This is a genomic window from Bradyrhizobium sp. 134, from assembly GCF_023074155.1.
Taxonomy (GTDB): domain Bacteria; phylum Pseudomonadota; class Alphaproteobacteria; order Rhizobiales; family Xanthobacteraceae; genus Bradyrhizobium.
In genome coordinates this window covers 1-57,671 of the sequence record NZ_JADPKX010000074.1, presented here as the reverse complement: position 1 = coordinate 57,671, position 57,671 = coordinate 1, and the positions used below count along the sequence as shown (strand labels likewise).

Sequence of the window (57,671 nt, the reverse complement as noted above, 5' to 3'; positions counted from 1 at the left end):
GTCAGCCAATGAGCTTGCTGACGCGGCAGGGTGCAGCAGACGCAATGTTCGAAAGGCTGTCCGAAAGCTCGTCGGTGCCGAATTGGTATCTTACCACGACAAGACAGGCTGAAGCAGCTGATAGATGAGAACGGGCTTGACGCCCCATCTTATACAGTGAGCACCATGAAGGCGACGGGCAGGCGCTGTTCGAGGCGGCCAGCAAGTTGAATTGCGAGGGCAACGTCTCCAAGCGGGTTGATGCGCCGTACCGGTCGGAGCGCGTCGAGGCGTGGCAGAAGATCAAGACGGTGCAGCGCGAAAAGTTCGCAGTGGTTGCGCTCGTCAAGGACCCCACCGGCGTCGCCGCGCTCTACCTTGGCAAGCAGGAAGGGAACGAGCTGCGCTACATGGGCAAGGTCTGGGCTGAAGCCGGACGAAATCGCCGGAGATCCGCAAGGCGCTTGATACGGTCGTGCCCCGAAGCAAAAAATCAAGAATCGCATAAAGAAGCCGAGGGCCACCTGGGTCGAGCCGAAGTTTTACCCCGACATTGCAGAACTGTATGAACGAGGAAACCATCGCACACGTTGCCGGGTGGGGCAAAACGCTCGGCTGCATCCCCAGCTGCATCACCGTCAATCTGCCTGCTCCAGGGCACATCCACCGCGGCACTGGCAAGCACGGCGCCAAGCACACGGTGTTCGCACCGGCGAGCTGCACGGCCGCATCACGCCACGTGCAAAGGAAGTATCCCGCCTGGTCGCCTATGCCGACAACGCCAAGGTGACCACATCTTTGGGGCGAGCGCTGGTCCAAGCTCGTGGCCAACGTCATGGGAAATGGACGCTCTACCTGCACTGGCCTGCCTGGGCGAGCCATGCTGCAGAGCGATTCGATCCGCCGCTTCTCGACCCGCCTCGGGAGCGAGGCAATTCGTGAGGGCCAGGCGCAGGGCTATCAGCTGGAGGAGGTCCTGCATTTGCCGGCCGAGACCATCGCGGGCCTGGCGAGGGCGACGCAACGTGATGCACGTCCGCGACCAGCAGCGCTTTTCGGATTCCAAATACACTTCCTCCGAGCGGCGCCCCTCGATGTCCCAAGACATGCAGAAAAGCCGTCGCACCGAAATCGAACCCCTCAATGGCTTCGTCGTGGATGACCGAAGCACATCACGGAGCTGCGATTGAATCGAGCGGCACCCTTACAGTCTCTCCCGCTACTTCCTGGAAGACGCCGCGTTTACTTGCGAGCGCAGGCCGGGTTGCCGCGCCAACAAGATGACGCATGTCTGCGGCCAAAGTCGCGGTCGCTGCAATTAGACATCGACCGGAAAATTGAATCTTGCGGCCGCTGCAATTCTTCTCCTGGTACGTCGAAACGGCAGGTCCGAGAAATGGAGTCCCCGCAAATCGACGTTGATTGCTTCTGGACCGGCTCGGTCTTTGAAGGTGTGCATTCCAGATTTGAAGGCGACCCCCAGCAGTGAGCTGCATTGAGCAGAGAAGGCGAGCTTGAGGGCACTGACCGGGACGGTTATATTAATCCCAATTCACTTTGACGCAGCGCACTTTCACCTTTACGGCGCTGACGGTATACCTAGCCTTATGTTTGTGGGGTGGGCGTAATGAGCGAGTGCGGCAATGTCCAATGAACCGGTTGAGCTAGACGCGCTGGTTGTTGGTGCGGGCTTTGCGGGCCTCTACCAGCTGTTTCGGCTTCGGGATAACCTTGGCTTGAAAGTCAAGGCCGTAGAAGCGGCTCAGGGTGTTGGGGGCACGTGGTTCTGGAATCGCTACCCTGGAGCTCGGTGCGACTCTGAAAGCCATGTCTATTGGTATACGTTTTCCCTGGATTTGATGCGACAATGGGAGTGGTCTGAACGCTATCCGGGCCAAGCAGAAATTCTGCGTTATCTGAATTTCGTTGCCGACAAGCTCGACCTGAAACGCGACATTCAATTTGGAACCCGGGTTGCGTCGGCGCATTACGACGAAGCGACCAATCGCTGGCACATCCGTGCAGAAACGGGCGAGACCTTAATCGCGAAGTTTCTCATTACCGCGGTCGGCTGCCTCTCCACTGCCAACGTGCCCGATATTCTGGGACTGAAAACCTTCAAGGGTGAGTGGTACCATACAGGGCAGTGGCCGCACGAAGGCGTCGAGTTTGCGGGCAAGCGAGTGGGGATGATCGGCACCGGATCGACCGCTATCCAGGCGGCGCCGGTGATCGCCGATCAAGCCAAGCATCTCACCGTATTTCAGCGTACCGCGAACTATTCAGTACCAGCACGCAACGTCCCATTGACGGCGGAATTCAAGCAATATGTCAAAAACAGCGCCAGCGAAATACGCGCGACTACGCATCAAACCTACAATGGCATGGGCTTCAAGGTTTCGGAACGCAAAGCGGTCGACACGCCGCCAGAGGAGCGCGAGAGGATTTATGACGAGGCCTGGGAGCGTGGCGGGCTGCAGTTCCGCGCATCCTTTGAGGACATGCTCGTTTCTAAGGAAGCAAACGACACCGCTGCCGACTTCATAAAAAGGAAGATCCGTTCGATTGTGAAGGATCCCAAGACCGCGGCGGTTCTCGCTGACATTGATCATCCGTATGCGGCCAAGCGCCCGCCGATCGATACCGACTATTTTGAGACCTACAATCGGCCGAATGTCACGCTCGTGGACGTCAAAGCTGCGCCAATCCGGCAGATCTCCGAGATTGGAATTCGTACGGATCAGGCCGAGTACCCCCTCGACATCATAGTTTTTGCGACAGGGTTCGATGCGTTGACGGGACCGCTGCTCAAGATGGATATCCGCGGGCGGGGCGGGATCGCACTCAAGGATGTCTGGGAGGCAGGACCACGCAATTATCTAGGTTTGCAGGTCGCTGGTTTTCCAAACCTCTTCACCATCACGGGGCCCGGCAGTCCATCGGTTCTGTGCAACATGCCCGTAGCCATAGAGCAACATGTCGACTGGATCACCGATTGCATCGCTCATATGCGGACTAACGGGCTGGAACGGATCGAGGCACGGGCCGACGCCGTCGAGAAATGGGTAAGCGAAGTCAACGAGGCTGCTGCCCGAACACTACTGCCGCAGGCAAAGCATTCCTGGTATCTCGGGGCGAATATTCCAGGCAAGCCGCAGGTGTTCATGCCATATGCGGGCGGCTTGGTCCGTTATCGCGAGATTTGTCAGAAGGTCGTCACCCGCGGCTACGAAGGTTTCGCTCTGTCATAGTCGTCTACAACGAGTTCGGCTCGTCTTCCTCGGCGATGGTCCGGTCGTTGACCTGAATCGTGCCCAGCGGAACTGGGAGCGCCTATCCTTCCGAGGCCACCGCCCCTCACGTCCGAAGCGCGCCCCAGACAGTCGCCAGTTGCAGGTGGAAAATCCTGGGAGATGCGGTGGACAAGGTTGACGCCCAAGCCGGTGTTCTCCTAAGTCGGGGATGTGCGGAGCACAAGCCTGCGCAGGTAGAGCTTCAGCATCTCTGCGAGGACCATTATCGGGCGTCGTGAATTTCGCTAACACGTCCGAGTCTGACCCGAAGGCCACATCGCAGTCCGACACCGTTCTCGTCAGAGACAAGGCGCAAAAAATGCCCCGTCAAGTCCGGGGCTAGAGTTTGCTTTGGAGGTCGTCTCTTTCGTCTGCGCTCGGAATTTAGAGATTCAAGCTCATCGCTTCCGGGTAATAGTGGAATCCCTCCGATGTCTTGGCGATATGGCCGTAACCTGGCCAAGCAAAATGATAGGACATCACAGGAATCTTATTTCCAGCAATCATATCCAGCAATTTGACCCGGCTCTCAGCTGCCTGCTGCGGATCGGTGTCGTACGAGAACTGCATCCGTGGTTTTTCAAGCAGCAGTATCGGATGGTGAGTAAGATCACCGAGGAAGGCGAACGATTTCCCTGCCGACGAAACCATGAGCCCAAAGGCTGGCAAGGGGCGTCCGCCTTGTGCGAGCGAGCCGTCCGTATATCTCGCTCGTCGGCTCGAAATGACCCGCGTACTGCCGTAGATCGCTCCTGGTGAGCGGAGCTGCGTCAGACATCATTTGCGTCTGAGTTCCTCCGGGTCGCCATCTGTCCGCAGTTAAGGTTGGACGGGAAGTGACCGGCGCTGGATGAGCTCGACGGAGGGACCGCGAGTAGACGTCCTTCCTTCGCGCTAAACACCTCGAGCGACAGGCGGCCGTGCGCTCATCTTGCGATCGCTACGTGCGTGTTCATTCGCGAAGCGGATCCGCTTCGCGCAAGTCCATGCGATGACCGGAATGGGCAGGGTGGATAGCGCGGCACCAGCGTATCGCGGTACGATCCCGTGACTATATTGAGCAGCAAGGCGGCGCCCAACTCTACCGGAAGGTACAATGCCCATTAGCGAGGCTCCGGCCTCGCTCCACCTTTATGTCTCTTGATCAGCATGGCCTCGCCGATCTACAATCGGGGCACAACACGACTGGTTGATTCAACAGCCGGATCACAGGGAGGTGCAGTCGATGAGCGGACCCGTCACGCGTCGCACGCTTTTGGCCGGTGGCACGGCTACTTTGCTGGCCGCCCCATGGGTAGCGAGGGCACAGGCAAATACTCTCCGCATAGGCATGCAAAGCATCCTATCGGGACCCATCGCGCTGCTCGGCACCTCTTCGCGCAACTCGCTCGTCATCGAGCAGGATCGCATCAATGCCGCTGGCGGCTTCCTGGGCCGGCAAATCGAGTTCGTATTCCGGGATTCCAAAGGCCAGCCGCAGGAAGCGGCGCGGGTCGCACGTGAACTGGTGAACACTGCAGGCTGCGAGCTGCTGGTCGATGCGGAAGCGTCGTCCGCCTCATTCGCGGTGCAGGAGGTTATGCGCGACCTCAATGTGGCCTGCATTCACACCAACAGCGAGACGTCATCGCTGACCGCAGATCCGAAGATCCGGGTGCCCACCGCATTTCGCGTAGCGCGTCAGGGCGTGCACGATGCTGTCGCCGGCAGCCTCTACCTCGCCGACTTCGCCAATGCCAAGAAAATCAACAAATGGGCGACTTGCTCACCGGACTACGCCTATGGGCGCGACACGACGGCGCAGTATCTGCAGTTCTTCAAAAAGTTCAAACCGGATGTCGAGGTCGTAACCGAGGCCTGGCCCAAGCTCGGCCAGCCGGACTTCACCGAAGTGATTACCAAACTGATCCAGGCCAAGCCGCAGGCGCTGTTCACGCTGCTGTATGCCGGCGATCTCTCGGCGTTCGTGAACCAGGGGAATGTCTATGCTCTGTTCGGGCAGATGACCGTCGCAACTCCGAACGTCGACTATCCAGTACTGGCCGCGATCAAGAATCTGCCCGCGGGCATCCAGTCGGCCACCCGCTATCTTGAGACATTCCCGGATACGCCGGCGAACAAGGAATGGGGTCAGGCGTACTTCAAAAGGTGGAACGAACGGCCGACTAATTGGTCCTGGCAGAATTCGGTCGCCATGCACTTCTATGAGGCAGCCATCAAGAAGGCCAATTCTCTGGACGGCAAGGCGATAGCGGCTGCCCTGACGGGACTGAAGATTAATTCGCCCTTTGGCGCCGACGGCACCATCACCATGCGGGACGATCACACGACAATCGGCTATGCGATCGGGTGGGGACAGACCATTCCGAAGGATCCTTTCATCAGCGACATCAAACCCGCCGATTGGGGCAAGATTATCGAACTTGAGACGGAGTGGAAGAAGCAGCAGAATTACAGCTGACGATCGATGGACTTCAACGCGCTGGGCGCATGTTTTACGACCCCCGCCTGTGTGGTGACGCAGGCCACCAGCGGCCTGATCGTGGGCATGCTGTTATTCCTGGTGGCTGCCGGCTTGACGCTGATCTTCGGCGTTCTCAAGATCGTCAACTTCGCCCACGGCACCTTCTACATGCTGGGCGGCTATGTAGCTTACAGCGCATATGCCGCGACGGATAGTTACGCGCTCGCCGTGTTGGCGGGTGCGGTGGCCATGGCCTTGTTCGGCGTGCTCTTCGAACGCGTGCTGATGAGCCGGGTCTACGGCAGCAACGTGCTTATGCAGCTTCTGGTGTGCTACGCCGTGGTGCTGATCTTCGACGACGTCGTCAAGATTGTCTGGGGTCCCGAGTTCCGCGCCATGGGAATGCCGGCTGCCTTTCAGGTCCCGCCGCTGTTCATTGCAGGCGGCGTCGTGCCCCCGTTTTACGCCGTGCTGATCGGAATAGCAGCGCTGATAGCCATGGTGCTCAGCCTCGGGCTGTCCAGAACGCGCCTCGGCAAGACAGTTCGGGCCGCGGCGGTCAATCCGCAGATGGTCTCGGCACTCGGGGTCAATACGACGGTGCTATTCGCGATCGTCTTTGCGATCGGCGGTGGGCTCGCTGGCCTCGCAGGCGCGCTCGCGGGTCCCGTTCGCTCGCTTTCGCCCGGCATGGGCTTCTCGATCCTGATCGAGGGATTCATCGTCACCGTGATCGGCGGTATGGGCTCGATCGCTGGTGCGATGGTTGCGGCGCTCGTCATCGGGCTCGTTCGAGGCTTCGGCACGATCGGCTTCCCCGGCTTCACAGATGGGCTTATCTACATCGTGATGATTGGTATATTGGTCCTGCGCCCGCAGGGACTGTTCGGCCGCCCTCTATGAATCGCAATCCTGCCTTGCGCGATGCCCTGTTCGCCGCGATCGTGCTGATCTTGGTGCTCGCGATTCCAATGTTGCATCGTAGCCCCGCCTTCGAGGATTTCATTATCCGTCTCAGCGCGATGGCGCTGTTCGCGACCTCGCTCAATCTGCTGGTCGGCAATACAGGAATGGTCTCATTCGGCCACGGAATGTTCTATGGCTTCGCCGCCTATGCATTTGGCCTCACGATGCAGTTGACGGAATTGCCTCTGCCGGTCGCGGCGCTATTCGCGGTGGCTCTGACGACCATCGCCGCTCTCCTGGTTGGCGCAATCTGCGTCCGACTAAGCACGGACTATTTCGCTTTCATCACCCTCGCGGTGCAGATGCTCTTCTTCAGCGTTATTGTTTCATGGCAGAGCCTGACGGGAGGTGATCAGGGGTTGCGCGGTGGTATTCCTCGCCGTCACATCTTTGGTTTCGACCTGGGCTCGCAGCTTCATCTATACCAGTTCTGCGCCATCGTAGCCGTGCTCGGATTGTTGGCGCTCCGCCATGTCTCGATGAGTCCGTTGGGGAATACGTTGCGCATGGTCCGCGACAATGCGGAACGCGCCAGCTTTGTCGGCATCGTCCTGTGGCGCGCCCGGCTGCTGGCATTCACGATCGCGGGCGGCTTCGCCGGGATTGGAGGCGTGCTGGCAGCCCTGTTCGTATCAGGCGCCTATCCCGAGCTGGCCGATTGGCCCAACTCGGGCCAAGCGATTTTTGCGGTCATGCTGGGAGGCATCAACAGCTTCCTCGGGCCCGTGCTGGGCGCGATGATCCTGCTCGCGCTGAACGACCTGGTACAGCGTTTTACGGAGTATCACGGACTTGTCCTGGGCGTCGTGATCCTCGCATTCGCGCTTGGCCTGCGCCGTGGCGTACTCGATTTCATCCACCTCGTCTGGAGCAAGCGCGCGCGATGAACGTTGAGATCAATCATCTCACGAAGTCATTCGGCGGCGTGCGCGCGATCGACGACGTGTCGCTTGCCTTTCCCTCCGGCAGCTTATCAGCAATTATCGGACCGAACGGGGCCGGCAAGACGACCTTCTTCAACCTGATCAGTGGCGCGTTCATCGCCGATTCTGGCGAGGTGCTGCTTGACGGTGAGGACATTCTCCAGCTCTCCAAAACGGAACGCATGCGGCGGGGCATTGGTCGTGCCTTCCAAGTCGCGAGTTGTTTTCCGACCATGACTGTGCGCGCGAACTTGATGGCTGCGGTCACGGCCCACGCCGGCCGCTGGGCCAGCCTGTCTCATCGCTTTCCGTCCCCTGGCATGCGCGAGCGTGCGGACGATGTGATGGAGTTCGTCGGGTTGACCGATGTTGCCAATGTCGAGGCGAACATCCTCTCGCATGGCGATCAGAAGCTGCTTGATATCGCTATTGCGCTCGCGTTGGAGCCCAAAGTGCTGTTGCTCGATGAACCTACGGCTGGCATGGGCCCGGACGAACGCTGGCGCATGATTGAGCGCGTTCGCGCTCTTTGGGAACGCCGAAAGCTAACCCTTATTTTCATCGAGCACGACATGGATATCGTCTTCAAGGTTGCCAGCAGCATTCGCGTGCTCTGCTACGGCAAGGTGCTGGCCGAGGGCACCCCAGACCAGATCCGCAACAACCAGGCTGTCATCGACGCCTATCTTGGGGCAGAGGAGAACGCGACTTGACCGAGCTCTTGCGTGCGGAGGGCGTAAGCGTGTTCTACGGCGCGAGCCAGATCCTATTCGGCGTCGATGCTGAGCTCCAGGAAAAGTGTACACTAGCGCTGCTCGGCCGAAATGGCGCGGGCAAGAGCACGACAATGAAGGCGCTCGCTGGCATTGTCCCGGTGCGCAGCGGCCACATCTTCTTCGCTGGCCGCGACATCACGCACGCACCACCTCACGCGCGCGCGCAACTGGGAATGGCTTATGTGCCGGAAGACCGGCAAGTATTCCCCGAGCACAGTGTGGAGGACAACCTCCTGATCGCGGCCAAGAGCGGCCCTGGCGGCCGGCGTGACTGGACGCTGCCGCGGATCTGGGAAACGTTCCCGCTTCTTACAAGGCTTCGATCCCGCCAGGCAGGCCGCCTTTCCGGCGGCGAGCAACAGCTGCTGGTGATCGCTCGTGCGCTGATGGGAAACCCGCTGGTCTTGCTGCTTGACGAGCCTAGCGAAGGGCTGGCGCCGATCATTGTCGCCGACATCAGCAGGGTCTTGCGAGAATTGGGTGCGGGTGGCGCCACGATTTTGCTGGCTGAACAGAACATGCATTTCTGCCTGCGGATTGCACAGGAGGCGCTCGTCATCGATAAGGGCAAAGTCGTACATCGTGAAAGCACGACAGGCCTTTCAGGAAATGATGATATTCGAAGGCGCTATCTGGCGATGTAGACCCTGCGGAGCAGACATCACGCCGCCGATAGTTGTTCCCGAAAACCGACCTCTGCCTCAGTCACGTGTCAGGCGGTTGTCGCGACCACCCGCTTCGCGGTCACCGATGCTGCTGCATAATCAGCGAGCTATGAAATGAACGCATGGGCCCCGCAGATCTCTGCGCTTAGGCCGGCCTTCGAGGGAAGCCTCTGACGCGAAGGAGATGAGAGAACGGTTGATCCGAACAACGCTGGCGGCGACAATAAGGCCGTGGCGGCTGTCATGGTTGTCTTTCAACTACCCGACACGCGCTATGCAGAGTGGAGTGTCAGTATCGCCTACCAGGCGATGGGCGCCCAGCCGATCGACATCATCGTTGTCCCCGATTCCGGTAGTTGTGCGGTGTTCATTTTCGGAACGGGGCGTGCCGCCAGCTCGAAGGAGAGAGCTAGCGAGACAGCAAGCCCGGCAAAGATGCATGGTTCCTTACCGGAGCGCCAGGAGATTCTAGCCGGGCGTTAGGAGCCGCGGATAGGTGCCGCTCTCATGCAGCCCTAGCCAGCCCTTCTCGACAGCACACCTGATGCCGGCACCGAACTCCGCGCCGCTTGCCTGGAGCGTGTAGAGGATGGGGTAGTTTGATCTTCTCGATGTGGATTCGACCGTCCTGGACCGGCTCTATGCTGGCGGCGAGCTCGAGCAGCTTGCGGGCTGCGGCTTGTGGATCGACAAAAGGGCGTTCGGTAACGTGCTTCATCGCTGGGTTCAAGACCTCAAGGGCATACGCTTGGCCTGACTTGCCCGCGGCTGTCATGCCAGTTCGGGCGATATGAACACATCGTGCGACGCCTCCTGAAGACGAGCGCAGTGGCGGAAAGTGGGGCCTAATCTGATGACAATTCAAAGGACAGCGCATCAGTCGGCTTGCTTGTAACGATCCGAAGTGGAGATACCGCTTCAGACCGATAAGGATTGGTCGCAAACCTTATCAGTTATCGTCTGACAAGGATTTCGTGTGCTCAATTGGGTCTGAGGGCAGGGTGGATCACGACTGTGAGCAACTGTCCAGGTGACTGCGCGAATCGTGACGATGATCACGGCCGGTTCCCGATCTGATGAGTGAAATCGCCGCGCGGCGATCGATTTCAACTGTGGTCACCAGGGACTGGCGGCGAAGGTGCGGAGAATGCTTCGTCTCGACCCGTTCAGTGGAGCAGCCTTCGTGTTTCGATCGAAACGAGCGGACTGGATCAAGATTTTGGTCTGGATCGAACGGACCTGGAGTTAGGTAGACTGGCCGTTGTAGGGGAAAAAATTACGGTGCAAAAATACCGCAGCTTCCCGTCGGCGACGACCCACTGCAGGATCCGGCGGCCCGCAGGTGGGCTGCGCCCGCCTGCGAAATAGGAGATTTCCCTGCGACCCGGCCTTCTGGTTATGATGCGTCGATTGCATCACAGCCGGGATCGGCTCCCATGCGAATATCGACAGCTGCTGTTTTCGCCACCTGCCTGTTCACCTCGCCGGCCTCCGCAGCGACGTGCTCAGAAGCCATCGCGCATTGCAAACAAGACGGATCCAGGCATCCAGACGCGGATTCGCAGTGTGCCGCTGCGGGGCAGGCCTGCATGAAGACCGGAATTTTCATTGGCCCCTACACGCGCAAGGCCTGGCGCGGCCTCGTCAGGCAATAGAACAGAAGCCGGACCGGCCGCGAAAAAGACAGGCGTTTTCGCTGTGTCGAGAAGCCGCTTCGTTAATCCCACGAAGTCATTTTGAAACAAACGACTGCTCTTGTGGTGGGCCTTGGGCTCTGCCGCCCTCAAGGGAGAGTGACATGAATGCTGCAATTGCATGGCTGCTGCCCCGCGCGTCCGCGGAATCAATCGAAGACATCGACACCGCCGTTTGGGTGGCGATGTTTAGTGGTTTGGGCCTGCTGCTGTCCCTCTCTGTTCTCATCATCGACAAATACACGCCGGGCGAATGGTTCTGAGCTGAGCGGCTCGGACTGCAGCGTCTGACCGCGTCTGTGCCTTGGCGCCCGACAAGGCGCTTGGCCTCCGGCAGTGCTGTTAGGCGTGCGGAATACCTCGCTTAGGGTTTTCGCAACCTCCTTGTGGAGCTGCTCTTTCGCAGGGTTCCTTTCGACGTTCCGTGTGATGATGGAGCCGTCCGATGACAGTGGTTTACCGGCCCGCTCGCGCGGAGGACCTGGAGCTTGCCGATGCGCTGGTCGTCGCCAGCATAAACGATCTCACGGTCCGTCATGGCTTTGGGCCCATGGCCGCAACGAGTCCTCCAAATTTTCAGTTGTTCTCTCTGACGGACGATCCCGACGGTCTCTGGATCGCGGAAGACGAGAGCCGGATCCTCGGCTTCGCTTGGAGCTGGGTCTGTGGCGACATCTGGTTTCTGGCGCAGCTCTTCGTATCGCCTGACCGGCAGGGTGGAAGCGTCGGCAACGAGCTGATCGAAAGGACGTTGGATCACGCCAGGAAGTCCGGCGCTTCCAACTGGGTTCTGATCACCTTCTCCTTCAACGCCGTCTCGCAGGGGCTCTACATCCGACGTGGACTGTTCCCACGGTTTCCAATCTACACCGTGAGCGTGCCCCGAGAGCGGTTGGTCGATCGGCTGCATTGGCCGCAATTCAAATGCGCTCCGCTCGACGAAGACGCTTCGACGCTGGCTCGCCTCATGCAGGCGGACGAGCGGGTGCTTGGGGTATCCCGCCAGAAGCACCATCGCTATCTCATCAAGGACGGCCGAACGCGGGGCTTTAGCCTGTACGATGGGGATGATTGGGCCGGCTACGTTTACATCGACACCGGCGGCCATATTGGACCCGTCGCGGTCCTGCAGCCCGGCGCCGCAGCCACCGCCTTCAGGACGGCGCTGCGCCTGGCGCTCGAGAGTGGTGCGCCGCAAGTATCGGCATTTCTACCGGGCGCGAGCGAAGCCGTCCTAATGACGGCGCTGGAGCACGGCATGCGGATCAAATTCCCGATGCTGCTGATGTCATCCCGCAACTTCGGCAGTTGGGCCCAGTATCTGCCTCGGAATCCAGGCTTTATGTGAAGCGATCAGATCTGGCCGTGTGTTGATTAGCTCTCATGCGTGATGGCACTGCCTACCTACCAGCAGCAGCATCGAGCGATCATGATGGCAATCCACTTCCTGTCGTCCATGGAGACATCAATTCCCGCTCCGACACCTCCTTCCGAGCATGGCCGCGCCCCGCGTTGCAAATGATCGCGATGATCTCAGTCCCTCGACCTCGATCTCCTTGGCCGCCTGTATGCGAGAGGACCTTTACCGGTGTGCGGCCATCATCGACCCCTCCGGAAGCAGCGGGGGAGCCTAGGCCTCAAGGCTTCGGCGAGTGCGAACCAGCTTTCATGTCCGCTGGATATCAACCGGGCCGGTAGCTTGCCGGCTGGAGCGCGTCCCGCTCCGGGCAGAGGTCGTCGACCTTGGCCCGCATCCTCGAGAGCAGCAGCTCGGCCGAGGCGGTCGCGACGCCGGCGCGCTGCAGCATGTGGATGTTCGCGCTCCTCTCGCGGATCTGCCCACGCATGCGGGCGATCTCGTTCCGGATCCAGTGGAGTTTCACAAGGTACTGAGGTCGTCCGGAACGTCGCCGAACTTCCGGATCAGCTTGGCGTCGTTGAAAGTCGCCGCTTGACGGGTCCGCGGTCGGGGGCAACGCGATGGCGCCGGCATGGCCAAGCTTGCGGGAGAGCGCCTCCGCCCGCATGAGCGCGGCATTGACGCTCAGGCATTCCGCCGCCTCGCCGGCGGCCACGCCGTCATCGGAGAAAAGGAACGGTAGAGCGACATAGCAGGTCACTTCAGACATCTGGCTCGTCCTTGGGTTTGCGCGCTCCTGTGAGCCGTCCCCGGGCGTAGCCGGTTGACCTGGAAATTTGAAGCGGAAGGTGCATGCGCCGTAGACCGCGACCCAGCAGGTGCGCAAGGTGGACGCGGACAGAAAGCAGCCACCGTCACGGCAAGTCAGCCTGACCTGCAACTACCCAACGACGGAGGCATTGATAGTGAGAACCACATTTGCGGCAGCGTTCCTGCTCTTCATCTCTCTGGGACTCGGCGCCCAAGAGAACCTATCGGCCGAGAGTGCGAGCGCCATTCTTCAGAAGAATTTTGCATCCGCGTACAATCGGCGCGACCTCGAGGCAATGGCGGCAGCATTCGACGAGAACGCAATCAGAGTTACTCCTGGCGGGATCTTCCAAGGCGCGATGCCATACGGCAAAGTTTTCAAGAAGCCCTAAAGATAGGACTGCACGACTACTCAGTCAGGCGTGTCATATCTCGCGGCGAAGGTTCGCTTATACTCAACGTCGGAGAGTGGCAGGCCAAAGTGGGCGATCAGCCCTTCCATGGCTACTACAGCGCAATACTGGCGGGCGAGGGCGACGAAACGAGGATCATTGAAGAGACGGTCAGCATCGCGGCTCCATAAGCCCGCGTTGCAGGGTAGCTCATTGTTTTCCTTTTGGCACCATTCGACCTTCATGCACCTCATGCGTTACGGCCCGGCTGTGCTCTGAAGCAAGCAAACGCTTCACCAGTCGCTCACTACACCAGAGTTCGACGGAATTACCGTGCAGCATCTGCCTCGCCCAGACGACGGCGTCTTCGTCGTTGGCGCAGACGAAGGTGCGGGAGTTCTCGTGACCATTCGCATCAACGATGCAGGCTCGATATTGCATACCAGTTCTCTCGATTCGGCGTTCAGTTCGACCGAACTGTAAGCACTGGCTCGCAAAAATCGAACTACTTTCGCTCGCGTAGACCTAGCCGCGTGCGGGAATGAGCACGATTGCTGAATTGGGATCGTCGCGTGGTCTTGCACACGTGATGCCGATGTGCAGGCAAGTCATCGCATCCCCCCTGCACACGCTGCGGTGGCACCCGAAGCACCTACTAATGGTGGATTGACTGTCGTCAGAAGATTCAGGATAGCGTCACCAGTATTTGTCGCTTGCGGTTCCGCGACCAGCAGCGCCCCATCTGGGCAAGTGAACGGTTTGCCTCTGGTTACGTTGTGGCTGGCAGCCCCAGCGTCGTGTCTGGGGTGCTCTGAAAATGAGAGATGCGCGAGGATGCACCTGAGCAACTCCCAAGACATCGGAGCGAGATCGATCATTCTCTTGGTCGAGGATGAAGATCTTCTTCGCGAAATGCTCGAGGAGACATTGCTGGAGGCCGGTTTCGGCGTCCTCAGCGCCGCATCCGGCGAGGAGGCTGCCGACCTGCTCAGCGGGAGTTCTCTGCCCCGAGCCCTAATCACCGATATCAATCTGGGCCGCGCCAGAATGGACGGGTGGGCGCTGGCCCGTCGCGTACGGGAGCACGATCCAAGCTGCGCAATCGTCTACGTCTCCGGCGATAGCGCCCATCGCTGGGTATCGAACGGTGTGCCGCGTAGCGTGATCCTGCCCAAGCCCTTCGCGCCGGCGCAGTTGGTCGAGGCTCTGTCCGAACTCCTCATCCGAACGTCATAGCTGCCCGGCGCGCGAAGGGGATGCGCAGCGATTCAGTTCACCCTAGGTTCGCCGAACCGCAAGAACTGTCTCACGCTCAAGGGGTACCAAGTGTCGGTCGAGTTCCGTAACAACGTGCAAGTCCGTGGCCGCGGCGAGCGTGCGATGATGTTCGCTCATGGGTTCGGGTGCGATCAGAACATGTGGCGGTTCGTGGCGCCGGCCTTCGAGGCCGATTTCAGCACGGTGCTGTTCGACCACGTCGGAGCGGGCCGCTCGGACCTCACCGCTTACGATCGCCAGAAGTATTCCAAATTGTCCGGCTATGCCGACGATGTCGTCGAGATTGGCCAAGCGCTTGGGCTGAAAGGCGCGGTCTTCGTAGGACACTCCGTCAGCGCGATGATCGGAGTCCTGGCCGCGATCAAGGACCCCACATTGTTCGAAAGCCTCATCCTTGTGGGCCCTTCGGCCCGCTACATTGACGATGGCGACTATGTCGGCGGCTTCAGCGCCGAGCAAATCGAACAGCTTCTTTCCTTCCTGGAAGAGAACCACATGGGCTGGTCGGCGCAAATGGCGCCCGCCATCATGGGCAACCCCAATCGTCCCGAACTCGGCGAGGAGCTCACGAATAGCTTCTGCCGTACGGATCCTGCGATCGCCAAGGAGTTCGCCCGGGTCACGTTCCTGTCCGACAATCGCGCGGACCTGGACAAGGTCAACGCTCGCACGCTGATCCTCCAGTGCAGCGAAGACATCATCGCCGGGCAGCAGGTGGGTGCGTACGTGCAGCGCAACATCCCGAACAGCGAAATGGTCGTGCTGAAGGCGACCGGCCATTGTCCCAACCTGAGCGCGCCTGACGAGGTCGTCGCCGCAATCCGAGAATTCATCTGAGTGAACAACAATTATCCCGCCGATAGCGATTTCGAAGACCTCTACGAAAACGCGCCGTGCGGGTACCTCTCCGTTCGTCCGGATGGCCGCATCGATCGTGCCAATCGAACGTTGGCGGGCTGGATGGGCTACCAGCCGGACGACCTTCCTGGGATGCGACTGAGCGACCTGCTCAACATGGCAGGACGCATATTCCTGGAGACCCATGTGGCGCCGCTGCTGCGTATGCAAGGTTTCTTCGACGAGTTCGCCCTCGATCTCCTGACCAAAACCGGAACGCGACTGCCGGCGATTGCCAACGCACGTGAGCGGCGGACCGATGCTGATGCGCTCCTGTTCACGCGCCTGACGATCATGCGAGCCACAGACCGGCGCCGCTATGAGCGGGAGCTGATCGACGCTCGCAAGGAAAGCGACCAGCTCAAGACGGCTCTAGAGGAGCGTCTGCAGCAGGAGCGCGCGAACGCGGAGTTGCGTGAGCAGTTCATCGCCGTGCTCGGCCACGACCTGCGCAACCCCCTCGCATCCATTGCGGCCGGTGCACGGCTGATGCTCAAGGCCAAGACGCCGGAAGACGCGCTACGGCTCGAGTCCATGATGCAGAGCAGCGTCGGGCGGATGGCCAAGATGATCGAGAGCGTCATGGATTTGGCACGAGGCCGCCTTGGCGGTGGCATCTCGCTGTCCAAGTCAATCACGGCGATTGAACCCGTGCTAGACCAGGTCGTCGCCGAATTGACGGCGGCTCATCCGGAGCGCCGCATCGAAGCCAGCTTCGAGGTCGAGACACCGGTCTTCTGCGATCCGGCCCGTATCGCCCAGTTGTTCTCGAACCTGCTCGGGAACGCAATCGGCCACGGCGCGCCGGATCTGCCCGTGCGGGTCGAAGCTACCGCCAAAGCAGAGATGTTCGAGCTCTCGGTGGCCAATGGAGGTGCGGCTATTCCGGAGGAGGCGCGGACGCGCCTGTTTCAGCCATTCTACCGAGGAAAGACGCACGGTCCTTCGCAAGGACTGGGACTTGGTTTGTACATCGCCGCGGAAATTGCCAAGGCGCATGGCGGCTCGATTGAGGTCGCGTCGTCCGAGACAGAGACCAGGTTCACGATGCAAATGCCCCTGGAAGGCGATGGGTCGCTCCGGCCGCATTCCGCTCCATAGTGCAAGCAGCGCGGAGCGGATATTGCCCATACATCAAGGCATGACGGCGAGTCCTCGGGCGACAATCCGCGTGCTCGAGCGCTAGGAACGTATGCTGGCTTCTCGGCATCCTACTCTGGAATTCGTATGCTGCCTTTCAAATGAACGAGTGATTGTCGTGGCTGGTTTTCATTACCTCAAGATCTTTCGGCGTCGGGCGTGCGGCGCTTTCTATCGAAGCTGCCAGGAGGAGAGACGGAAAAAAGGGGTGCGCCTGCTCCAGGGCTGGCTCACCCCACAGCAGCGATTGCAGTTTGATCGGAAAGGTTATTTCGAAGTGCTCGGGTCCGATACCGGAACGCGGTACCGCATCCGTCGGGGCACGTCGGCCAATGTCCGCGAGGTCGATGCATCCGGTCAACTAGGAATGGGATGGTGCTTTGTTCCGGCTGGTGAGCTGGTCGACGGGGATGTGATGCTGGTTCAAAAGATTGCTTTAGAGACGAGCGAACTTGAGACACTGGCCATCGCCAAGAACTTCTACGGATGGTGATGTCGGAAGTCTAAGGGCCTCCGTTCGCTCGCGTATCGCCAATTCGTGGAGCGACCAGGTTGCATTCCATCAGCGTTGTCGTGCTGGGGAGCGGATCATGCACGTCTACGCTGGAGGCCACGGGCGACGATCCGGAGTAAGCCGTCCGCAATCGGCGCTGCAGCAGCAAGGCCTCCTCACAGGTGCGGTCATCCAGGTAGATCTCTTCCGGCGTCGTCAGGATCACCGGCGTGGCTTTGGGGTGGATGGCGCCCCGAAGCCTGCGGCGTCAGCGCCTGGATTTCCACGAATGTCGAGGCGACGGCGCAACTTACCGAGGGGACAGGAACAAGGGAGAGTTGGCTCGGCTTTTAGGACGCCCAGCAAGAATCGTTTGGGAGATCCCTTAGCGCCGGTTACTCATGGAGCCCAAGCGGACTCGCGGAAATAATGGGATGGCGGTCAGGCGCGGTGGAGGCCGGTCACCCTTACGAATTGCCAGCTGCTATGTCGGAGCGATAGTGATCAACCATCGAACTGGGGTACAAGAGCTGTCTTCCTTGACCGATCTGACCATGCCTCTCACCGTCGCGCGGCCGAAGGTGAGGGTGGCAACTAGCCCTCGGTACTGGGCGTAGCGGCTACGTCGGGCCTCGATAGGGTCATTGGTTTCGATCTGCTGCACGTGTTCCGCCAATCCGTTCATGAACGACATGTCTTGACCATGTCTGCCGAACAATAAGAGCATACAGTTAACGAATGGCGGGGGCCTCAGCAGATTGGTTGATTTAGAGGTAGCCTATTCTCCTCCCCATTTGGAACTGACTGTCCAATGTGGGGCCTTCGGATCGCCGCCCGTTCCGTGGCTTTTATCGGCGACGGAGAGTCCTGCAAGCTCCCCGCCCCAATAACCGCGGTGAAGATGTCGGGCGCTGTTGGAGGGCAAAGCGGCGGTCCTGCGTTTGGCGCTTGCGAATTGATCTATTTGTCTGGAATTCCTGCGTCGCGCAATGCGCTAGCAAACAGTGAAAAGATCTCCGGCACAATCCCAACAGTCACGGACCAGTTCTGTATTGTAAAGTGGGATCGAGTTCCCTCGCGCGCTCTGCTTCTGCGATTGCTTCGGACCTACGATCGAGTCGCATCAACGCCGCGGTGTGCAGTACGCGGGGAATGCTGAAAGCCGAATTTGCTTCGACGGCCCGCTGTGCAGCTTCCTTCGATTTCTCATAATTTTCGATATGGAAGTATGCCACGGCCAATGCCAAATCGGAATTCGAGGTGTCGAACGGACTTAGCTTGATAGCGCGTTGCGCACGTTCTATCGCTAACTCGTAATTGCCCATCCAGGCAAGGACGAATGCGCTATTGCTGAGTGCTACGACATTCGAGTTGCTGGCTGCCAACGCGCGATCAAAGAGTTCAAAGGCCGTGGTGACATCGTGACCGTCGAACCAGATAACCATCGCGGCGATTGCGAGGGTTGTGGCGTCGTCCGAGCCAGCCGCCGTTGCGGCGCGCGCATGCTGAGTTGAAGTAAGGCGATCTGCTTCGCCCAGTCCGCCTCGGCTGAAGCGAAAGTGGAAGCATTGAGCGAGAAGAGCACGAGCCCAAGCATATTCTGGTTCGAGCTCCAACGCCCGTTTCAGCAGCGGGATAGCCGCGTTTGCGCCTTGTACCATTCCCGTACGTACAAAAGGTAGAGCGCGTAACACGAGATCATAAGCATCGAGATTATCAGGCCGTTTTCGCTTGACGCGCTCAATCTCGACTTTTCGGAGGTTCGGCTCGATGGCGCCGATGACCCTCATCGTAATCTCGTCTTGAACTGCAAAGATATCGTCCAACAAACGATCATAACGCTCGATCCAGAGATGGCCGCCCGTCTTCGCATCTATCAGTTGAACCGTAATCCGTACCCGATCCCCGGCCTTTCGCACGCTTCCTTCAACAAGGTAACGGACGCCCAGATCGTGCCCGATCTGCTTTAGGTCAACAGCTTTTCCCTTATGAACAAAACTTGAATTGCGGGCGATCACGAACAGCCACTTGATGCGTGACAGGCCCGTGATGATGTCTTCAACGATGCCATCCGCAAAATATTCTTGTTCGGGATCGCCACTCATGTTCTGAAACGGTAAGACCGCGATAGACGCGCCCGGTATGACGAGCCCTCCAGGGCCGCCCATTTCGGATTGGTCGGTTTCTGGTGGACGCTCTAGTCCGACGAGACGATAACCCCGGCCCGGCATAGTAATGATAAAACTCTCGCCATCGGTTCGCCTGTCCAGTTCTTTTCTCAATGCGGAGATGTGGACCTGGATATTGTTCTCCTCCACGGCCAGGCCAGGCCATACCGCGTCAAGGAGTCGATCCTTGGACACAACGTTGCCCTTCGCCAACGCGAGGACACGCAGAATATTCAACGCGCGGCTACTTAGGTCAATCGGCGCGCCCTGAAAGCTCAGTTTGCTGTCGCTCAGATCGAAATGGAAGGGTCCGAAGCTGACCTGATCTTGATCCATCGAGGCCGCCATTCTGCCAGCGGATTCAGGACAATTAAGTTTCTGAACCAAGGAGCTTAAGGGCTACGCGGGGTACAGTCCAGCAGTTACCGCGCAACTTCCTCAAAGAAGGGTGCGCATCAAAACGTGCCGAGGAGGGGTTGATTATGCACTCGACACTGGCAAGGACATTGAGCGTTTTGGTCTGTTTTGGAAGCTTCGACATTGCGCCGTCACCATCGGTGGCAGAGGTCTGGCCCGAGCGCGGCGTGAAGATCATCACTTCGTTCCCCGCGGGTACAGGCGGCGACCTTTCGGCGCGTCTTTACGCTGAGCGACTGGCGCTGCGTTGGGGCAAACCGGTCATTGTCGAGAACAAGCCGGGAGCGGACGGAATCCTGGCGGTCACGTCCGTCATCGGGATGCGTGACAATCACACCCTTCTCTATACCAATGGTGGTCCAGTCACGACCAACGCGTTCAATCATGATCATTTGCCCTATGATCCCGTGCGCGATCTCATTCCGATATCCTCGGGCGCCGATGTCTCGATCGCAGTATCGATTCCGGCATCATGAAGATCGATACACTTGCGGGCTTCATAGCGCTCGCTCGGGCGCAACCGGGTAAGCTCAACTGGGGCGCTACTCCCGGTGCCCTCGACTACGTCGTGCCAAGTTTTTTCAAACGCGCCAATCTCGATCTGACCCACGTCTCTTATCGGGAGATTGCACCAGCGCTGCAGGACTTGGCTGAGGGCAGAATTCACTTCTACGTTTCCGCCCTGGCAAGCCAACTTGGTATGGTCGGCAGCGGAAACATCAAAGTCATCGCGGTCACCAACCGAGAGAGAAGCCCATTGCTTGCCGAAGCTCAGACCACGGCTGAAGCGGGCTTCCCCGATCTATCGTTGGAGGGTTTCCTCGGATTCTTTAGCCCAGAGGGGATGCCGAAGGATCTGGCCGAGCGGATCGGCGCTGACATTCGCGCGGTTGGTGCTGATCCGGCAATCGGTGCTCGCCTGGCCAGCGGCGGGCTGATCGCTCGCACCAGCACGGCCGCGCAATTCGGCAAGATCATTGAAAATGAACGCGCCAAGGTCGCGGCCATCGCGCGTGCCGGCGATATCAAGGCAAAGCCCTGATCTGGCCGGAGGCAGAGCGTCATGCTGCATAGCGACATCACCCCCGATCGGTTGTTTTCACTGGGTCCCGGCTATCGATGTGCCAAAGTGTTACTTTGCGCGGTTGAACTGGACGTGTTCACAGCGCTTGGTGGGCAGCCGCGGGCGGCTGCAGATCTCGCGCGGATGGTCGGTGTCCATAGCCGCTCAGCATGCGATTTCTTCGACGCGCTGGTCGCACTCGGGTTGCTGGAGCGGGATACCGATGGACGATACGCGAATACGATGGAAGCCAGCCTCTATCTCGATCGAAATAAGCCCTCATATCTTGGCGGTATGTTTGACCAGTTCAATGCCCGTGAATACCAGATGTGGTCGAAGCTAGGTGATGCATTGCGAACCGGTGAGCCTCAGATTGGCAGCACGTCCGCGGAGCATTTCGCGACGATTTATGGTGAGCCGGCGCGCTTTCGGACGTTTGTAGACGCAATGACAGCAGGCAGTCTGACGGCGGCGAAAGCCATCGCGGAAAAGTTTCCCTGGTCGAACCACCGGACGCTGATGGATATCGGTACAGCACAAGGGTGTCTTCCAGTGCAGGTCGCTCGCATGCATCCCCACATCATAGGTGGCGGCTTCGATTTACCCGAGCTTGCGAAGGCTTTCGCAGATTATGTTAGCGATAACGAGCTTTCTGAACGCCTGCGATTCTACCCGGGGAGCTTCTTCCGTGATGATCTTCCGGCAGCGGATGTGCTGGTGTTCGGCCGCGTCCTGCACAATTGGGACCTGGCTACAAAGAAGATGCTCTTACGAAAGGCCTATCAGGCGATCCCAAAAGGCGGTGCGGTGGTTGTTTACGACATGCTGATTGACGATGAGCGACGCACCGCGGTGGGTGGATTGTTATCAAGCCTGAACATGTTGCTGTGGACCAACGCTGGGTTCGGTTACGGTGGGTCGGAGTGCGCCGATTGGATGCGCGAGGCGGGATTCAGTGAAACGCGCATCGAACCGCTTGTAGCCGGGCAATCGACGGTGATCGGCCAGAAATGACGAGAACGCGGCTTCGACGGCCAATGTTCGGTGCGAAAAAAGCGCTGGTCAGAATGGACTTTCTGGCCAATCTGTTCAACGCGCAGAGCAACCAGATCGAGTATTATTATCTGTCGCGGTTGCCCGACGCGCTGATCGGCGACGTGGCTGATCGCCATGTGCATCCCGCAGAGCCATTCGCGGTCCGGGTGACATTAGCAGGACGTTTTTGATGACGGTATGTTGCCTGTTGGCCTTAAGCCCAAGAGCGGTTCGGGCGCCGTAAAGTCCGCTGTCGGTATTGAATTGGACCCGAGCTGCACTTGCGTTGCGAGCCGCCTTTTGCGTTCAGGATGAACGGTGCAATTCGCTCAATCGCGCCCGGAGACGTACGTTATAGTTGCTTCGGTGTCCCGTAGCTGCAGGAATGAGCAGATATCTTTCCCGTTTGGCTCGTGGCGATACTTGCGAGTGAGTGCCGTTAGGCGACTGCGTTCATCTGACCGTTCATGTCATCGTGAGTGAACAGCAACCGCCTACGAATGGCCTCCTCGACCAATGCTAAGGCTTGCTTCGCGCTGTGCGCTTCTGCCTCAGCGGCTTGGGCACGGCACTCAAAGGCGGTGACCCGGTTCTGTAGGGCCTCAATGCGCTTCTGAGCTTCCTCGAGGGCCCTTGATGCATCTAGGAGTTTGCGGTCCGCATTTGTCAAAAGCTCCTGGTGAGCACGCTCAGCTGCCACAGCCCGCCTCTGGCTCTGACGTGCCTGCTCTTCGATACCGCTCAACACGTCTGCGGCTTGATGCACGAGGTTGAGGGCGTGAGCGCCTGCGTGCGTTTGCGCAGGCTTGTGAAAACCAACCACGTTCTCTGCTCTTCTTAAATGATGCTGCGACATTGCCAGATCCCATTCGAGAACCCAGTATCGGAGTAGGATGGGCCGTTATGGTGAACGAGAGGTTAATCCGGGCTGCCCTTAAGCGTACCTTGCTCCTTGGGCTCTTCGGACCTCCGCAACTAGGTCTCGGCGTCGTAAGACGTCCAGCAGGGTTTCGCAAAAGCCGGTCCTGTTAGGGCCTTGTTTTAGACCGGGACCGCCCATCCTAATCGAACGCCACCCCCATCCTAAATGAGGTTCGCCAGACTACGCGACAACCCAGCTTTAAATTGTCTTCTGGAATAATCAACGTGAAGCCCGAGGGGATTCTCTCGACCCAGTCAGAGAACTGGAGCGCTGCGCCCGTAGTGGAAATGTCACGTATTGTGCAGTTAGTTGTGTCGCCCCCACGCTCGATCAGTGCTGGCTTGCACACCATTGGCTCAGTCCGCCGCTCGGAAATTGGTGCCGAAATCATCAGTGCTCTGGTTGAGCCAGAGAAGCGCCTCACGGCAATCCAACCGAACAATTTGATCGTGGTCTCCTTCGCCGGGAGTGATGTGCAGTAGAAAAGACCGTTCGCCGAGTCGGAAAAGCGTATCCTGGCGCTCGATCAAAGTCTCGGCGTCGACAAATGAATACTTTCGACTAGCGATGAGTCTCATGCCGAGGTTCCTGCCATCGTCTAACGGGATCGCTAGGAAAAACTCAAAAAGTTGTGCGGAGCGGAGAGTGGGAATGGTCGCTTAGCGATACGCTTTCAGGTTCACTGACGGAGAACGGTTGCGCTACTTAGGCTCAATCCCAAATGATGAACCATTTGGCGAGCGCCCGCCACCGAATCCGCAAGCTCCCCCGCTCGCTCGATGAGCTTGTCGAAAGTGGGGTCATCGCGAAAGTCGGACAAAATAACTTGAATGCACCGGTTGGTGAGATCCAGAATCCACAGCGCGCGCTCCATGTCATCTTGGCTACGGAGGTTTGCTCCGGTCAGTCCAGACATCACGGTTGCGAGCCCTTGAAGCTTAAGAACCGCGGGATGCAGCCGGGATTGCGGTCCTCCTGCGCGAGGAAAATTGATACTTCCGGCATGGAATTCTCTTTTTCTTAAAAAATGCAATGTGGTATTATGATCATAATCTGACGCTTGAATAGCTACCACTTCAATAAGAAGTCTGTCGTTATTCAGCAGCCCTCGCTTTTTTGGCTATCGTTATTCGGCGAATTCCCCGATCTGCGTAGCGTCACAACGCTGCTGGTGCTTCGGGCACGCGAATACTGCGGCTTCAAATATGAGGCACGTATGGCGTTTGCTCCATTCGGAGCAAGCGACGCCACGGTATCCATGACGCGCGGGAGGGGCGAGGCTCGGGTTGCGCGCTACAGGAACAGCCATAATGTGGCGCCCCGGCTGGCGCATCCAATTGCAATCAGTTCGAGCATTGGAAAGTATTGAAATGCGCATCATTTCTGCTAAGGCGACTTTGCCGTAACCAAGCATGCCTTCGTCCAAATTTTTCCCTCCCCCTAGGGTGCGGGAAAAACGCTCCGTGGACTGCACGCGAGAGCGGCTCGCTCCGCGAGTGCGCGATAAACTGACGCTCGGCCGATCTTCAATATTTGTGCAAGCGCGAACGGCCCCACGCCATCGGCCTTCACCTTTCTGATCTTCGCGGCACCGACGCTCGCCTTACCTCGCCAGCAAGCGTGATTGTGATCGCTGCGCATTGAAGTCCCGGTGTTGCAGAGTGCTTTCGGCGGCCGCCGGTCATGATGCGGTTGCGATTGCAGATGCTCACGCCCGTCGCGGCCAGATGCAGCTGGCAGCAGCGGATGTCTTCGAGTTTGGCCGTGTCGAGGGACCGCTTCACACAAGGCGCGAAACGCTTGCAGCTGCCGATGTGCTCTCGTGCCCACACAGAGCTTGCGCGCATTCATGTCTTCGATCATGCGCTGGCGCAGCGGGCTGACAGCATCCGGATAAATAGGAAGCTCCTGTCTTGAATGAGGTTGACGGCACCTCGATCTTCAAGACAGGGCGACCCGCGCGCCAATGCCGATCTTTTACCGTGCTCGCGGTCGGGCTCCCCGCGCAGCGATTTAGTGCGCTGGCCCCTCTAAGACATGCCCGTCTATCCTGAGAATGTCCCTTCACTCGGTAGGCCGGAGGTTGAACCAGGTCCGGCCGAACACGAATGACTGCAGCGGACGTGGCCGACCAACGCGAAAGGGAACGCACCCGTGGTGATGGCTAATTCGCTCTCAGCGGCCAGCGTCGGGCTGCCCACCAGCCTGCCAGAGGTGCCCCAAATGCCAGGCACCATGTGAATTGTGCAACAGAGGGCGCGACTATGGCCAACACCGTTGCGAACACGCATGCAAAGACCGGAAAGATCGCGGTTGCCAGCAACTCGGGATTGCGGTGATCGCGCAGCGCCAAAATCCAGAGCAGCGCATTCAGGCCGGCAATGATAGTCAGATGGGAGCCGTAGCTTACTGCGACGACGCTGTCGAGCCGATACGCCCCGTAAAGTCCGTTCGTCACCGGAAGCATGACGATCGACAGCAGGAAGATGAGATTGAGGAAGACTTGGCCGCGGCTGCCTTCAGGCGCGAAAATGAGCCTCCGATGATGGCTCAGCCAAAACACGCCGGCGACGATAAAGCTGATCATCAGCGCGATGACAGGTTGGGCGTAGGCATTTGCAAGGTCTCTCCAGGCCGGCGCACTCGCGAACCTGCTGGCCTTCGGTAAATCATAGGCGAGCAGCGTCATCGCAACGCCGAAGATGGTGTTGCTCAACGCCTCTAATCGACGCATTTCAAAAAGACCGATCTGCTTCAAGCTCGTTCCCCTTCAATGCCGCCGAGCCGCTGGCTTGTCGGATTTAAGATTGCCGGTTCTGGGCAAAGTAACGCGTTCAACGCAGCACACTTCCTAGCTAATAGCAAAAGGCGACAACAGAGTTCGGCTCCGGCAAGGCACGGCTCGCGCGGTTGCGAAATTGAAAGCCAACAACGCGATTGGACTTCGCGAATGGTCCGGAGCCGGTTGTAACACAGGGAAGAGCACGTCTGCGTGCAGGTACTTTGATACGGTCCTAAGCGTCGTTCAGGTGATAAGAACATCCTCTCCTATGTCACGGTATGGCATGTAAAGGTATCTTAACAACGTCCGCGCGTAATACGTTTGATTTGACGTGACGATATCAAAATGAATTTGGGCCAGCCAATGATGGCAATTTCCGCGGCCGATCTCATTACTGAGTTGGATGCTACCATCGCGAGGAGCTCATCCGAACGTTGTGCGCGCATGCTCTGGCGCGCCACCGAGCTGCTCGTTGACGGTAATCACCGATTGCAAGAGCCGCAGGTCGGCCTGCTTGACGACGTTCTAATTCGCTTGGCCCGGCGGATTGCGCCGGGGACGCTCGCCGAGTTCAGCACGACGCTTGCCGAACTGGCTACTGCTCCGATGAAGACACTGCGACGTCTCGCCTCGTGCGACGATCCGGCGATTGCAGTCCCGATCCTTCTAAGGTCTTCCGCCCTATCGCCGGCTGATCTCGTGGCGATCGCGACGTGCGGCAGCGAGGATCACCGTCTCGCCATTGCTCGCCGGCGCAGGATCGAAAGACCCGTGACCGAGGCAATATTGCAGCGCGGCAGCAGCAAGACTTGTCTGGCCCTCTTTGGCAATCCGGGCGCGGAATTCTCAGGCGCCGCCTATGCCCTCCTGATCGGTAGGGCTATGCAGGACGACGAGATCACGAAAGCGCTGGCGCTAAGGTCGGACACCCCGGACATAGTGGTTCGGGAGTTGCTGTCGGCATCGCCACGACCGGCGGTCAGGGCGTCTAACACAAGCGCGTCCTCGCAAGTATTAGCGACAGCGAAGCGGCCTTGCGACATTGAGTACGCTGCCGCGAGGCCGGAAATAATATCGCTCAATCGAATCGGCAAGCTGAGTGACTCGACTGTCAATCGGTTCGCGATCCGGCGTGAGACAGCCAACTTGTTCACCGCGTTGTCGGTGCTGTCCGGAGCACCGATACAGGCCATCGAGCAGGTTATGGCAGAGGCCGGTCACGAAGGCCCGGTTATGGCGTGCCGGGCATCGCGCTTGAATTGGCAGACCACGCTGGCCGTCCTCAACACTCGCGGCGCGGTGCTTTCATCAGGCCAACGCGTACGAGCTCAGGAGCTGTTTGAAACGCTTCATCTCTCGACCAGCCAATGGTCCGTCCGTTGGGGTGAAATCTCTGCGGGCGCCGAGGGTCGCACCGCAGGATCGGCAGGAAGCCAATGAAATTCGACGGTCGCAAGGCGTCTCGGGTGCGCATGGACAACAGACAGCCCGTGAACCTGATGGGTTCCGACGGCACCTGGCGGCGAAGCTGCGTCTTGCTCGATATCTCGAACACCGGCGCCAAGATCGAAGTCGAAGGGTCGCTCGATGTTCTCGCGGCCAAGGAGTTCTTCATGCTGCTGTCGTCGACGGGATTGGCCTATCGACGCTGCGAGCTGGTCTGGATCGACGGAACCACGGCTGGCGTCCACTTTATCCAAGCAAATGGCAAGAAGGCCCAAACGACAGCGAGCGACAGGGGCGCGCACAAACCAAGTTGAGCCGAGCAGTCTCATCGAAGTGAGCCAATGAACTTGCACGACCGACGAGGCCCATTCAGCCCGGCACCCGACGAACGAAGGCACCAGTCATGCTCGTGCACGTATTGGCCGACACCTCCGAGAAGCTCTTCGGGCTTTGCTCGCTTTTTGGACAACAGTTCACCGTTGCCGGCGAGCGGCTCGATGTAGAAGCAAAGCTTCCGCACGATGCTGCTGCGATCATCGTTCGTGCCGACCTGCGGGCGATCGAAAACATTGCCGCACTGAAAAAGAGAGCTGCGCGGTTCGCCAAAGCAAAGAAGCGCATCTTCCTCGTCGAGCAAACCTCCCACTTTTGCATCTCGCAAGCTTATGCGCTGGGCGCAACGTTGGTGTTGCCTGGCAAGATCGAGGCAGCCAAGCTCCTGGCCGCTTTGTTCGATCCAGCCGCCCACGGAACTGGGTCGACGAGCGGCATCTCGAAGTCTGACAATGCGGTAGAGGCCGCAGCAACCGCCATTGCCTCGATGTTCACTTCAATCACCCTCGGAGAGCGGGTCGACGTCGCCGGCCCCAAAGAGGCCGGCCGCAAGATCACCAACCGAATTTCCGAGCATGGGTTGACCGAATGGCTGGCCACGGTGCGGCGCCATCACGAGGGAACGTTCCAGCATTGCCTGCTCGTGACCGGCGTCGCCGTCGATTTCGGCCTTAGTCTCGGTTTTCGTAAAATTGACCTTGAACGGCTCTCCACCGCTGCCATGTTCCACGACATAGGAAAGGCGAGGGTGCCCTTGGCGATCCTGGATAAGCCAGGGCGCCTCGACGAGGACGAGCGAGCGTTGGTCGCAACCCACCCGGCGGCGGGTTACGATGTGCTGAAAGGGCACTTGGACATCTCACCCGAAGTCCTCGATGCGGTCCGGCACCATCACGAATATCTCGATGGCAGCGGCTATCCTGATGGCCTCTGCGCCGAGAACATCACCGACATTGTGCGCGTTCTAACAATTTCGGATATCTTTGCGGCGTTGATCGAGCACCGGCCGTACAAGCCGACAACGCCGCGCGCGGCAGCGTACGAGGTTCTCTGCGGGATGAAGGGAAAGCTGGACAGGGCGCTAGTCGCCTCCTTTAAGCATGTCGCGCTTACCAGATGAATTCTGGTGGACCCTATGAAGGAATTACAACTCTCCACCGACGGTGTGATAGAACGCGGTCTCCCTTCCATGCGCTTCCGCTTCTGGCCCGTTTGAGACATGCCGGCCCGATCTGACCACGTCCGGTTTTTCGGCTGGACCGAAAGTCATCGCCGCAAACCGAGGCGATTGACTCATAGCTGTCGTCGATCCGCGAATTTTCGGGAACACACCTCAGAAAGTCGAAGCGTCGCAACCTGGTAGGTTTTTAGCCAAAGCCCGCCCTTCTTGCGAGCGCGCTGCACGCTCGTGTGGCCGGCCACGTTATGAAGTACGGAAACCTCGTCCTTTGGCATTCCAATCGCATTAACGATGCCACTGGGAATAAGCGGCAATGTGCGGACTGCAAACTTCGGTTTCAGCAATCGCGTCCATTCTACTACCCGAACAGGACATTCAGGCCGTGCCGAAGTTTGTAAAGTCACCATTAACGATCATAGCGCTGCTGCTCGGCTTCACGCTTGCGAGCTTTTGGGCCATGATCACCTGGAAGGCCATGCAGGAAAGAGGGCTCGCCTTCGCCAAGGCCGGATCCGAGACCCAGGCGCTCACGCATTCTCTCGCACAGCACGCCTCAAAGAGTTTCAACGCGGTGGCGCTCGCGCTGTTCGGAGCGGGCCAGTACATCCGGCATTCCGACAAATCCGCGCGTGCGTCGGCCGGAATCAACGATCTGCTTGCTCAATACGCGAAGAACATTCCTCAGGCGCGCGAACTGGGAGTGCTGGGGGAGACCGGCGACTGGATGTTTTCTTCGTTTGAAACCGTGCCGGCGGTCAACAACGGCGATCGCGAGTATTTCCGCTACCATCAATCCAACCCTGAAGACGCGGCACCCCGCATCAGCGATCCGCTGATCTCCCGCGTCACGGGAAGGCCCACCCTCCTGATGACCCAGCGGCTTGCGAATGCCGACGGCTCGTTCGGAGGCGTCGTTTTCGCGGCGATCGATCTTGCCTATTTCAGATCTTTCTACCAAGGGTTCGAAGCAGATCAGGACCGCACCGTCACGCTCATGAAGACGAACGGCAAGGTTCTCGTCCATCGCCGCGACGACCAGGTCGGCAAGGACGTCGCGGGAAGCTCGTTGTTTGTAAGTCGCCTCAAGGAGGTCGGAACGGGGCTGTATTCCATCGTGTCGCCTTTTGACGGCCGCGTGAAGCAATTTGCCTATGAGAGGGCGTCTGATTTCCCAATCGTGATCAGCGTTGCCACTCCCGAGGACGCTGTCTTGGACGCCTGGCGCCGAGATAGGAATTTTGATCTCCTGCTAGGCGGCGCAGTCTCCACGATCCTGATCGCTCTGGGGCTGGTGCTGGCCACTCAGATCCGTAGGCGCACGGCGCTGGCTGGATTGTTGCGCGAGCGAGAGCGTGGATACCGGTTGCTCGCCGAAAACGTGGAGGACGTCGTCACCCGCTTCGATAAGACTGGTCACAGACTGTATATCTCCCCCTCGGTCGAGAAGCTGCTCGGCTGGACGCCCTCGGAAATTCTGCAGCAGCCGGCCTATTCCAACATCCACCCGGCCCACCTTCTTCTGGTGAAAAGTTTGATCGAGGAACTCGGGCCACGGAGGTCGACGGGGACCGCGGAGTATCTGACCCGCTGCCGCAACGGCAACTACGTCTGGGTCGAGACTCAGATGAACTATGTCGATGATCCGCACGAGCCCGGCCCGGAAATCGTCGGCGTGATCCGGGACATCTGCAAGCGCAAGGCCGCCGAGGAACAACTCGTTGCGGCAAACCAGCAACTGAAGGCGCTCTCCGAAACGGACCCGCTCAGTGAGATCGCGAACCGGAGAGGCTTTGACCGGGTGCTCGATGCTGAATTCAAACGGTGCCAGCGTTCGAGCTCGCCCCTTTCCGTGCTGTTCATCGATATCGACAAGTTCAAGTCTTTCAACGACACCTACGGTCATTCCGCGGGCGACTACTGCATCCGGCATGTTGCCAAGGCCATCGCGTGCTGCCTGAAAAGGCCGGCCGATCTGGTTGCGCGCTACGGTGGCGAGGAATTCGCAGTTCTTCTCCCCGAGACGGCATCCGGCAATGCCGAGTCAGTCGCCGAGACCATTCGTCAATCAGTCGCCGACCTCTGCATTGCGCATCAAGGAAGCCCAGACGGGTGCATTACGATCAGCGTCGGGGTGGCAGGGGGCAAGTGCGATGCGAGAACATCCCCGGCTTCAATGCTGGCTGCGGCCGACGGCGCATTGTATTTGGCCAAAGAGCAGGGGCGCAACCGGGTCTGTGCTGCAGCCGAAACACCCAGCATCAGGCTGGTGAGACCCGCCGGTTAGCGTCGGATTGGTCGAATTCGGCCCAATACTCACCGCGCGAGCTCAGGTGAGCAGCGCCTCCGTAGTTTCACGACCAGGATGCTCAATCGTTCCTCATCGCGCGACTGCAAATCAGTTCGATCAGCTTAATCCTGTACTATCTCGGTGGCTTCATGAGGTCAGATTCTGCCCATTGCGCACCTCCACTTACACAGCCACTATGTCTCAATTCAGGAGATAAGCCGACTCCAAGTCAAGTCGGCGACGGAAGTCAGCCTGTGACCCAAAGCGGACTCCAGCGCGTCGTGCTGCCGCCCCTGAGGGAGTGAACTACTGCCTCTCAGATTTCGGTTGTCGCCGGGTCTGGCGATCGATGCGCCTCAGCTTCTGCCTTAAGCCGCTCCATCTTGAGCCTGGCTCGGCGTCTGGATGAGCGATTGGTTTCGGTCAAGCCGGCAAGGCGCTCGATCATGTTGAGCGCGCTAGCAGCGTCTTGATTTCGCGACAGTTGTTCAGTTGTTGACCCATCGCCGTTTCCTGCCTCAAGCGCCTGAACGTTGGCTTTCAGGCTGAAAGCAGACTCTGTCCGAACAGTGCCCCCTTGTGAAACCCAAAGTGGAAATCCAGATCCACACCTAGCCGACCACTTACCTATCCAATGGGGCCAACGCGCTCAGCAACGGTTCGCTCGAGATTGCCATAAGACCGGTGAAGGGATGGCTCAACTCGACTATCAAAAAAATTGCCGTTGACGCTGACAGAGCACAGACGAGCAGCGTAGCCGCGATGATCATGTTCGGACGGGCAAACAACCCGAAGCTGATGAAGATGGACGTAAGCCAAAAAACAAGTGCGTTTTCGAACGGCCTCGGGATGGAATAAGATGATTGTGCAAATAAGACCCGTGTTTGGGCCAAATCGATACCGAGCTGAATGGCTTTGGTTTGCGTAATTCGTTCTGTGTCATTGTGCGGGGTGAGCTTGAGCAACCCATCGAAGAAGAGGTCGGCCTGGGCTGTGGCTTCGAAGGGCGCAGCTCCTGTCGAGCCGCCATCTTGTTTTCGCCAAATTCGATCCACGAGACTCTGCACGGCATTTCGTAGCGAAGCACGAACTTGCTGTGCATCGGCACCTGAACGCGCGAGCATGTTGTCGAGCAAGATGACGTTGGCTGTAATTTGTTTGATTTGATTGCTCTGCGTTTGCAGCGCGCTCTGCGCGGAGGCGATGAGAAGGCCAAGGACGAGCGCCGAGAGCGTCGCAATCAAACCGGTTCCTACCCTAACAACATCCCTTGTGTCAGAATTGAGATGGTGCTCGGGAAGGACTGTGCGCAGGAAAATTCCGAGCAATGCTCCACCGAAGATAAACACGAACGCGATCCCGGCAATAAACATGCTCCATGCAGCTCCTGCTCTTTGGCGACCATGGGACTATAGCTATTACTTCGTCACGATCCGCCGCGTGGGGGTGACGGCAGTGGTCGGTGCCATCGGCGAAAGCGAGAAAGTCAGCCACGTATTCCAGCCGGCTGGCCGGTTTTCTGCGGCAAATTCGCCATAACCTTTCAGGTTTAAATATCCCTGGAGGTCGCCGACCGGAAACAGGTATCCGATCTGAGGACCGAGTCCCACCACGCGCGAGCGGAATCCACCCAGGGTTGGAGGCTGACCAAAATCGTCTGTGATCTGCTGATAGTAGTATCCGACTAAGCCAACGAAGAGCTGCTTTGACAGAAACTGCGAAGCGCCCCAATCGATATGGAAATCGACGCCGTTTTGATATTGCGTATCAATATTCTTGAAATTGTAGGTGAGCCCAGCGACAGCCGAAAACTCGTGCCCCAACTTTTCGTTGAAGTAAGTATAGCCGCCGCCGCCGTCGATCGCTCCGTGACCAATGCCAAGATTAGCAAGCCGGGTCGCCGAATAGGCGCCAGCAGGGATGTCACCCGTCAAGTACGTCATGTAATTGTGGACACCGGCGTTCCACTTCAACGTGGCCTGCGGGTAAAGATCGCCAACCGAGGTGATTGAATCGGAGAGCGTACCCGTGCGGGTCGTCACAAATGGCCCGACCGCCGCCGTCAGCGTTCCGTCCAGGGTTGCGGCGGATCGGCCAAACAGGCCAGTGATGCCGATTGCCAATTGTCCGCCGAGTACTGGCGTCGCAAACGTGTAGGTGGGGTTGAGCAGGATGAGGTCCGCCTGTGCGTTCAAACGCAGATTTAAATCGACATTGACATTAGCGGGGATACGGCCGACGCGAATTTCCCGCGCCGCGGCTGCGTTACCGAAGGCGGACACGCTAGTGTGATAATAGACCTCGGCCATCGACCAGCCCGGCATCGAAGGGACTGCCGCAAGACTGCCGAAACGCCCCGGGAGCCAGTACGAGACGCCGTCCTCGTCGGCATAAGCAGCGTGGGACAACGAGCCGGCCAACGTCACCGCTAGGCCCATCGTTGCGCAAACAAAACCAAAAGACCTGCACTTGGATACGTACTGCGCCATCGAGCCGTCCCCCCGCTTATGGAATGACAGTGTATCGACGGACTGTTCAATGTCTCGCTCAAAGGTGGCAATTTCGTCAGATTCGCGTCTGCATGTTGCGCTAAAGTCACGCCCACTCGCCGCTACTTCGGCGTCCTGACTCGGTTGCTATCCTCAAAGCAAGCTTGCTCAGGATCAATGATAACGACGATGTCGCGGCGGCGAGAAAGGTCGGTGAAAGTTGAAATCAGCGGAGCGGCTGGCGCTGCCTGCCAAACAGTCTCGCGCTCACACAGTTTGTCTAGCATTTCAACGATAAATGTTACGACTCCCTAAACCGTGAAGCGCTAGAGAGGCGGGTGCTAATTGCGCACTGCATAAAGCGGCGTTCTGAGCGTTAGCTGGAAGGCGGGCTTCGGCACCCACATGATTTCTGCGGTAACTCCGAAAAGGCGGTTGTCATTGTCGTCCATGCGATCGAGATCCAGCCGCACAATCGGCTGCGTCAACGGCTGGATCGGCGCAAGGTTCAGAAGCTGTGCGCCCTCAAACGACTGGACGCCAATACGTCCGGTGAACTTCCAATTGTTCGGCCATTGATAGTATCCGCCGACATAGCCGACCGTGTTGGGTCTGACATTGACCACCGCACTACTGAGATCGACGCGCGTGTGCTGGATACCCGCGAGCAACCCCCTGGTCTCGTCGGCATTCAGCGCATAGTCGAACTCGAGGATGTTGTTGAACGATATCGCGGTCAGCGGTCCATTGGGGATCGATTGGCTGATGGTCGATTGCAGTGTCACCGTTGGAAAATTACCGCCGTTCTGCTGATAAAGGTCCGCTTGGAAACCGATGTTCCAGCTCGTAGTGTCAAATGACGACCATCCTCCGCCTCCAAACTGCGTTGAACTCCCGGAGACGCCGCCGTAAAGCGAGACGTTATCGGTGACGTCGACAGTGAATGGAAGATCAACGTTGACCGATTTCGCCGCTGGCAAGCTGGCCGGCAACGCCGCGCCGTTCGGCCCAGAGAGCGTCTGCACTGCATTGAAGAATGAGGGGTGGCCAAAACCAAACGCTAGGGATCCCGCAGGAATTTGCCCGTAATAGGATCTAAGGTCGAGGTACATCGTCGGCAGAGCCGGCTTTGCCTCGCCATCGTCGCCGGCATCTGCAGCCAACGAGCTGGCCACCGGACAGATCAGCACGGCGGCGAGTGCAGCCCCTACGGCAGTTTGAAGATCAAACATGCAGGCTCCGCGTTTGACACAAACCTCGCTTTACCGCATGGCTGCTTCAGATGACGAAACATTTGGCCATGGACCAGGTCGCTTTGTGGCAATGTTACTCGACGACTCTATGTCAACGCCAGCAAGCGGGCTCGGTACCGCAGTTTGCAAGCCAAGGTTAAGCAATTGAGCAGGCTGCATCGAGCATCCGGCCGGCTTGCGCCAGAAGCAGCATTAGACGAAAGCGCGTTGCATGTCTCGACAGGACCAGGAGCTTACGTCCAAGACCCACGAAAGCCAAGCGCCGCACTGCACCCTTGTCCCCCATACCCGGCCATACAACGAACGGCGCGCCATCACTCTGGGCGGCCCCATTTCGACTACTATTTTACAAGTACGCCGTATACGAACTGACCTACACCAGGATCGAGGCAAGCAGACCGATCAAGCCGGCGTTGCCGGCAAAGGCGGTAGCGCTTCCCGACCTCCCCAAACGAAGCGAGTCCCGGTTCATTTCGTTGGGGATGGAGATGATCGCCGGGTAAACCGTCGCTCCACCGAGCGCGTTCGTGCGCGCCAACATGCCGGACGCCGCGATCTGGCCTTGGCCGATCCCCCTCGGGATTCCGATGATCCTTGCATGATAGATGCGGCCTGGAACGTTGTCGAAAACTAAATCAACTGGCGCGCCTTCCTTGACGGCCTGGAAACCATTCTGCGCGAACATGCCGACCAGCGTGATCTCATCTTCCACGATGAACGACATCGCCGAGCGCGCCTGCAGCGCCCGGTCCCCCACGGACAATGCGACAACGGTGACATAACCGTCCGCGGGCGCACGCACCGCCGGTCTGTGACAACTCCCAATTGGCATTATCGAGCTGCGCCTGAAGTTGCGCGACGGACGTGTTGACGCCTCCAATCTCGGAGTCGATGGCTAGCTTGGCGCTCTGCTGCGCCGCTTTCGCGGATTCTAATTGTGCCGAGACCGTCTCATACTGGACCTGCTTGTCTCGCGCCTGAAATTGCGAGTTCGCATCGTCTGACGCAAGCGTCTGTATGTCAGCGAGGCGCTTCGCGTTGTACGCCACCTGCGCCGTGAGTCCCGCGACATTCGCCGTCGCCTGCTCGTAATTCGCCTTTAGAATATTGGTCTGCTGTTTTGCCGCGGCGAGCGAAGCCTGCAATTGCGTGACCTTGTACTGGAATGGGGCTGGGTCGATCTGAAACAACACGTCGTCCCTCTTGACCGGGACGTTTGGCTTGACCGGCATTGCGACAATTTGTCCCGTCACATTCGGCGTCACTTCCACGACGCGGCCGGTCACCGTCACGACGGAGTGAGATAATTAAAAAGCGCGAGATATGTTGCGAGGATAAACGCGCCGATCAGCAGCGAGATTGTCCCGGACAGCCGGCCCCATTTCACAAGTCGAAATTTCGAAAACAGCAACCAAAGCGCCGCAAAGTATAGGCACACAATTATGACCATGACTCTCTCTTATAGTTCGTGCTAAGATTATTCCCGCGGAGGTAGTTGATGCATCACATCATAATCGCCGCTCAACGTTAAGCTCTACGAGCCCCTAAATTACGGCGCCTCGTATTCGAGTCCTGCAGACGCATTTTGGCGTTTAATGCAGCCTATGTTGCATGTTCTTTGAACGCGACCTCCCGCGCCCGCGCGAGAGTGTTTCCGGACAGACCGAAGTTCTACAAAGAAAAAGGAATTCGGCGTCATGCGCACTAATGGATTGAATCGGATTTTTGGAATGCTGGCTGTGTCCGCTATGTTGTGCGGTCCCCAAGCAGCGCTCGCTCAGAACGCTGCAGCGCCGCCCTCCCTGAAAACAATCGGTACTCCATCTGCTTCGGCCAAACCCGAGATCGTGCCCTCGCTATTCGTGCTCAACTCGCGCGGTGCGACGTTGAAGGGCGACACGCTCACCGTGACCGGCGTAGCACCCAGCTCGATCATTTTCGCCGATCGACCGGTACGCTCCGCGGGTCACCAGCCCACCGCCGACGTAATCGCCGAGTGGGGATCGGGCGAGGACAGTTTTGCCAAAAATCCGCCGAACGCGACCTTGTCCGTGTTCAGCAAGGATGGTTCGGTGAAGGACGCTGTCGTCGTGCTGAAAACTCCGAAGCTCGAAGGCGACAGGCTCACATTCAACGTTCAGACCCTGGAGGGAGATATCGCCGACGCCGACGGTGGAGCTGCCCTTTTCATCGACATTATCGGCCGGCCATTCACGCCGATGTCGTTTGCAGGCGTCGCGCGCCGTTCGGCGTTTCGCGGCGCCATGTATGCCGGCGCGGTAGGCGCGGCGGCGTACGGAGCGGCTGCTTACTACCACCCATACGCCCGCCCGGCCTGCGGCTATTACCCCTATCCCCCCTGTTATTGAAAACGGGAAAGACACAGGGGTGCTTGCCACGCCGGCTGGCCAAAGGCCGCGAAGGCACGATGCCCATGAGCTAACCAACGAAAACTTCCGGCCAACCATCAGGTGTGGCGGGAAGAGTCTTGGACAAAGGGAATTGAACGAAGCCGTCAATCATAAATCAACGATTCAGAAAAGGAGGCTCAACATGTTCCGAGGATTCCTGCCGCTAGCGTTGTCTCTTTGGCTTGGCGCCGCGACAGCGCCCGTAGCGCTGGCCCAGTCGGCAGCGCCCATCACCGAACAGGAGGCGCACGCAATCGCGGTAGATGCCTATGTTTATTTTTACTCCATCATGTCGATGGACGTTTCCCGCAAGCAATTCACTAACGGCATGGGGGATTTCAAAGGGCCGATGAACACGTTCGTCAATGTGGGTGAATACCCTCCGGCGGATTTCAAAGGCGTGGTGCGCTCCAACTTCGATACGCTGTATTCCGCTTCATGGCTGGACATGACCAAGGAGCCAGTCGTCATCTCGGCACCAGATACCAATGGCCGATACTACCTGCTGCCAATGCTCGACATGTGGACCGACGTCTTCGCGTCCCCGGGCTGGCGCACGACGGGCACTAGGGCCGGGACGTTCCTGGTGGCACCCGCGAACTGGAGGCCGGATCTACGCGAGAAGTTTGCAGAGGAGTTCAAGCTCCCAAAGGACACTCAACGCATCGACGCGCCAACCCCCTATGTCTGGCTGATCGGCCGGACGAAGACCGACGGCCCGTCGGATTATGATGCGGTTCACAAGATCCAAGCCGGCTACAAGGTCACGCTTCTTTCCGAGTATGGCAAAATACCAAAGCCCGCCGAATTCAAGCCAGACTCAAGCATCGACATGAAGACACCGCCAAAGACTCAGGTCGATACGATGTCGGCGGGCGTGTATTTCGCTAATGCTGCCGAGTTGCTCAAGCTGCATCCGCCTCATGTCACGGACGAGCCGATCCTCGCGCAGATGAAGAAGATCGGCATTGAGCCTGGAAAAAGCTTCGACATCGGCAAGCTCGATCCAATCCTGCAGCGAGCGCTCGAAACCGCACCGCAGGACGCGCAAAAACTGATGGCCTGGAAGCTGCCGACGCTGGCACGCGTTGTCAACGGATGGGCGATGAACACCGACACGGTGGGCGTATATGGAAACTATTACCTGAAGCGCGCCATTCTCGCGCAGCAGGGTCTCGGCGCGAACGTGGTTGAGGATGCTATCTATCCGCTCAATCTCGCGGACGATGGCGGCAAGCCGCTTGATGGCGCAAACAAATACATGGTCACCTTCGAGAAGGGCGCCACGCCGCCTGTCAATGCGTTCTGGTCCATCACGCTCTACGACCATGATGGTTTCCAGGTCGGCAATACGCTGAACCGTTTTGCCGTCAGCAGCTGGATGCCGTTCAAGTACAACGCAGATGGATCGCTCGACCTCTATTTCCAGAACGCGAGTCCCGGCAAGGACCTCGAAGCCAATTGGCTTCCGGCGCCGAAGGGTGCTTTCAATCTGACGATGCGGCTGTACGCTCCGAAGTCGGAAGCACTGACCGGCAAGTGGAATCCGCCCCCGGTCGTGAAGTCGCAAACAACGGTAAGCATTTCGGCCCAATGAAGTGACAGAACGGCGGGCGCTTCGGCGCAGGCTACTGACCGCGTGAAGAACAACATTCCCACACAGGAGCTGACATCATGTTGACGAAACGCGAGCTTCTTCGTTCCGCGGCGTTTGCCGCGATGACAGTGACGACGATGCCCGCCCCAGCGGGCGCGCAGGCGAAGGCAGAATGGCCTGACATCCGCGAGGCAAAGGCCATCGCCGAGGAAGGCTTCATCTACGGGCTTCCGATCGTAATGAACTACGTGGTTATGTACGAGTATTCCGTCGACAAGAACTCGGGGCAGTACAAGGCGCCTTTCAATCAAATCAACAACGAGGCGCGCGTCTTCACCTACAAGGACACTGCTGTCATTACTCCCAACAGCGACACGCCATATTCAATTCTTTGGCTCGACCTGCGCGCCGAACCAATCGTTCTTTCCGTGCCGGCAGTGGAAAAGAATCGCTATTTTTCCGTGATGCTGTGCGACGGGAACACTTTCAACTACGGATATATCGGTAGCCGCGCGACCGGCAGTGATCCCGGAGATTATTTGGTTGTTGGGCCCGACTGGCAGGGCGCCACGCCGCCCGGCATCAAGAAGGTCTTTCAATCCTCAACGCAATTTTCAGCCGTTGCCTATCGCACACAGCTCTTTGACGCCAACGATATGCCGCATGTCGAGAAGGTCCAGGCCGGCTACAAGTCGCAACCCCTGTCGACTTATCTCAAGCAGCCTTCACCTCCTGCGGCTCCTGCCATCGACTTTCCGAAGCTAATGCGGAACTGGCGAAGAAGAACTTTTTCGAATATCTCGACTTCGCGCTGCAATTCGCGCCCCCCGGACCGGAGGAAAAGGAAATCCGCGCCAAGCTCGCCCGCATCGGGGTCGGCGCCGGCAAAACCTTCAGTTTCAAGGATCTTCCGCTGACACACAAAATTGAAGTCGGGCTAGGGATGAAGGACGGCGAGGAGAAGGTTGAAAAGTATCTTGCCAGCGGACAGAAGGACGTCAATGGCTGGAAAATCGGATCGCTGTTCGGCGACCGGCAGTTTTACAGCGGCGACTGGCTGAAGCGCGCCGCGGCCGCCAAGGGCGGCATCTATGGCAACGACGCGGTCGAAGCCGTCTATCCGATGGCGAAGACGCTTGCCAATGGCGAGATCCTCGACGGCTCCAAGCACGAATATACGCTCACCTTCCCCGCGGGACAATCCCCTCCAGTGAACGCGTTCTGGTCGGTGACGATGTACGACGGCAAGAGCCAGTTGCTAATTGAAAATCCGATCGACCGGTACCTGATCAATTCGCCGATGCTGCCGGCCATGAAAACGAACCCGGACGGTTCGTTGACGCTGTACATCCAGAATAAATCGCCGGGTGCCGATAAGGAAGCCAACTGGTTGCCGGCGCCAAACGGACCGATCTATCTGGTGATGCGGCTTTACTGGCCAAAGGCCGAAGCGCCGTCGATCCTGCCGCCGGGCACCGGCAGCTGGCAGCCGCCCAGTATTAAGAAGGCTTGATAGATCCGTTACGGAAGTCAGGCACGTTCGTCACAAATGAAATGAAAGATCCTGCTAATGAAACCCATCACACGAAGAAGTTTTGTCGGCGGGGTTGCTGTGCTCCCGGCCCTTCATTTCTCGGCAGCCCACGCCCAAGCTGGCCTCGGTCCGGCGGAAGCCCGTGCCATCGCCAAGGAGGCCTATATCTATGGCTTCCCAATCGTGGACAATTACCGCGTCCAGCACGCATACTGGGTTGATAAGACCACGCCGGAATACAAGGGGCCTTGGAACCAAATATGGAACAGCGCGCGCGTTTTCACGCCCGCCGACACGGCGATCCAGACGCCCAACTCGGACACGCCTTATTCGTTCGCCGGCGCAGACCTACGTTCCGAGCCAATTGTGCTCACCGTGCCAGCAATGGAAAAGGAGCGCTATTTCAGCGTCCAGCTTATTGACTACTACACGTTCAACTTCGACTACATCGGCACGCGCACGACCGGCAACGAGGGCGGCAGCTTCCTGCTCGCTGGGCCCGACTGGAAAGGCGAAACGCCCAAGGGTATCAAGAAGGTGTTTCACTGCGAGACCGAACTGGCGTTCCCGACGTTTCGAACGCAGCTCTTCGATCCGGCCGATATCGACAACGTCAAAAAGGTCCAGGCCGGCTACAAAGTACAGCCGCTCTCGGCGTTTCTCGGCGAGCCCGCACCCGAGGCCGCCCCGCCCATCGATTTCATCAAGCCACTGACACCAGCGGAAGAGAAGACCTCCCCGCAGTTCTTCAATATCCTAAGCTTCGTGCTGCAATTCTGCCCAACAGTCCCGTCCGAGACGGCGCTGATGGAGCGTTTCGCCAAACTGGGCATTGGCGCGGGCAAACTGTTCGCTGCCAACAAGCTCTCGCCCGAGGTGAAAACAGCTGTTGAGCAAGGCATGGCCGACGCTTGGGTCGCCTTCGCCGGCCTCAAGAAAGATTTTGAGGAGGGGAGACTGTCTTCGGGCGACGTGTTCGGTTCTCGGCAGTATTTGAAGGACAATTACCTCTACCGCATGGGTGCCGCCGTGCTTGGCATTTATGGGAATTCCAAGCAGGAAGCGATGTATCCGGCGTATTATGTGGATGCAGCGAAGCAAAGGCTGGACGGTGCCAATCGCTACAGCTTGCGGTTTGCCCCAGACCAGTTGCCACCCGTAAACGCGTTCTGGTCGCTGACCATGTATGATGAGCCGCAGAGCCTGCTCGTCGCCAATCCGCTCAATCGTTATCTTATCAATTCACCGATGCTGCCGCAGCTGAAGCGCGATGCCGACGGCGGGGTGACGCTGATCATTCAGAATGAATCCCCCGGCAAGGACAAGGAAGCCAACTGGCTGCCCGCGCCAAAGGGGCCTTTCTCCATGATCATGCGCCTCTACTGGCCGAAAGAAGCGGCCACCGAGGGCAAATGGAAGCAACCGCCACTGCAGCGCGCGACTTAGGTGATGCATGCTACAACGCGCAGGCCGATCTCGTTCTCCTGGACCGACCTGCACGTACGGCAGAGCAGTGCCATCGAAGGAGGCCGTCAAAATGACAAAGGTGTTTCTGCTCACCATTTTTTGCGGCTGCGAGGTGGTGTTCGCCACGGCCGCCTTCGGCGAAACAGCGCGCACGAAGGTCGTGTCGGCCGCCCGGTCTGGTCAGCCTGCACCTCGGGTGGATAGCTGCAGGAGCACTTTCGCCTGCAGGCAGGACTTGTTTGATCGTGACAATAGGAACAACCTGCGCTTCGACTGGCCCAGTCCTCCGGCTCAAGCAGGCCAGTTCTAACGCGATACTCTGGTTGCAATTAAGTTTAGTGCTTGGAGAACCAAGATGAAGATAGCAACATTATCTGCAGCGCTCCTCGGAGGGCATTTTTTTGTTACGCCCGTCTCGGATCGCGTCCCGGAACTGAAGGCAGAGGCGCTGTGCAGAGCCACTACCGCTGACGACAAGGCCATGGGGCTCGCCTTGGCGCAGAGCTTTACCGACTGCATGCGCGATGAGTCGGCCGCACAAAAGCAGCTCAGCACGGCTTGGGCCACTGCATCGGGGCCCCTTCGCGATAGGTGCGAAGGTGAAGCCACAATCGTGGAGCAGAGCTATGTCGATCTTCTTACCTGCATCCAAATGGCAGATTGGCTGAAATCGCCGTCAACTGCGATACGGTTGAGGGGAGCAAGTAAGGATCGAAATTCCCAGTGATCCGCTCGAGAACGGGCTGCGTTGTTCGAGCGCGCCTTGGCGGGAGCTTTCAGCCGCAATGAACTACCGGGGTCGATAGCTCGATTTCTCGGCGACGACACTCTACAAGTGCAGGCTGGGCGTGACGCAGGCAGCAGCCGGCAATAGAGGGATTTCCTCCGACCTAGCAAACTGTAGTCGGCACGTTGAGCAGGGACCTGTCGAATTGCACGGAGGCGGCAGGTACTTCATCGGAGAACAATTGCTCGTGGGCAGGAAATCTGATCCTATTCTTGCGATGAAGCTTCCTAGCCAACAATTTGAATCAAGGAGACAATGATGCGCTCGATCCTCCTCGCCGCGCTCGGCATTACCGCCTTATCCGCAACCATGGTTATCGAGACACCTAAGGCAAATGCTGTTGTCTATTGTGCAGCCGGTGTCTACCGCGCCGGCTGCGTCGTCCGACCTGTTGGCGGGGCCGTTGTCGCACCAGTAGTCGGTGTGCGAGGTGTTGCACGGCGGACCACCCGTCGTGTCGTCCGGCGATCCGACATGATGCTCAAGCACGACATCTTCCTTATCGGCCACCTCCAAAATGGCATTGGCTTCTATCGCTTCGCTTACAACGGCAGCAACAAAGCCTATGTCGGTGTGATGGCGCAGGAAGTGCAAACAATTATCCCCGCCGCGGTGCTGCGCGGCAGCGACGGCTACCTGCGAGTCTCTTACGACATGCTCGACGTGAAGTTCCAGACCTACGACCAGTGGCCGCTGCTTCCGTGTGCGGCTCCTGGAGCGAGCCTAGTCACTTAAAGGCCGACTTCTTCCATCACATTGGAATCCGGACGATCGTGCGGCTTGGGAACGCAGACACGCTGATGCCTGCTGGCGTCGTCCCCCCGGGATATACAGGAAAGCACTGCAGCAGCGCGAAATTGGCGCGTAACCCGGCAGCCGACAATCGGTCTGGCGCTGCGCAGGACGCGCGCGGTCGTTTATCTCTGCGCCGGAGGAATTTTGATCCGATGTATTTCCATCTTCTGGCCGATGCCCTTCAAGTTTTGGTAGTCGCGTGACGCCGGATATCCTTTGAGGATGTCACTGACTCCGGGAGCCTCCATCACCGCTTCTGTCAGGCAAATTTCGTTGACACCAGCCAGACTTTGCACGCGGGCGGCGATATTCACGTCCTGTCCGAAGTAGTCGATCCGGTCATTGAGCCTTACGGCTATGGCCCTGCCTCTGTGCACCCCGACCTTTAGGCCGAGCGGTCGCGATGCGGTTTGGTTGAATCGCGACAGCTCCTCGATCATCTCGACGGATGCAAGAACGGCGTCCTGTGAATGCTCGAAGCCAGCCATGACTGCATCACCGATCGTCTTCACGATCGTACCAGATCGCTTCCTAATGATCGTATTCAAGATGTCGAAATGCTGACGAACGAGAAAGTAGGCGTTCACATCGCCAATGCTTTCGTACAGCGGAGTCGATTCCTTTAGATCAGTAAACAGATAGGTGATGTCGGAGACTGCCAGACTATCGCGCTCGTCCACCAGTTGGGTCTTGTAGAGTTCGCCGAAGCAGGGCGTGAGCAACAATCGCTTACCGGAAAGAAAGGGCTCATACTCGACCAGATGGGGCTGGAACTGGGAAGGGTACTGCAGAAACCAGAAGCGGCCTCGATCCTTAGTGCGGTTCTCAATGTGGATGGTGTGTTTGCCTGGGCTAAGATCGGCCGTCTGTCGAAACGCAAAGCGTCCGTCGCCAAGGATCATGTTTCTCGGCGCAGTGGGTCGATCCGCAACTACGAACCGGCCCGATTCGAGCTGGACCAGCGTTTCCTGGCGTTCCGCCGGTTCACCGTTCGCGAAGAAAACCAGAAGAAGCTTATGGTTGAGATCGAGCACCTCGAAACGGCCGGCTGTTACGTCGAATTCGAAGTTCAACCGCTGACCCGCCTCGATATCGGCAAATCCCCGCGAGAGTGCCGCAACGAGTTGCTCGTGTGTCATTCCGTGCGGGGGCTTGAAGTCCTTGGAGAAGTTGTAACGCAGATAGTAGTCCTGGACGGACAGCATGTCCGGATGACGATATATGATGTCGCGAACCGAACTCGAGACGGTAAAGGTGACCTGGATGTAGTCGTCAAGGGCCGCCTCATTGAGGGCGTTGCAGAATTCGCATTGGAAACGTGGATGAACCTGGTCTAGCTCACGAAAAGTGCCTGCGACCTGCGGGCAATAGGCGCAGATGAGCAGCCACTGCATCTCGAATAGGCCAACCTTCGCGGCGTGCACAAACAGCTCGATTCCTTCGGCTTCACTTAGGCGGTTGGCAGTCGCGTATTGGATAGGATTGACGCGAAAGAGATCATAGTCGCCGGAGGCGTGAATAAAACTTTCGAGATCCGGAAGCATCCGCGGCGCCCAGGTCGCTGCCGACCCGAGCTCTAGGAGGCGCTGATTCAGGAGGCCTTCGTTGACTGGTGATGACCCTTGCATATCAGTATGATACCTCGCTCCATGCCGGCAATACTGGTTGGTCGGCCATTCGATTAGCCACACGACGATCGACGCGGACGCTCTTTTGCCCAATTGTTTTAGCCGAACCGAGCCGGATAAGAAAAGTCAGCTCTATTGGCCTGTATCAGTCGGCAGCGCGACACTTTGATCGAATAGGCAATCGTCCAGCATGTCCCTGAGAGCGGTGCAGCGCGGTTCTGGAATTGAAGTCTAGAGCGGGCCGTCGGCGCTACGCTATGAAATAAGCTCAAGGCCCGGGCAGATGCACCTCCCGCCCATTTCCGTCAACGTTGATCGCCATATGAGCTAGATAGTCATTAGCTTAGCTCGGAGGGTCATGCGTCAATGGGTCAAATAAAGCCATTTGAAGGACGCGGATGAAAAGCGTGACGCTCTTGGCCTTGGCATCGTGTCTGCTGGCGTCTGGTTGCTGGGCAGCGCCAGAGGCCGGACCTTAGTCGCTCCCCCGCCTTCGCTTGCTCCGCCCTCTCCTGAACAGGAGCCGGCGCCTCCGGCCACCCCTAAGAACGCTTGGCCGACAACGGCGGCGGGCCAAAGTGTCGCCGCTACGAGCGCCCGCCAAAAATTTGGGGCCTTCGGCAAAGACCAATGGCGGGCCGTCATCGCGGACGGACGCTCTCCTGCCGGCAGCGTCGGACAAGGCTCTGTCTACACCAGTGATCGGTGCGCCTTCGTCGGTCCTCAGCCCAGCCGTGGACTACGATGGCTTTAGCGTCGGCACGGTTCGACGATATTGACATGTCGGGGTATGCGGCGCGAAGACATGAAGTCTCGCGCAGCAAGAGGTTCCAAGCCCAATTCGAGGGCGGATAGCATCGTGGCTCAGCACCTGGTCGAACAAGAAGATGAGGCATTGAAACGCAAGCTTACGATCTGCCGCGGCTGCAAGTAGGCAGTCGGCAATGACGGCAGGCGCTGTTGATCCATAGCAAGCGCATTTTGATTCTCGCGCAGGCCTATTGTCGGATGAAGACCTTGGCATGTGGAGGTTGCGGAGCAACGTAAAACCGTGCCTCACAGGCGAGGCACTCCAAGTGCTCCGCAATGTCAACCCGCAATCCAGATGACATTCTTCTGGACCAGCAATCCGGGCATTCTCTCTTGTTCAATGCGTCAAGAGTAACTGCGTCAGTCATTTCGAGCTCGTGGAAACTGGCTGCATCAGACACCGAAAGAGCGACCGATGTGCTTCGCCATCACGATGGCAACATCCGTATAGCGGCCGTTTGACCAGAACTGATCGCAAATCAGCAAAAAGAATAGCGCAATAAGCGAAATCAGAATTCCCTTGCACATAGCGGACTTGTCCCTTGATGAGACTGCCAACCGAGCAGGTATGAACTGAGAGAGACGATATGCTTCTGAAGTCGCTGCTGCGACGATCTGCAATGGTTATAGGCTGGCAAGAAGCCGTTACTAATCCGTTAACTGACCGATCCGACCAATCTCTGCCGAAGATTGGCCTCCGGTCCGAAGCTGCTGATCCCGAATGTCCGCTATTCGATGGTTATCGTATCGAACCTCCGCGTGCTCTCCTTGGCGCCAACAACTATACATTCTTGAGTCGGCCGACCGTGAACTCTGAACTAAGAGCAAAGTGTGAATGTCTCAGGCGACTTGGTCAAACTAGGATACAGTTCGCCCCGGGGTCCTCAAGGTGTAACAGTCACGCTCTTGAAGACGGTGCCGCCATTGTTGGACCGGCCGCTGAAGCGGACGGTCTGCGGACCTCGCGAGGTGGCACTGAATTTCCAGATGGCAGAGCGCGTATCAGCCTCCGTTACCGTGCCAAGTGTGAGGCTGGCCGCATTTGGAAAATCCATCGCCACCCCATCCTCGCGAGTGGTCGAGACCCCGAGCAGGCTTAGACCGCTAGACGCTGCCGCCGCTGATACCTGAACCCCATATGCCTCGTAACTCGGGTTGGAAATGGTTGTCTTGATTGTGAAGGTCGAGCCGATCGAGGGGGACGTTGTGCTCGGAGTAGCCGTCATCGAAATCGCAGGCGTTGGATCGCCGCGAATGATCTTAGCAGCAATTGCCACCGGCAAGCCAAATGACGGAGCTCTCCAGTTGATTGCTTTGAGCCGAAGAACGCCAGGAGGCGGATTGTCGATGATAAGATATTCGACGTTGTCGATGTTAGACTGCGAGGCCCAGGCACCACATTGTCCAACCGCATCCGGCGTGCAACTCGCGCCGGGATCGGCCCACAGGTCAACATCGTATGTCACTGCCTGTGACGCTCCTGCGCTCGCTTCGGGCTCGTCCCAAGTAAGCACGGCGACGACCCGCTTGGTACCCCGAGGCACGTTGATGTCGAAGAAGCCCCAGGATTTGTCGGTGATTGTCATCCACGCCCAATGGCCGCTCCAGCCGTTGGGGTCGAGCCGCGCCCAGTGCGATTGATAATCGGAGACCCGTCCTAGCCCGAAATCATTGCGACCGCCGCCCGTGTTGTTCGCCGGACTGACCTCGTCCGAATGCAGCGTAGCCGACGCCATGAGATGGGCGCGCAGCAGGTGCGGTCGATCTCTGAAATCAGGATAGTGCTCCAGCAACGTCGCCGCGATGCCACTGACATGTGGCGTCGCCATACTGCATCCGCTCTTATCCACATAGCCATCCGTCGTTCCCGCCTGCGCGGAGGTAACGACAGCGCCCGTTGCAACGAGGTCTGGCTTCATCCGATTATCGCCGGTCGGGCCGCGGCTGCTTGTGCCGGACAGTTCGCCAACTAAGCTCGATCCCGAGTCCTGCACGTTTCCGACCGTAAGCGCATTCTTGGCCACACCGGGAGACCAGATCGATTGCGCGCCCGGGCCGTTGTTGCCGGAGCACACGATGTAGGCCTGGCGTGTTTCCCAGACGCGAGCGTCGAGCTTGCGCGATTCGGAATCGGTCCCAGTCTGTCCCGATCCGCTCGCGCCACCGCTCAGATTGATGACCGAGGGGCGTGGCGCGTCGCAGCTGGTCGCGTCCGCCATGTAGTCGATCGCGTCCCGCAGCCAAGAGTTTTGTCCAGTGTTGGTCGATTTCCAGATCTTTCCAACACGGATGCGCTCACGCGAACCGACCGCAGTTGCGACGCCGCGGAACCGCGCTTTCGCAGTGCCAGTTCCGGAAATGGTTGCGAGGACGTGAGTTCCGTGGCCATTCTGATCATTCCAAACGCCCGCGGTGTCGCTCGTGAAATTGATCCCGCAACCGTTTTTGTTGAGGTCTTGGTGCATGGTTGCGGCCGCGCTTCCCAACATGGCGCCGGTGTCGAGTAAGCCCAATACAGTTCCCGCACCGAGGAAGCCGGACGCACGGATGTAATCGACACCATTCGTAGCCATGCTCTGATCGTGTCCGCCGCCGCTCCGGCGCTCGATTTCGATGAACAGGATAAAGTCCAAACCGGAAAGAATGCGAATCTGTTCGGGTGTCGCGAGAGCCTCATAGCTCCGCAACACCGGGTCGTAGCGACCTACCTCCGTGCCCGTAGCTTGGACCCGTTCAGCGAACGCAGCTTTGGAATCGGTTTCGAACAGGCTGATGATAATCGGGAATCGAGCCACCTCGGCGCCGAGGCGCTCGATGGCAAATTTCAGCTCCGGCGCTAATTTTTGGTCGGGTGAGGGGTAAGCGAGTGATCTAAACCCGGGCAATCTGGCAATACCCTCCAACGCCTGTGCTTGCAGGGGGACGCGGACCTTGAGTGCTGTCCCATGCAGCCCAAGCGATGCGACCCCGAATTCGCTCATCAGCGCGCGCTCCGTGGCCGCGTCCGGCAGCGATTCCATCAGCAGAAAGGCATAGGTCTCGGTCCGCTCCCCTGCGGCTAAATCCGATCGTATGCGCGGGTCGATCCCGGTGGCCGGCGTCGTCGTCCCTCCCGAGAACCCAAGCCGATAAGCCTCAAACGGCCGGACATCCGACGCGCCGCGCGAAGGATAGTCGGCTGGAGGCTTTGGGCGATCCTTTGCCGCCGACAGCGGCCTGTTGGGTGCCTCCGTTTGGACTGTTGTCGCCTCGGTGCTCCGATGCGGAAGTGCATCGCGCGGCGGCTTGCGATCGACAGGGAGAACCAACCGATCCGCCCCCGATTCGTCAGACTTCGTCGGCCCGAAGCCGCGACGTTTGATGCCATCCGCGCTGATGGCATTAGGTGGCCCGATGTCAGCCTGGCGCAGTTCGAAATTGTTGACCCCGTCCTGGACGGCTTCGAGCGAGATGGGGTCACCCTCGTTGTCCGGATTGATGTGCACAGCGCTATTCTGGCCGGCTGACGCGCCTTCCGCGGGAGCAACGGTCTGTGCAGACGCAAGCGCGAGAGGCGCAGCAACCAATAAGGTTGCAACGAGTAATCTCAACGGCACTGAACGACAGGAATAAGCGAAATGCTTGGGTAAGAAGGTTTCGTTCATTGGCTTCCTCCAAATGAACTTTCTTACGACGCTACTTTGATCCACTCCTGAATTGTCGGACTGCACACAAGCCAGCAGGATCAAATTTGCCTTCACCGCCCAATATCGTGACGCGGTCGCCCGACCGTTTGCGTTGAGCATCCTAGCAAATCAATAAATGAACTCTAACAGGACAAGTAGGGATTACGCAGTGATTTAGTTCACAAGGCTGCTAGTTCGATTCAAAAAAGACAGGCTCGTGACCAAATCGGCCTATCGTTCCATAACCACGCATACGCGAACGGGACGGCAGGCCAGCACCGCCGTGGGCCCAGGTCGCCTAAAAGAGGAGCGCCCGATACTGCGGCACTGCCGCCCTTCAAAGGGTCTTGGTAGTGGCGGCACAAGCCTGGATGGCATCGTCGGGTCGTGTCTCAGTCAGGTGTCGGTTTGCGCGAGCGCAGGAGTCCTCTAATTGTCTATGAATGCTTCGAAGCGAGTTGATGTCCGGACGAGCCCCTCCACCGCAATCGCCTTTAGTGCGTCAACTCAGCGAGTAAAGCTTTCGCCTGTTTCAAATCAAGTGTATCGAAGCCTTCAGTGAACCACTCATAGACCGGAGCGAGAAGTTCTTGCGCCTCATCCGATCTCCCTTCCTCGCGCCATAGCCGTGCGATGCTCATTGCTGCGCGCAGCTCCCAAGACTTTGCCTGCTGCGCCCGGGCAACAGCCAACGCACGGTCGAAGAAGCCTTGTGCTTCTGTGGCATCCCCATCCGCTGACATCATTTCTATTTCTCCGGCTGTTCGATGGATCTCGGATGCGGACCAAGTTTCTTTCGTCGCTTCCATTGTGGTCAGTGCTTCAGCAATGCTGTGCCGGGCTTCATCAAAGCGGCCCAGCTCCGCGTAGGCCCTCGCTAAAGTCGATAAATACCATGGTGTCCATACAGTTGTTCCAGTGGCCCGTAGTGCGGAGATTCCGGCGGTGCTTATGTGAACCGCATCCAAGGCGTTGTCGTTTGCGGCAAGAAGGCAGCCATGCACCGACATTCCGAAAGCTCCCCAGTATGGGACTCCGCTTTCGTCCGTCATGATGGCGAGTTCGTCTAGCTCTGCGGCTGCCTGCACATAATTTCTGCATAGTACATGAACCGTCGATGCCATATGCAGCGCAAACATTAAAGTTGCAGCGTGGCGGATTTGGCGCGCCTCTGTGAGCCCACGGGTTAAGGCAGCATTTGCGGCGTCAGGACAGCCAAGACACCAGAGCGCTTGCGCTTGATAGAACAAACTTGAGATCGCGGGATCGACGCTAAAACGCGGCGCCAGCTGACGATGCTCTGCAGGAACGTGCAAAGAGATAGCGCGATCCAGATTCGCGCATCCCTCCTTTATGTGCCCTGTAAACAATAAGGCCATACCCATGATACGGTGACCGATCATGAGCGGCGCAGACTCTCCTCGGCGTTCAGCAAGGGTCAGGAACTCCGCCGCGAGTTCATACACCAGATCACCATCAAACGCGACGAAATGGGCGATCCAAGATCCGTATAGGACTGAAAACAACAGGAGTGGGTCTTCTAATGGTTCGCCAAGCACTTCAGCTTCTTCTATGAGCAGGCGTGCTCGCTCCACCGCTGTCCTGGCTTCCGGAGCGGCGTGTCCCTTTATGTGCATGAGTGGGTTTATGAGCGCGATCTGTAGATTGATCCGCTCGCGGCGTGTTGCTGTCGTGAAGGGTAGATGCGCAAGCTGGTCGAGAGCTCGCGTAAAGTGCTTGGCGGCTTCGACCAGCGCCGATCGCTCCAAGGACCGGAAGCCCGCCTTTCCGCGCCACTCCACCGCTTGCTGAGTAAGACCCGCTTGTGTGAAGTGATGCGCCAGCACTTCGGGTTCGGACAACGCAGTTTCGGGGAGGCAGTCGCACAAGATTTCGGTCACCCGACGATGCAGAACTTGCCGCCGGCTCTTGAGAAGATTTTCGTACGCCGCATCTTGAATAAGCGCGTGTTTGAAGCGATAGTCGGAGTCGGGCGGGAGACCCTGAACGAGCAATATGTCAGCTTCTGCAAGCCGCTCCAGCGCGGCCTGCAGCGCTGTATCGTCCATCCCAGTGAGCATACGAAGAAGATCGTAAGAGAAGCCGCGTCCAATCACCGAGCCGATCTGCGCCACTTCGCGGGCCGGGCCGAGTCGGTCAAGTCGCGCCATAAGCGATTGTTGCAGCGATGGCGGGATCACATGGGCGTCATCTTTCCCACCCCGATCCAACAAAAGCCTCGTCACTTCCTCAACGAAAAGCGGCACGCCACCGGTGCGCGCTACTACGTCGTCCACTACTTTGGGCGGCAGAGCATGGCGCGCCGAAAGCTCAGTCACCATGTTACGAGCCTGAGCTCGATCAAGCGGTACCAGCGAGATCGTGCTGTGATGTGAACGCACCCCCCAGGGTAGCTGTAATTCGGGTCTGGTTGTTCCGACGACGAAAAGAGGTGCAAGCGCGCCACGCTCGGCCAGTCCTTTTAACACGTCGAGCGTCGTGGGGTCAGCCCAGTGCAAGTCCTCTACCACGAGCACCACGGGCTGCGACTTAGCCCCTGCGATCACCCAGCTCGTGAGTGCCGCCAATTGTGCACGTCGCAATTCGTCCGGCGTCAACACCGCTTCACGCTCCTTTGGCAAGGGAACATCCACGAGCGGGGCGAGCAAAGGGACGTTTTTGGCTGGATCGAGGTGGACCATCTTCAACGTATTTTCGAGGTCGTGCAATCGGCGGTCAGCGGCGATCTCTGAACCCCCGAACCGCTGGCGACCCCATTCATTGATTGGATGCAGCGCGGTATTTTGCAGGAGCTGCGAGCAATTCCACTCGACCCAGGAATGCGGCGTTTCGCGCAAGTGCGCGTGCATCTCCTGGATCAGTCGCGATTTGCCGAGACCCGGCTCGCCGACAATCAAGGCGAGCTGTCCATCGCCATGCCGCGCACGATCCCAACGCCGCATTAGCGCAGCGAGTTCTTCGTCGCGTCCAATAAGCGGCGTCAGCTGGCGCTGTCCTGCACGTCGTCCGCCGCCGCTCGCCCTCACCAGCCGGTACAGCGTCTGCGGTTCGGCTATGCCTTTCAAGTTGTAATTCCCGAGCTCTTCCGCGACAAAGAGGCCCGCGACCTGTCGCTGCACTCGAGATGTAACCAATACCGAACCCGGCTCGGCGAGCGCCTGCACTCGCGCAGCTATATTGGGCGCATCTCCGTAGATCTCGCCGGCGGTTTCGACAACGACTGGGCCTGCCTCTAAGCCAATGCGGGCTCTTAGCACGGGCATGCCCGCGTCCGTGATCTTGCGATTCAACTCGATAAGCGCCGCATGAATAGCGAGCGCCGCGCGGGCCGCGCGTTCAGTGTCGTTCTCCCGCGCAACCGGAAAGCCGAATAGCGCCATCAGCCCGTCACCCAGCTTCCTGGCCACCCGGCCGCCCATCTCTGTCACCGCGATGGTCGCGGCATCGAGATAAGCATTCACGAGATCGCGCCATTCCTCGGCATCGAGCCGAGACGCAATGTTGGTCGAATCTACTAGATCGCAAAACATAACTGTCAGGTAGCGGCGTTCGCCGGCTGCTTGCGAGGTCGGCGGGAGTAGCAGAGCGACTGCCGCGGGGATAGGGGGCGGCTCCGACCCTGTAGCTGTGCCCATAGCAGGCGCACCTGCGGCGACATTGCTGCTTAACTCACCAATTGCTGCGAGCAGCTTGCGCCGATGCCCAAGCAGAACACCCATTTTCTTAAGATCTTGGTCAGTCAGGTGCCGTAGCACCGAGATATCGATGCCGTTCTTGCGAAAGCATTCGGCGTACTCGGATAGACCGAGCTTATTGAGCCAATCCGCAAGCTGCTGCATCAGCGGCCACCACGAGATTGATGCTATCGGATCTGGACCGGAAAAGCAAAAATCACCCCGCGCAACAATAAAAGCCGGCGCGGGAAGAAAGCTCTCACCGGGTTGCCTAGTCGCTTGTTCGGGACGCTCCAGGGAAGGCCAGTATGCTGCGCGACACAGTTTGTGATTTCTACCCGGCCGAGCCCGGCATCCTGCCTTCAAGAGCGCTAACGCATTCCTAGCACGTTTTCGAAGGCGAAGGGAGTCGATTGCAAGCGCGGGTTGGAAGCCGCAGTACTGGCAACAATGGTGGTGTGTTTTATGATCGAATGCTGCGGCTTTCTAAGCACTACCGTCTATTGACCTATGCGCAGCAGTCCGGAGAGCTGGCGCCTCGATTCCCACCATCGTCTTCCATGGCGATCGCGATACCACCGTGCATCCGAGCAATGCTGAACTGATTCTCCGTGGGCCGGGCGAAGCTGCAGCAAGCCCGAGGACGAAAACTCTTCGCGGGCGAGTACCTGAGGGACATGCGTATACCCGCACCGTCCTCACCGATGAAGGTGGCTTGGGCACGTCCGAGCACTGGAGCGTCCACGGGGCCGGCCATGCCTGGTCTGGAGGCAGTCCTGCCGGGTCCTACACCGATCCCCGCGGGCCGGACGCGACCAGGGAGATGCTGCGTTTCTTCCTCGAGCATTACTGGCCAGGGGCTGAATACGCTTGAACAGAGTCTCTTCGCTCTGGGCTCTTTTGCGAGAAGCATTGCAAGTAGAGCCCTTCGAGTCCGTCGCGGTCATGAAGGGTTCAAGGCGTGAAACGCGCCCCGGAACAACGCGGCGTTCGGAGCTCTTGCAGGCTGCACAAGGTAACATGATCATCACGGTCGGGCGAGGCGTTACGCCTCGCCCGTGTGATCGGTACAATTAGCCGCGCAGTTCGAGAGCTTGTCCACTGCTGAGTGGCGGCACCTCGCGATCTAGGCCGGATAAAATCCATCACCGTATCCACAGACCTGCACCGGACGGAATCCTCGCCGGGACAGATCGTCGAAGGCTTGTTGATATGCCGCGCCATCGAGACCGTGCCGTGCTTGCCATTCGCCCGGCTGGTCCTTGTGCCAAATTGCAGCGTAGCGAGCGATCCCTGTGTCACTGTACCCGCTCACAGAAACCAGACGGAAACCTGCGGCGTTCTGGTCATCAAAAGCCTTTTGGTATTCACTCGCCGTCAACCCGTGCCGACCAATCCATTCGAGGCCAGGGCGCCGTTCCCAGATCGCTGCGAAGCGTACATCAACATTGACCCGGAAACCGCAAACTTGCACGGGCGCGAAGCCGTCGGCGGCCATCTGGTCGAAGGTCTGCTGGTATTGGCTCCGCGACATCCCGTGCCGCGCTTGCCAATCAGAAGATGTCCGCTGTTCCCAGATCGCGGCGTACCGGGCCTGTCCATTCTCGGCGTAACCGCTGACGCAAACGAGTTGGTAGCCTTTTGCCACGAGATCATCGAATGTCGATTGGTACTGGTCGTTAGTCAGGCCGTGGCGCGCCTGCCATGCGGGGCCATCGCGCAGTTGCCAGACAGCATTGAGCCGGGAGCCCGTCCCCTCGCTGTATCCGCATACATTGGTCAGCCGGTACCCTTCTCTGACCAGCAAATCAAAAATCGATTGATGGGCCTCTGGGGTGATCCCGTGCCGTGCTTGCCATGCCGATCCGTCACCCTTGTCGAACAGAGCTGCGAAGCGTGTGTTGAAGCGGGAGAGTGCGGCGGACTCTTGTCCGGCCTGCCCAGCCGCGTTGTAGATGTCGGAAAAGTTCAGGTCGGCGTCGATCTGCCAGCCGCTCAGTGTTCCAATGGGAACTGGGGCGGTTGTCGGCGCAATGAACATACGCAGATGAGCGCCCCCGTTTAGAAATAGTCCGTTCACGTCGTGAGGCCCATCGCTCAAGTACGCCGTCCCAAGCTTCGTCGGCGTCCCCGGATTGGCAAAATCCTCAGACCTCCGCAGGATAAGCCGAAACGAGGAGTTCCCCACGTTTGCATGCCAGTTGCCAAGCCAACAAGCCTCGCTCTGCACAAACGTTGGATCGACGACGTCCGTGATGTACCAGCCCGAATTAATCTGCCAGTTCGGATCGTTGTTGTAGGCGATCTCGATGAATTTGCCTTCGCCCCAGTGGTTCTTAGCGAAGAACACCTGCCGATTGCGATCGAAGCCGATCAGCAAAAGCACGTGACCTCCGATGTTCGGGGTCTTGTGGAAGACATCGCAGATTACTTCGCGGTCCGCGAGGATGGTATTCTCCAGCGCGGTGATGCTCGGGTTGTTGCCAAGAGACCCCCAACCCGCCGCTCTGTAGCGAGCGTTCACCCGCGCCAGGAGCGGAATGTGTTGTTCACAAAATTCAACGGCGTCGTAGTCCTCTTGGCTCGCCACTGCTTCCACGCCGGCAAATCCCAGCACGGGCAAGATGTCCAACAGTGTCTGTTGGGTTTGCAAGTATGGCGCCGCGTCCTCTGGAGGCGCGGCGTTCTCTGAGATCTTCTTCGCGATATCGCCACTGCCTTGGAAACCGGTCAGCGAGGAGTTGTTCTCTACCGGACGCGCTGCCGCCCCCGCGCTGTCTCGGTTCAAAGCAAACGCTTTGCCCATATGGAAGATGTATTCTTCGGACACATCGATGAGCAGACCATACTTGCGTCGATATGCTGCCTCCAACGCCGCGGCGCCCGCAAAAGCCCAGCACGTACCGCGGTCATTCTGGAGCTTGAATCCAGATTGCCATTGCGCCAACGAATAGACGCCGCTGACGGGCTCCCGGAGCGCTCGGCGTCCAAGCACATCCACGCGTCCAAACTTCGTGGAGACTCGCAAGCCTTCGGCCAACGCCTTAGCGTAGGCATGTTTGTCCAAAACCGGTGACGGAGTGACCCTGACGTGCTTCGGTTTTGCGGTCGAGTGCGGGTCATAATGTTCTCTAAGAAGCGCTGCTGTCTCGGATGAATAGTGAAGCATGATACCTCCGACGGTGTTGTCGATGTGGTCGTTTCATCTATCCTTTGTCCCCCAAAGTTGAATACGCCCGCACGCGCGGAGCGCGTGTGAACTCGCTCACATCGGCAAATGAATATACGAGTTGGTTTGCACCTAGAGATTGGCGCTTGGCCGATTGTCATTAGTGCTGCCCAAGCCTGGTTTCAGCGAGCGTCTCGGATCTAAATCGATAAGTCCGCTGGAAAGCGTGGATGCTCCAGGTCGATCAGCTTCTGCGGACACTTGGCCAAGAGCGCTGTTCTCACGATGAGCACACCGCCGATGACACTGACGTATGCGACAGACCGTTATTTGGGTGGGACGTTTCAAGATCAGGAGTGGGGTTGGTGCGGCTAGTAAGCCGTAGAACGAATCAAGCTTGCTCGCGGTGCCGCTTGGAAAAATGCGTTGATGCGGCGCGCAAAAGCGAAAACCCCGCCTGGGGGAAGCGGGGCTTTCTGGTGGGGGGGGGAAAGCTTAGGGAAGCTTCAATTATAAGACGCTCGCATCGCGAAAAAGGTTCAAAGGTCTAAAAAGCGAACCACGCCAATATCGCAATGATCGGGATGACTGCCAGACCGAAAAGCACCAAGAGGTGCAGGTTCATTGCCAGTCCTGTCGCTCGAAGCTGATATCCGCAAAAATATACGCATCGCAGCAGCGGCGGCCATTGGCGGCAACGGTGGAATGGACACCTTAGACCCTGCTAGCGATTTACTTCGCCGTCGCGGGCTGCCTGACCCGTATGGTGATCTTCTCCGACACGATGGGCGGCTCGAACGGATAGTGCTTGGCATCGCCGAGCACGAGTTGAAGCGTGTGCGTCCCGGGCGGAAGCTCGAGCAGCGTTTCGGTCTGTCCTGCCCCGAAATGCAGATGCGACTTGTCCTGCAGGATCGGCTCCTTGGGATCGACGGGGTCGTTGACGTCGATCAGCAGATGATGGTGGCCGGCGTTCTGGTACTCGTCGCCGGCATGGGTCACTCCCATGTTGCGCAAGCCGAACCGGACCCAGAATCCGCCGCGAACCTTCTGCCCGTCACGCGGGGTGATGAAATAGAGCTTTGCGTCCTTGGGAGCCGTCTTGCCTTGCGAAAAGGCTGCCCCCGGGAGCAATGCCAGCGCCGCCGCCAGCGCGACGCAACGAAGGATCTGCATCAAACCAACTCCTCCACTCAAGGACTGAGAGCCACGCGGAATCCGTGGGTGGGATAACGAACATTGGTGTCGTAGCCGTCGCGGTTGGACGGCCGCACATATCTCGAATCGTTCTTCCAGGAGCCCGAGCGCAGGACGTGAGCGCTGCAGTCGCCGCTGCTCCAGGCCGAGCCGTCGCCGGGCGCGCCCTGATAGGTCTTGTGCCAGCAGTCCTCGACCCACTGATCCACACCGCCGCCCATGTCGTGGAGCCCGAACGGATTTGGCTTGAAGCTGCCGACCTTCGCCGGTTGCTCGGCCGCGAGATCACCGCAATCCTTGCAACCGGCCATACCCGGCTGCAGCTTGTCGCCCCACCAATATTTGGTCTGCGTTCCGCCCCGCGCGGCATATTCCCATTCGGCTTCGCTCGGAAGCCGATAAGTCTTCTTT

Annotated in this window: 47 protein-coding genes and 5 pseudogenes; 31 read left to right on the top strand and 21 right to left on the bottom strand. The window is 58.5% G+C overall.

Annotated features, from left to right (window positions below):
* Window positions 1-206 precede the first annotated feature (206 nt).
* Window positions 207-548, top strand: coding sequence for a hypothetical protein (locus IVA75_RS30510; protein WP_247288232.1), 342 nt, complete (start codon window positions 207-209; stop codon window positions 546-548).
* A 1,074-nt stretch (window positions 549-1,622) separates the two neighbouring features.
* Entirely contained in the window at window positions 1,623-3,230 is a 1,608-nt protein-coding gene (locus IVA75_RS30505) for an NAD(P)/FAD-dependent oxidoreductase (RefSeq protein WP_247288233.1), read from the top strand.
* Window positions 3,231-3,656: 426 nt separating this feature from the next.
* Here IVA75_RS30505 and IVA75_RS30500 read toward each other — a convergent pair.
* Window positions 3,657-3,923, bottom strand: a pseudogene (locus tag IVA75_RS30500) (MBL fold metallo-hydrolase); the annotation flags it as partial.
* A gap of 574 nt (window positions 3,924-4,497) precedes the next feature.
* Here IVA75_RS30500 and IVA75_RS30495 point away from each other — a divergent pair.
* Genes IVA75_RS30495 through IVA75_RS30475 form a run of 5 tightly spaced genes read left to right on the top strand, consistent with a single transcriptional unit; the run spans window position 4,498 to window position 9,045 of the window.
* A complete protein-coding gene (locus IVA75_RS30495) occupies window positions 4,498-5,733 on the top strand; it encodes an ABC transporter substrate-binding protein (RefSeq protein ID WP_247288234.1) in 1,236 nt (411 codons plus the stop codon).
* A gap of 6 nt (window positions 5,734-5,739) precedes the next feature.
* On the top strand, window positions 5,740-6,639 hold the full coding sequence (locus IVA75_RS30490; RefSeq protein ID WP_247288235.1) for a branched-chain amino acid ABC transporter permease: 900 nt from the start codon (window positions 5,740-5,742) through the stop codon (window positions 6,637-6,639).
* A 53-nt stretch (window positions 6,640-6,692) separates the two neighbouring features.
* Window positions 6,693-7,589, top strand: coding sequence for a branched-chain amino acid ABC transporter permease (locus IVA75_RS30485; protein ID WP_247288308.1), 897 nt, complete (start codon window positions 6,693-6,695; stop codon window positions 7,587-7,589).
* Window positions 7,586-8,338, top strand: a complete 753-nt coding sequence (locus tag IVA75_RS30480) for an ABC transporter ATP-binding protein (RefSeq protein ID WP_247288236.1) — start codon at window positions 7,586-7,588, stop codon at window positions 8,336-8,338. Before IVA75_RS30485 ends, IVA75_RS30480 begins: the two co-directional genes overlap by 4 nt.
* Complete coding sequence (locus IVA75_RS30475; RefSeq protein ID WP_247288237.1) at window positions 8,335-9,045, top strand: ABC transporter ATP-binding protein; 711 nt, start codon at window positions 8,335-8,337, stop codon at window positions 9,043-9,045. Before IVA75_RS30480 ends, IVA75_RS30475 begins: the two co-directional genes overlap by 4 nt.
* 489 nt (window positions 9,046-9,534) lie before the next feature.
* Here IVA75_RS30475 and IVA75_RS30470 read toward each other — a convergent pair.
* Window positions 9,535-9,784 (bottom strand): annotated as a pseudogene (locus IVA75_RS30470) (hypothetical protein).
* Window positions 9,785-10,165: 381 nt separating this feature from the next.
* On the opposite strand from IVA75_RS30470, the gene tnpB reads away from it, so the two are divergent.
* The 3 genes from tnpB to IVA75_RS30455 all read left to right on the top strand — a co-directional run bounded on the left by tnpB (window position 10,166) and on the right by IVA75_RS30455 (window position 12,108).
* A complete protein-coding gene (gene tnpB, locus IVA75_RS30465; protein ID WP_256468222.1) occupies window positions 10,166-10,315 on the top strand; it encodes a transposase in 150 nt (49 codons plus the stop codon).
* 549 nt (window positions 10,316-10,864) lie between these two features.
* The gene (locus IVA75_RS30460; RefSeq protein WP_247288239.1) at window positions 10,865-11,023 is read left to right on the top strand and encodes a hypothetical protein; all 159 of its coding nucleotides are present in this window, start codon (window positions 10,865-10,867) and stop codon (window positions 11,021-11,023) included.
* A 182-nt stretch (window positions 11,024-11,205) separates the two neighbouring features.
* Window positions 11,206-12,108, top strand: coding sequence for a GNAT family N-acetyltransferase (locus IVA75_RS30455; RefSeq protein ID WP_247288241.1), 903 nt, complete (start codon window positions 11,206-11,208; stop codon window positions 12,106-12,108).
* A gap of 334 nt (window positions 12,109-12,442) precedes the next feature.
* Here IVA75_RS30455 and IVA75_RS30450 read toward each other — a convergent pair whose 3' ends face one another.
* Together IVA75_RS30450 and IVA75_RS30445 are read right to left on the bottom strand one after the other, a co-directional pair.
* Window positions 12,443-12,607, bottom strand: coding sequence for a hypothetical protein (locus tag IVA75_RS30450; protein ID WP_247288244.1), 165 nt, complete (start codon window positions 12,605-12,607; stop codon window positions 12,443-12,445).
* Window positions 12,608-12,639: 32 nt separating this feature from the next.
* A pseudogene (locus IVA75_RS30445) lies at window positions 12,640-12,889 on the bottom strand (hypothetical protein).
* 196 nt (window positions 12,890-13,085) lie between these two features.
* On the opposite strand from IVA75_RS30445, the gene IVA75_RS30440 reads away from it, so the two are divergent.
* Window positions 13,086-13,322, top strand: a complete 237-nt coding sequence (locus IVA75_RS30440; RefSeq protein ID WP_247288245.1) for a hypothetical protein — start codon at window positions 13,086-13,088, stop codon at window positions 13,320-13,322.
* A 210-nt stretch (window positions 13,323-13,532) separates the two neighbouring features.
* Here IVA75_RS30440 and IVA75_RS30435 read toward each other — a convergent pair whose 3' ends face one another.
* Window positions 13,533-13,763 carry a hypothetical protein gene (locus IVA75_RS30435; protein ID WP_247288247.1) on the bottom strand — a complete coding sequence of 77 codons (231 nt, stop codon included), beginning with the start codon at window positions 13,761-13,763 and terminating at the stop codon, window positions 13,533-13,535.
* 393 nt (window positions 13,764-14,156) lie between these two features.
* Here IVA75_RS30435 and IVA75_RS30430 point away from each other — a divergent pair, with 393 nt between their 5' ends.
* The 4 genes from IVA75_RS30430 to IVA75_RS30415 all read left to right on the top strand — a co-directional run bounded on the left by IVA75_RS30430 (window position 14,157) and on the right by IVA75_RS30415 (window position 17,130).
* Window positions 14,157-14,558: a response regulator gene (locus IVA75_RS30430; RefSeq protein WP_247288249.1), complete on the top strand. Its 402-nt coding sequence runs from the start codon at window positions 14,157-14,159 to the stop codon at window positions 14,556-14,558.
* Between the two features lie 90 nt (window positions 14,559-14,648).
* A complete protein-coding gene (locus IVA75_RS30425; protein ID WP_247288251.1) occupies window positions 14,649-15,437 on the top strand; it encodes an alpha/beta hydrolase in 789 nt (262 codons plus the stop codon).
* Window positions 15,438-16,598, top strand: a complete 1,161-nt coding sequence (locus IVA75_RS30420) for a PAS domain-containing sensor histidine kinase (RefSeq protein WP_247288253.1) — start codon at window positions 15,438-15,440, stop codon at window positions 16,596-16,598.
* Window positions 16,599-16,779: 181 nt separating this feature from the next.
* A complete protein-coding gene (locus tag IVA75_RS30415; RefSeq protein WP_247288310.1) occupies window positions 16,780-17,130 on the top strand; it encodes a hypothetical protein in 351 nt (116 codons plus the stop codon).
* A gap of 1,034 nt (window positions 17,131-18,164) precedes the next feature.
* On the opposite strand, the gene IVA75_RS30410 is transcribed toward IVA75_RS30415, so the two are convergent.
* Window positions 18,165-19,634: a winged helix-turn-helix domain-containing tetratricopeptide repeat protein gene (locus IVA75_RS30410; protein ID WP_247288255.1), complete on the bottom strand. Its 1,470-nt coding sequence runs from the start codon at window positions 19,632-19,634 to the stop codon at window positions 18,165-18,167.
* A gap of 146 nt (window positions 19,635-19,780) precedes the next feature.
* On the opposite strand from IVA75_RS30410, the gene IVA75_RS40090 reads away from it, so the two are divergent.
* From IVA75_RS40090 to IVA75_RS30395, 4 genes are read left to right on the top strand one after another with little or no spacing between them, the layout of a single operon-like run.
* Window positions 19,781-20,191: a tripartite tricarboxylate transporter substrate-binding protein gene (locus IVA75_RS40090; RefSeq protein ID WP_253075321.1), complete on the top strand. Its 411-nt coding sequence runs from the start codon at window positions 19,781-19,783 to the stop codon at window positions 20,189-20,191.
* Complete coding sequence (locus tag IVA75_RS40085) at window positions 20,188-20,757, top strand: tripartite tricarboxylate transporter substrate-binding protein (protein ID WP_253075322.1); 570 nt, start codon at window positions 20,188-20,190, stop codon at window positions 20,755-20,757. Before IVA75_RS40090 ends, IVA75_RS40085 begins: the two co-directional genes overlap by 4 nt.
* 21 nt (window positions 20,758-20,778) lie before the next feature.
* Window positions 20,779-21,792, top strand: a complete 1,014-nt coding sequence (locus IVA75_RS30400; RefSeq protein ID WP_247288257.1) for an acetylserotonin O-methyltransferase — start codon at window positions 20,779-20,781, stop codon at window positions 21,790-21,792.
* 23 nt (window positions 21,793-21,815) lie between these two features.
* Window positions 21,816-22,004, top strand: a complete 189-nt coding sequence (locus tag IVA75_RS30395; RefSeq protein WP_247288319.1) for a hypothetical protein — start codon at window positions 21,816-21,818, stop codon at window positions 22,002-22,004.
* A 248-nt stretch (window positions 22,005-22,252) separates the two neighbouring features.
* On the opposite strand, the gene IVA75_RS30390 is transcribed toward IVA75_RS30395, so the two are convergent.
* From IVA75_RS30390 to IVA75_RS30375, 4 genes are all read right to left on the bottom strand, one after another.
* Entirely contained in the window at window positions 22,253-22,669 is a 417-nt protein-coding gene (locus IVA75_RS30390; RefSeq protein WP_247288260.1) for a hypothetical protein, read from the bottom strand.
* 205 nt (window positions 22,670-22,874) lie between these two features.
* Entirely contained in the window at window positions 22,875-23,087 is a 213-nt protein-coding gene (locus IVA75_RS30385) for a PilZ domain-containing protein (RefSeq protein ID WP_247288261.1), read from the bottom strand.
* Between the two features lie 4 nt (window positions 23,088-23,091).
* Window positions 23,092-23,313: a hypothetical protein gene (locus tag IVA75_RS30380; RefSeq protein WP_247288263.1), complete on the bottom strand. Its 222-nt coding sequence runs from the start codon at window positions 23,311-23,313 to the stop codon at window positions 23,092-23,094.
* Window positions 23,314-24,899: 1,586 nt separating this feature from the next.
* A complete protein-coding gene (locus IVA75_RS30375; protein ID WP_247288312.1) occupies window positions 24,900-25,469 on the bottom strand; it encodes a TMEM175 family protein in 570 nt (189 codons plus the stop codon).
* A 411-nt stretch (window positions 25,470-25,880) separates the two neighbouring features.
* Here IVA75_RS30375 and IVA75_RS30370 point away from each other — a divergent pair, with 411 nt between their 5' ends.
* The 4 genes from IVA75_RS30370 (at window position 25,881) to IVA75_RS30355 (ending at window position 30,760) form a co-directional block, all read left to right on the top strand.
* Window positions 25,881-26,957: a DUF2336 domain-containing protein gene (locus IVA75_RS30370; protein WP_247288314.1), complete on the top strand. Its 1,077-nt coding sequence runs from the start codon at window positions 25,881-25,883 to the stop codon at window positions 26,955-26,957.
* Window positions 26,954-27,277, top strand: a complete 324-nt coding sequence (locus tag IVA75_RS30365; RefSeq protein WP_247288265.1) for a PilZ domain-containing protein — start codon at window positions 26,954-26,956, stop codon at window positions 27,275-27,277. Before IVA75_RS30370 ends, IVA75_RS30365 begins: the two co-directional genes overlap by 4 nt.
* Window positions 27,278-27,366: 89 nt before the next feature.
* Window positions 27,367-28,416 (top strand): HD domain-containing phosphohydrolase, encoded by a 1,050-nt coding sequence (locus IVA75_RS30360; RefSeq protein ID WP_247288267.1) that lies wholly within the window; start codon window positions 27,367-27,369, stop codon window positions 28,414-28,416.
* 442 nt (window positions 28,417-28,858) lie between these two features.
* Window positions 28,859-30,760, top strand: coding sequence for a diguanylate cyclase (locus IVA75_RS30355; RefSeq protein WP_247288268.1), 1,902 nt, complete (start codon window positions 28,859-28,861; stop codon window positions 30,758-30,760).
* 626 nt (window positions 30,761-31,386) lie between these two features.
* Here IVA75_RS30355 and IVA75_RS30350 read toward each other — a convergent pair.
* The 5 genes from IVA75_RS30350 to IVA75_RS30330 form a co-directional block, all read right to left on the bottom strand.
* Window positions 31,387-32,136, bottom strand: coding sequence for a hypothetical protein (locus tag IVA75_RS30350; protein ID WP_247288269.1), 750 nt, complete (start codon window positions 32,134-32,136; stop codon window positions 31,387-31,389).
* A gap of 45 nt (window positions 32,137-32,181) precedes the next feature.
* Window positions 32,182-33,201 carry a transporter gene (locus IVA75_RS30345; RefSeq protein WP_247288316.1) on the bottom strand — a complete coding sequence of 340 codons (1,020 nt, stop codon included), beginning with the start codon at window positions 33,199-33,201 and terminating at the stop codon, window positions 32,182-32,184.
* A 392-nt stretch (window positions 33,202-33,593) separates the two neighbouring features.
* Entirely contained in the window at window positions 33,594-34,484 is an 891-nt protein-coding gene (locus tag IVA75_RS30340) for a hypothetical protein (protein ID WP_247288270.1), read from the bottom strand.
* Between the two features lie 394 nt (window positions 34,485-34,878).
* On the bottom strand, window positions 34,879-35,229 hold the full coding sequence (locus tag IVA75_RS30335; RefSeq protein WP_247288271.1) for a hypothetical protein: 351 nt from the start codon (window positions 35,227-35,229) through the stop codon (window positions 34,879-34,881).
* Entirely contained in the window at window positions 35,207-35,797 is a 591-nt protein-coding gene (locus tag IVA75_RS30330; RefSeq protein ID WP_247288272.1) for a biotin/lipoyl-binding protein, read from the bottom strand. Before IVA75_RS30330 ends, IVA75_RS30335 begins: the two co-directional genes overlap by 23 nt.
* Before the next feature lie 438 nt (window positions 35,798-36,235).
* Between IVA75_RS30330 and IVA75_RS30325 the strand changes: the two genes are divergently transcribed.
* From IVA75_RS30325 to IVA75_RS40380, 7 genes and pseudogenes are all read left to right on the top strand, one after another.
* Window positions 36,236-36,874 carry a hypothetical protein gene (locus tag IVA75_RS30325; RefSeq protein WP_247288273.1) on the top strand — a complete coding sequence of 213 codons (639 nt, stop codon included), beginning with the start codon at window positions 36,236-36,238 and terminating at the stop codon, window positions 36,872-36,874.
* Between the two features lie 184 nt (window positions 36,875-37,058).
* Window positions 37,059-38,513, top strand: a complete 1,455-nt coding sequence (locus IVA75_RS30320; RefSeq protein WP_247288318.1) for a DUF1254 domain-containing protein — start codon at window positions 37,059-37,061, stop codon at window positions 38,511-38,513.
* Between the two features lie 77 nt (window positions 38,514-38,590).
* A pseudogene (locus tag IVA75_RS30315) lies at window positions 38,591-40,026 on the top strand (DUF1254 domain-containing protein).
* Between the two features lie 57 nt (window positions 40,027-40,083).
* Entirely contained in the window at window positions 40,084-41,493 is a 1,410-nt protein-coding gene (locus IVA75_RS30310; protein WP_247288274.1) for a DUF1254 domain-containing protein, read from the top strand.
* A gap of 91 nt (window positions 41,494-41,584) precedes the next feature.
* Window positions 41,585-41,824 carry a hypothetical protein gene (locus IVA75_RS30305; RefSeq protein WP_247288277.1) on the top strand — a complete coding sequence of 80 codons (240 nt, stop codon included), beginning with the start codon at window positions 41,585-41,587 and terminating at the stop codon, window positions 41,822-41,824.
* 45 nt (window positions 41,825-41,869) lie between these two features.
* Window positions 41,870-42,241, top strand: a complete 372-nt coding sequence (locus IVA75_RS30300) for a hypothetical protein (protein WP_247288279.1) — start codon at window positions 41,870-41,872, stop codon at window positions 42,239-42,241.
* Window positions 42,242-42,559: 318 nt separating this feature from the next.
* Window positions 42,560-43,036 carry a hypothetical protein gene (locus IVA75_RS40380; protein ID WP_346658447.1) on the top strand — a complete coding sequence of 159 codons (477 nt, stop codon included), beginning with the start codon at window positions 42,560-42,562 and terminating at the stop codon, window positions 43,034-43,036.
* Between the two features lie 182 nt (window positions 43,037-43,218).
* On the opposite strand, the gene IVA75_RS30290 is transcribed toward IVA75_RS40380, so the two are convergent.
* The 3 genes from IVA75_RS30290 to IVA75_RS30280 form a co-directional block, all read right to left on the bottom strand.
* Window positions 43,219-44,640, bottom strand: coding sequence for an adenylate/guanylate cyclase domain-containing protein (locus IVA75_RS30290; protein WP_247288280.1), 1,422 nt, complete (start codon window positions 44,638-44,640; stop codon window positions 43,219-43,221).
* Window positions 44,641-46,418: 1,778 nt separating this feature from the next.
* Window positions 46,419-49,178, bottom strand: a complete 2,760-nt coding sequence (locus IVA75_RS30285; protein WP_247288282.1) for a S8 family serine peptidase — start codon at window positions 49,176-49,178, stop codon at window positions 46,419-46,421.
* A 515-nt stretch (window positions 49,179-49,693) separates the two neighbouring features.
* The gene (locus IVA75_RS30280) at window positions 49,694-53,059 is read right to left on the bottom strand and encodes an AAA family ATPase (protein WP_247288284.1); all 3,366 of its coding nucleotides are present in this window, start codon (window positions 53,057-53,059) and stop codon (window positions 49,694-49,696) included.
* A 355-nt stretch (window positions 53,060-53,414) separates the two neighbouring features.
* Here IVA75_RS30280 and IVA75_RS30275 point away from each other — a divergent pair.
* Window positions 53,415-53,768, top strand: a pseudogene (locus IVA75_RS30275) (esterase); the annotation flags it as partial.
* 252 nt (window positions 53,769-54,020) lie between these two features.
* Here the strand turns inward: IVA75_RS30275 and IVA75_RS30270 are convergent.
* From IVA75_RS30270 to IVA75_RS30260, 3 genes are all read right to left on the bottom strand, one after another.
* A complete protein-coding gene (locus IVA75_RS30270; protein WP_247288286.1) occupies window positions 54,021-56,063 on the bottom strand; it encodes a hypothetical protein in 2,043 nt (680 codons plus the stop codon).
* 732 nt (window positions 56,064-56,795) lie between these two features.
* Window positions 56,796-57,239 carry a DUF4399 domain-containing protein gene (locus IVA75_RS30265; RefSeq protein WP_247288287.1) on the bottom strand — a complete coding sequence of 148 codons (444 nt, stop codon included), beginning with the start codon at window positions 57,237-57,239 and terminating at the stop codon, window positions 56,796-56,798.
* A 17-nt stretch (window positions 57,240-57,256) separates the two neighbouring features.
* A partial coding sequence (locus IVA75_RS30260) for an SUMF1/EgtB/PvdO family nonheme iron enzyme (RefSeq protein ID WP_247288289.1) occupies window positions 57,257-57,671 on the bottom strand: 415 nt, incomplete at its 5' end.

What these genes read in the sequence shown, in the direction of transcription:
- IVA75_RS30495 (WP_247288234.1), top strand. Translation starts at nt 4,498, where the DNA reads ATGAGCGGACCCGTCACGCGTCGCACGCTTTTGGCCGGTGGCACGGCT.
- IVA75_RS30370 (WP_247288314.1), top strand. Translation starts at nt 25,881, where the DNA reads ATGATGGCAATTTCCGCGGCCGATCTCATTACTGAGTTGGATGCTACC.
- IVA75_RS30460 (WP_247288239.1), top strand. Translation starts at nt 10,865, where the DNA reads ATGAATGCTGCAATTGCATGGCTGCTGCCCCGCGCGTCCGCGGAATCA.
- IVA75_RS30285 (WP_247288282.1), bottom strand. Translation starts at nt 49,178, where the DNA reads ATGAACGAAACCTTCTTACCCAAGCATTTCGCTTATTCCTGTCGTTCA.
- IVA75_RS30395 (WP_247288319.1), top strand. Translation starts at nt 21,816, where the DNA reads ATGTTCGGTGCGAAAAAAGCGCTGGTCAGAATGGACTTTCTGGCCAAT.
- IVA75_RS30350 (WP_247288269.1), bottom strand. Translation starts at nt 32,136, where the DNA reads ATGTTTATTGCCGGGATCGCGTTCGTGTTTATCTTCGGTGGAGCATTG.
- IVA75_RS30410 (WP_247288255.1), bottom strand. Translation starts at nt 19,634, where the DNA reads ATGGATCAAGATCAGGTCAGCTTCGGACCCTTCCATTTCGATCTGAGC.
- IVA75_RS30385 (WP_247288261.1), bottom strand. Translation starts at nt 23,087, where the DNA reads ATGGTGTGCAAGCCAGCACTGATCGAGCGTGGGGGCGACACAACTAAC.
- IVA75_RS30340 (WP_247288270.1), bottom strand. Translation starts at nt 34,484, where the DNA reads ATGTTTGATCTTCAAACTGCCGTAGGGGCTGCACTCGCCGCCGTGCTG.
- IVA75_RS30375 (WP_247288312.1), bottom strand. Translation starts at nt 25,469, where the DNA reads ATGCGTCGATTAGAGGCGTTGAGCAACACCATCTTCGGCGTTGCGATG.
- IVA75_RS30365 (WP_247288265.1), top strand. Translation starts at nt 26,954, where the DNA reads ATGAAATTCGACGGTCGCAAGGCGTCTCGGGTGCGCATGGACAACAGA.
- IVA75_RS30490 (WP_247288235.1), top strand. Translation starts at nt 5,740, where the DNA reads ATGGACTTCAACGCGCTGGGCGCATGTTTTACGACCCCCGCCTGTGTG.
- IVA75_RS30505 (WP_247288233.1), top strand. Translation starts at nt 1,623, where the DNA reads ATGTCCAATGAACCGGTTGAGCTAGACGCGCTGGTTGTTGGTGCGGGC.
- IVA75_RS30435 (WP_247288247.1), bottom strand. Translation starts at nt 13,763, where the DNA reads ATGCAATATCGAGCCTGCATCGTTGATGCGAATGGTCACGAGAACTCC.
- IVA75_RS40380 (WP_346658447.1), top strand. Translation starts at nt 42,560, where the DNA reads ATGCGCTCGATCCTCCTCGCCGCGCTCGGCATTACCGCCTTATCCGCA.
- IVA75_RS30290 (WP_247288280.1), bottom strand. Translation starts at nt 44,640, where the DNA reads ATGCTTCCGGATCTCGAAAGTTTTATTCACGCCTCCGGCGACTATGAT.
- IVA75_RS40090 (WP_253075321.1), top strand. Translation starts at nt 19,781, where the DNA reads ATGCACTCGACACTGGCAAGGACATTGAGCGTTTTGGTCTGTTTTGGA.
- IVA75_RS30400 (WP_247288257.1), top strand. Translation starts at nt 20,779, where the DNA reads ATGCTGCATAGCGACATCACCCCCGATCGGTTGTTTTCACTGGGTCCC.
- IVA75_RS30305 (WP_247288277.1), top strand. Translation starts at nt 41,585, where the DNA reads ATGACAAAGGTGTTTCTGCTCACCATTTTTTGCGGCTGCGAGGTGGTG.
- IVA75_RS30335 (WP_247288271.1), bottom strand. Translation starts at nt 35,229, where the DNA reads ATGTCGTTCATCGTGGAAGATGAGATCACGCTGGTCGGCATGTTCGCG.
- IVA75_RS30360 (WP_247288267.1), top strand. Translation starts at nt 27,367, where the DNA reads ATGCTCGTGCACGTATTGGCCGACACCTCCGAGAAGCTCTTCGGGCTT.
- IVA75_RS30345 (WP_247288316.1), bottom strand. Translation starts at nt 33,201, where the DNA reads ATGGGCCTAGCGGTGACGTTGGCCGGCTCGTTGTCCCACGCTGCTTAT.
- IVA75_RS30380 (WP_247288263.1), bottom strand. Translation starts at nt 23,313, where the DNA reads ATGAGACTCATCGCTAGTCGAAAGTATTCATTTGTCGACGCCGAGACT.
- IVA75_RS30455 (WP_247288241.1), top strand. Translation starts at nt 11,206, where the DNA reads ATGACAGTGGTTTACCGGCCCGCTCGCGCGGAGGACCTGGAGCTTGCC.
- IVA75_RS30265 (WP_247288287.1), bottom strand. Translation starts at nt 57,239, where the DNA reads ATGCAGATCCTTCGTTGCGTCGCGCTGGCGGCGGCGCTGGCATTGCTC.
- IVA75_RS30280 (WP_247288284.1), bottom strand. Translation starts at nt 53,059, where the DNA reads ATGCAGCAGCTTGCGGATTGGCTCAATAAGCTCGGTCTATCCGAGTAC.
- IVA75_RS30480 (WP_247288236.1), top strand. Translation starts at nt 7,586, where the DNA reads ATGAACGTTGAGATCAATCATCTCACGAAGTCATTCGGCGGCGTGCGC.
- IVA75_RS30430 (WP_247288249.1), top strand. Translation starts at nt 14,157, where the DNA reads ATGCACCTGAGCAACTCCCAAGACATCGGAGCGAGATCGATCATTCTC.
- IVA75_RS30310 (WP_247288274.1), top strand. Translation starts at nt 40,084, where the DNA reads ATGAAACCCATCACACGAAGAAGTTTTGTCGGCGGGGTTGCTGTGCTC.
- IVA75_RS40085 (WP_253075322.1), top strand. Translation starts at nt 20,188, where the DNA reads ATGAAGATCGATACACTTGCGGGCTTCATAGCGCTCGCTCGGGCGCAA.
- IVA75_RS30325 (WP_247288273.1), top strand. Translation starts at nt 36,236, where the DNA reads ATGCTGGCTGTGTCCGCTATGTTGTGCGGTCCCCAAGCAGCGCTCGCT.
- IVA75_RS30450 (WP_247288244.1), bottom strand. Translation starts at nt 12,607, where the DNA reads ATGCGTGGGCAGATCCGCGAGAGGAGCGCGAACATCCACATGCTGCAG.
- IVA75_RS30390 (WP_247288260.1), bottom strand. Translation starts at nt 22,669, where the DNA reads ATGTCGCAGCATCATTTAAGAAGAGCAGAGAACGTGGTTGGTTTTCAC.
- IVA75_RS30270 (WP_247288286.1), bottom strand. Translation starts at nt 56,063, where the DNA reads ATGCTTCACTATTCATCCGAGACAGCAGCGCTTCTTAGAGAACATTAT.
- IVA75_RS30320 (WP_247288318.1), top strand. Translation starts at nt 37,059, where the DNA reads ATGTTCCGAGGATTCCTGCCGCTAGCGTTGTCTCTTTGGCTTGGCGCC.
- IVA75_RS30300 (WP_247288279.1), top strand. Translation starts at nt 41,870, where the DNA reads ATGAAGATAGCAACATTATCTGCAGCGCTCCTCGGAGGGCATTTTTTT.